Source organism: Exiguobacterium undae DSM 14481 (assembly GCF_000620805.1).
Classification (GTDB): Bacteria; Bacillota; Bacilli; order Exiguobacteriales; family Exiguobacteriaceae; genus Exiguobacterium_A; species Exiguobacterium_A undae.
On sequence record NZ_KK211187.1, the window covers coordinates 1,587,807 to 1,641,193 of the forward strand.

Consider the following 53,387-nt stretch of genomic DNA (forward strand, 5'->3'; position numbering starts at 1 on the left):
CGGAAAAGCCGGTCGTGTTCTGTTGGAAGAACTGGCAGGACGAGGTCATGCCTTGACGGCAATCGTCCGGAATGCAGCGCGGACGAATCATGAGACGGTCCTTGAAAAAGATGCCTTTGCCTTATCAAAGGACGACTTATCGGGTTTTGATGTCGTCATTAATGCCTTTGGTGCCGCACCGGGACAAGAACAACAGCACGTCGAACTGGGACAGCATCTGATTAAACAGCTGCAAGGGACACGAACCCGTTTGCTTGTCGTCGGTGGAGCCGGCAGTCTCTATGTCGATCCGGAACAAACAATCCAACTGGCGGATACACCGGAGTTTCCCGACGCGTATCTGCCGACTGCAAAAAATCAGGCGAAGAATTTGGAAGACTTACAACAAACGACGGACCTGCACTGGACCTTTATCAGTCCGGCTGCCTTCTTTGATCCGGACGGTGAACGGACCGGTCAATACCAGCTGGCACATGATGTCTTGACGTTGAATAGTGCCGGAGAGAGTTACGTCAGTTACCGGGATTATGCGGTTGCTGTAGCGGATGAAGTCGAACACCACCGTCACGACCAACAACGCATTTCAATCGTCTCGAAATGACGCTCCCCCCACCTGCAGGAAATGGTGGGGGTTTTTGTGACTCGTAAAATCAGCGTTCAGGTGACGGAGATCGTCCCCTTTCCTTTCATCCATCTCTGATTTCCCTTATACTAGGAAGTGACCGATCGTTAAATATCGTATGAAGTTCGTTCAACGTAGCACCTATCTTCCCTAAAAAGGAACTATTTTGGCACTTTCTGTCTGAATAGTTTTTTGGTGTATTATGATTTCAGTGAGGAGAAAAACATGATTATTGGCTATATGCGACCATTTTTTGAAGATCCGGCTTGTGAGAAACAGGCGGCAATACTCGGAACGTATGAGGTCGATGACACGAGGAGAGAAGACCACAGTTCTTCCAAACGGCGTCACGTTCTCGATCAAACATTGGAGGATTTAGCGCAAGGGGATGTCCTGCTTGTCTCTCACTTGTATGTATTGGCCGATTCATCCCGGCATCTCATCGAAATTTTAGACCTTCTTGACAGCAAACAGGCGTTTTTATGGTCAATCCGGGAAAACATCGACACCCGTCAAGCCTTGCCCCATTCGTTTCGCGAAATCGTCCAGCACCTCGTCGCGCTGCAGAGTGATGTCGTCAGCATGACGACACGCGAAGGCTTATCAAAAGCAAAGGAACTCGGCAAACAGACGGGACGACCGCGTAAACCGGACGAAAACGTCAAACGGGCGATTGAGATGTATCAAAGCAAGCAATACAGTTTAGCCGATATCCGTGAAAAGACCGGTATCAGTAAAAGTACGTTGTACCGGTATTTGGAACAATGACGACGTCCCCCTTGTACTTCAGTACGAGGGGGTTTGTCCCATATGAGAGGAGCAGGAACATGCCGAAGGAGTATGAGGACTTACGAAAAACGTTACACGACCGCTTCACCCGCTATCCGGACCGCCACCCGGCGCTTACCTGGTCAACGGTTGAAGCCGAGCTGACAGACGACCGTCTTCGTGCACTCGACTGGATGGAACAGACCGGCGGCGAACCGGATGTGGTGGTCATGCCGGACGGTCAGTGGCTGTATGTCGACTGCGCGGAAGAGAGTCCAACCGGACGGCGCAGCTTATGTTACGACAACGAAGCACTGGAAAAACGGAAGAAAAATAAACCGCTCGGCAGCGCCGTGGCGACAGCAAGCGAGTATGGTGTGGTCGTCTTAACGGAAGACCACTACCGTCATTTGCAGACGGTTGGGGCGTTTGACCTGAAGACGTCGAGCTGGATCGAGACTCCGGAGTCCATCCGCATGCAAGGCGGCGCCCTCTTTTGTGACCGACGGTACGGCAACGTCTTCACTTATCACAACGGGGCGGACTCGTATTATGCGAATCGCGGTTTTCGGACGTATCTGACGTTTTAACGTTCTAAAGAGTATCGTCTACTTTTATTCTGGTAGATTATACTCTTTTGTCTGTTTATGTCTAACAACTAATTGTGATTACGGAACGATCACCAGCGATACCACTCTCTCTTGATCTTCGTTGTCTCCTGATAACTGATGGTACTTTTCCATCAGTGACCGGAGTTCGGATTGAAACTCATTAAATGATTCATCAGGTAAATTCAGTTTAACTAACGAAAACGTTGATTTGTCTTGTAATCCCTCCTTCACGCTATTGTCATGATAGTTTTTATAATTCTGTAAGATATACACAAAGTAGAAGGATATGAAATTGGCTTTTTCCGTGTACGTTGCAGAAGTCCAGTCCTCTTCTTTGATTCTGTAGCCTGTTGTATTCAAGGCATATATCTTTTCCTCTACTTTTCCAACACGTTGATTTCCAACAATTTTTAGTAAAGAATCCTCGATCATCGAGTTTACATGCCGATACAGAGTGGCTTGTGGAATTTCTTTGAGCAACTTGTGGAGTTGCATGATCGACAATCCTTCGTCACGGTCAATCAACTCCAACGCGATTTTAAATCTTACCTGGTTTTTAAATAAATCAAAATCCATCGAATTTTATCCCCTTACACATCATAGTAAACGATACTTCTTTTTTTATTGTCATTTTACGAGAAGATCCCATTCGTAAGCTCAGTTCATTCTATAGGGAATGTTTTGAATAAAATGATCCAACTTGATGCCAAAATAAGTTTCAATGTCCGATTTTAAATCGTTCTCCAATCGGAATAAAGCGACAACCAAGTCATTTAGAGGCAGCACGTTATATACATCTACCTCTCCCCAGATGGATGTGATTCTTCCTCGACTAGAAAAAGGCAACATGGACAGGATGGCTCCATCCTTATCATCATGCTCGACGGAATAGTAATGAAACTCTGGAACGTTAGTGGGTTTCACCTGTTCTTTCCAACGATACAATGCTTTGTATAACTCCAAAATCGGAACCGATATGTTTAAATAAGCGATTTGATTTATTTGAATCACAAACCATGCTTCAATCGAGAGAATCGCTGAAACATCTCTAGCCGATTGTTTCGAAAGTTCGTTGGGGCGGCTGATAAAAGTATAAGAAAATAGGATTGAATCAGGAATCACGACCATATTTCATCATCCTTCCTATCGATTTTCTGGCGTTTTTCCTTTGTCTTATAGTTCCTTATTAGTGAACATACCACATGCCCATGGATGTTCGGAATTTAATTTATCATTTTCATGAAAGGAAAAAATAGGATTGACTTATAAATTATCATTATCGATAATGATAATAGAAAGAGGTGACTATATGAATACAGATGTAACTGTTTTGTTGGAAATCGATTGGCATCAGATTTTCCCTTTAATCCTCCCAATTCTCCTGTTTAATTTTTTATTGATTGGCATTGCTCTTTTGGACTGGTTTAAACGAAAAAAACATATTGCTGCACCATACGTCTGGTTAGTTGTCATCGTATGCATGCAGACAGTTGGTCCCATCGCGTATTTGATAGTTGGAAGGAGAGTGATTCGTGATGATCATAATTGATAATCTCCATAAGACGCTGGAGAACAGAAAAATCTTAAAGGGAATCAATCTATCGATTGCAGAAAATGAATGTGTCGGTTTAATCGGTCCTAATGGCGCAGGTAAAACGACACTTATAAAATGCATGACAGGAATTTTATCATACGAAAACGGCAGTATACGAATGGATTCCCAACCTATTGAACAGCACAAAAAGGATATTGGTTATCTCTCTCAATACACGGATTTTAAAGCGTGGATGACTTGTCGTGAATCTTTACTGTTTTTCGGGCAACTGTCAGGTCTTGAAAAAAAACTAGTACAAAAAAGAATTCCTACACTTTTGGAAGAAGTCGGCCTTTTCGGTAAGGATCATTTTAAGGTCGAACAGTTATCGGGTGGAATGAAACAACGACTGGGAGTCGCTCAAGCGATTTTACACAATCCGCGTCTTCTTATTTTGGATGAACCAATGTCTTCCCTCGATCCGATTGGCAGAAATGAAATGAAAAAACTAATGGAGCGTCTCAAGTTGCATACCACCATTCTTATTTCGACGCATATTTTAGATGATACCGGCGAAATTTGTGATCGATACATCATCATGAAGAATGGACAGGTCATCGGTAATATCAACAGTCAATTGCAACATGTCGATCGGAGAAAGGTTTTATTACAGGTTAAGGATATGAAAAACATTGATCGACTTAAGATGCATTCTGACTTTGAATCTGTGCAATTCCTATCTCCGCACACCATTCTTTTATCCGGTGATAAAGAATTCGTTTTAAAGAACGTCATTAAGGCATGTACGGCTCAATCTATAGAGGTTATCACAATTGGATTTCACCAAAAGGACTTAGAACAAGTATTTATTGAGATGGTGTCAGAGATATGAATAATCTTTTTATTCTCGTGCGAGCTGAACTGGCAGAAGCATTGAAGGAATATAAATTTATTTGGTTAACCTTGTTTTTCAGCACTCTCGGTGTCACGCAACCGCTCATTAATAAGTATATGGACGTCATTCTTAATCATATTGGTGACACAGCTGGAATTGTTATTGATCCAAACAGACAAGTACCCAACGCAACAGACGTCTTTTTATCGACCATCTCCGGTCAATTCAATCAAATCGGTCTGATCATTTTAATTATCAGCTTTATGGGTCTGATTGCAACAGATCGTAACAGTGGTATGCAAGACTTTATATTGACTCGACCGGTTTCCTTGTACAGTTATCTTTATTCAAAATTAATTGGTCATTGGTTGATTAGCATGTTCTCTATTTCAGTCGGAGTACTTGTTTCTTATCTATACACCGTTTATTTGTTTGGGACGTTTTCTTTTCTGAAGCTACTCGGTTTTTTAGTATTGTACAGTCTGTGGATTCTTTACCTTATCAGTCTAGTGATTTTAATCAGCACGTTTGTTAAAAATCAAATTCTGATTGCTATCCTAACCATTACTTTTGCATTTTTTTGGATCTTCACTAAAAATTTTAGCCATGCATTATCTCAGATTGTCCCAGCAAAGATCTTGACGCTGGCCGAGCATCAGTTACTTGATCTCCATGAATTGAACTACGTAAGTGTCTTCATTTGTCTAATGTTAACGGTACTGAATATCAGTTGGGCTGGCGCAAAATTCAATAAATTTTAATCAGTTCAGGTGAAACGATCAAGTGAGTTGGCGAATTGCAATATGAAGAATACTGCTAGCCAAACGTACTCTCGACTAAAGCAGTGAGTAGAAGATATATGTAAAAACGGTACCGGAGATTCCGAGTACCGTTTTTACATATATTTTTCATCGCCCGTTAAAGTGAGTGAAATTCCATTTTATGTATATAATAGTCAGGTGGTTTGTTATAATTTATTGTGTCTCATGGATCAGCGTTCCATTTGTTGTTAGGATATAGATCTTTTAGTGAATCAAATCAATGTACATAAGGCAGGTGAGCATCTTTGTTGTGGGCAGGCATTACGATTGGAATTGGGATTACATTACTTTGTCGATGGCTCTTCAAAAAAGTTAAGCCGGTGTCACCTGTCCAATCGACTATTTCTACCTTTGGCAACCATTCCAAAGACATCATGTATATCTTCGAGGTGAAGCCCGTCTATCGGTTTCGCTACATCAGTCCTTCACTGGATGACCATATCGGTGCCGGAACGGTAAAAGCGAGTTATGCCGACCCGTCAGAGTGTTTCGACCGAATTCATCCGGAGGACGTCGAAATCCTGATGTCTAAATTATCCGGTAACTGCAATTACGAGGAACCGTTCACCCAACGTTGGCGGACAAACGACGGGACGTACACCTGGTTTGAAGAGTACACGACACCGATTTACGAACAAGGTGAACTCGTTGCCGTTCAGGGCGTCATCCGCAATATGGACGCGGCAAAAACCAAACAACGGGAACTCGAGCAACTGTACCGGCAAGATCCGTTGACGGGTCTCTTGAACCGGCATACCTTCGATGGATTACTCAAAGAAATGATGCAAGCATCCCCTGTCCGGCTCGGTGTCATCGCGCTGGATCTCAATGACCTCAAACAGATCAATGACCGATTTGGCCACGTCGCTGGAGATGCCTTGTTGCAACAGACCGCGCTTTGTCTGTCACGGTGTGCGTTTGAAGCGTACCGCCTCGGCGGCGATGAGTTTGTCATCATTTGCCGGGATCATGCGGAGCAGGATTGCCTGCTCTTGGTCGAACAGTTGCGCTCCGAATTCATCAAACACGAGTTGTCGGTCGCGATCGGATTTGCCTACAATCCGGCGACAACCGATCTCGCAGATGTCCTCCGAAAAGCGGATCAGGCGATGTACAGGGATAAACAGACGACGAAATTACTCGTTTGACTGTTGCAACACCCGGTTCAAGTGGTGGTTAAACAGATCGGGCTGATCGAGGTTCGCGGTATGGCCGGCATCTGGAATCAAATGAATCTGTGTGTTGGGATACTCGCGTTGGAAGCGAGATGCACCGGTGACCTCATGCTCTTGCACCATGCCGTTTAAAATGAAGACGGGAGCTTGCAGATGCTGTAACGATTGTTTGGTCATGGTAGGATAACGGAACGTCATCTGATGCAACACACGTTGCATCGTCTCTTGCCAACGTGTCCCGTGCAAGTCTTCGAACTGAGCGGCAATCAACGGCTCATGTTGTTTGATGTCGAGAAAGTAAGTGTATTGTTGTGCCATGACGTCCGTAAGTTCTTCCGGTACGACCGGTGTATATCCGGTCAAGATGATTCCACCAACCAACTCCGGTGCTTTCAGTGCGACTTGAATCGCGAGTGACGCCCCAAGAGACAGACCGACGAGATGACCGGGTCCGGTTTCGCGGATGCGGTTGATCAGACTGACCGTCGCCTGCTCGATGTATTCCACGGCTGCTGCATCTTCTGACGTACCATGTCCGGGTAAATCCATCACGATGATGTCATATTCTTTCTTGAAATAAGCGATTTGTTGTTCGAAATGGGTTTGTCCTGTTCCCATGAAGCCGTGTAAAAAATAGATCCGTTTCATCGTCACACATCCTTTATTTGGTGTTGGTCAAGCGTTCGAATCGCCGCGATGACGAGATCCGGCCGGTCCAAGTGAATCGCATGACCTGCTGTTGGAGCGAAGATTAATTCAGCTGTTGCTGTCAACTTGGCTTGTTGTGCAATCAATCGATGCCACGTTTCTTCTAGTCGGCGGAGTTCGTGTTCCGGTAACCCGTCTTCGATTCCGTCTGAAATGCTTTGCTCCTTGTCCCGACCGAGGACGATCAGTGGCACTTCCGGGAAATTGTCCGTCCGAATCCGTGCCGCATCCGTTTTCCAGTGCGTGACTTCTGTCGCCATCATCGTATAGAGGGCAGGATCGAGTTGGAAATCGAGCAGCGCTGACTGAACCGTTTCCGGTAAGCGTTGTTGCGCCGGCGTCAATGCCGGGTGGATCAACAGACGCAGCTGGTCGCTTGTTTGTGTTGCATAACGCCGGCATTGTTCAATCCAGGTGGCATCCGACGACAGAGTATCGAGCACGGGTGTATCGAGGTCATCAAGTTCGTGTAAATCAACTGACGTCGAATCGACCAAAAGCAACCCTTTTACCTGATCGGGATATCGGATTGCGAACTCTTGGGCAATCAATCCGCCATAGGAGTGACCGATCAAGAGAATTGGTTCGTCTACGTTGCAATGGGTCAAGAGCCTTTGCAGTTGTTGAACCGCGTGACTTGTCCGGTGAATCCCGTCACCTTCCTGCCAGGAATGCCGGTGGAAGCTGAGAATCCGGTTGGTTGGTCGCAATGTTTGAACGATCTCATACCATTCTTCATACGAACACCCCATTCCGGTCAAAATCACGATGGGTGTCCCGGTTGTGCCTGTATCCAAGTATTGTACTTGATGCAAAGAAGACACTTTTGTACGCATATCAGATCTCCTTTCGTGTCGTTGTCGATAAAACAGGCAGTCCTACTGGTGTTCTGTAAAAGTTAAGGATATCCTTTTTGTTTTCTTTAAATAATTTAGAATAATAATACGGTAATTGAAATATACATAATGAGTAGGAGTTGCGTGTCCATGACCATCTCGGCTGTTTTATTTGATCTCGATGGGACGTTACTCGATCGCACCACTTCGCTACGACGCTTTTTGGCCGTCCAACACGCCAAGCGAATTGCCCCGCGTTCGACTTGTCCGCTTGATCTGTACCAACACCTTTTTCTGGCACTGGATCAAAACGGTCACGTGTGGAAGGATATCGTCTATCAACAATTAATCGTCCACTTACACCTTGAGGGTGTCACCGTGTCCGAGTTGTTGCACGACTACGTCTCCGAGTTTGCAAAGACGAGTGTGCTGTTCCCTGAGGCACGTCACATGTTGGAGCAGCTGCGCGTGTCCTGTCGGCTCGGGCTCATCACGAACGGTCGGAGCGACGTGCAACGTGCCGTCATCAACCACCATCAATTGCAGACATTTTTTGACCCGATCTTGATTTCGGAAGAAGTGGGTCTTTCCAAACCGAACCCTGAACTGTTCTTACGTCCTTTGATCCACTGGGAGCTTGCCCCGGAAAATGTTTTGTATATCGGGGATCATCCGCTTCACGATATCCAAGGAGCAGAAGCAGTCGGGATGACGGGTATCTTAAAAACAGATCATCCGGTTGTTGCCAGTCCGTCTTCCTACACGGTGAACGACTGGTCGGAACTCGAACCCTTGCTCATCCAACTTAACTTAGAAAGAAGGTCACGCTCATGACAACCGCCTATCAGATCCGCCCGTACCAAGATCAGGACTTCCCCGCCATTCAGCGCTTAAATGCTGCGGAAGGCTGGACCCAGCTCGTCCGTCTCCATGAACGGACCCAACTCGCTTGGCAACACTCAAACGCTGCGCTTGTCGTTGAACATGCGGGGGAGGTCATCGGTTATGTCCGTGGAATGACAGACACTCAGGTCACGTTATACATCTGTGAATTACTGATTGATGCCGATTTCCGTGGCCAAGGTCTGGCTCAACAGCTGTTCGCCCGTCTTCATGACCGGTATCCGACGACCCGGATCGAAGTTCTCGCCTCAAGCAGCTCGGAAAGTTTTTACCGGGGTCAGGCATTTCGTCCGTTTTATGGTTTCCGGAAATCGTTTGAGTGATGCGGTTCGCCTAATGCATTTCCGCCCAAACGGTTTCAAATGCGGTTCCCTTCACATCAAAATAAGCATGTATCGGTTCGTAAAAAAGATAGCCCCCCTTAATTAATTGAAACTGATTCGTGACCCCGTCTGCCAGTGTCACGTCAACCATCCGCAACTCCGGATCGTTCTGAATGCTGGATGGCAGTTCGGAGTCGGCCAGTGGCGTTGCCGTACTTAGACCAGTCAACAGATTCGTCCAGGAGGCGGACGGCGCAAGCGACGCTTTCCGCTCCGAATCCCGCGTCCGTTCGGTCTGATAGCTGATGTCCGTGATCGTTTGATCGAGACGAAGGTGTCGGAAATAGTCCGGTCGAAAGGTCGTTTGATCAAGTATCCGGACGATTCGTTGCCCGTCCTCCTGACCGATTGCGAGCAGTCGGATGGAAGGGGCATATCCTTGTAGCTCGTAAATCGTATAGTCTGTCAGGTTCGAGGCGAAGGGCTGTTTTGAAAAAATCGTTTCGTTTTCTTCAGTCAACGTGTTTTCGGACGTCCCTAACTTCCGACCGCGCAGTTGAGACACTGCCTGTCCGCTGATTGTCGTGTCCGCCTGGATATACATCTGCTCCTGATAGACGAGTCCGGGCAGCATCGAGGCGGTCGATTGGTCGATCGGCGGCTGGATCCAGGAGTCGATCCGGTCATATTGCAACAGACCGATCAGCAGGCTAGCTGCCAAAATCAGTTGCGGTAAACGATGCCTCCGTTTTTTCCGGCGGAGCCCCTGCTCCATCCGGGCGTGAACGGTATCCGGTACGGGAATGTCTTTGAACACGGTCTCAAGTTGCTGTTTCATCCGGATTCTCCTCCTTTCATTTGGTGCCGTTGCAGTTTTTGAATTGTCCGGTATAACGTACTTTTCACCGTACTGATCGGAATATCGAGCAAGTCAGCGATTTCCTGAAAGGAATAATCGGCTTGGTATCGCAAGAGCAGTAACGACCGTTCATTGACCTCAAGTCGTTCGAGCAAGTCCGCCAGATAAAGTTGATCGACGACCAGATTCTCAAAGGAGGAACTTTCGATATCGTCGACAGCCCCTGTGTCCTCATATGTCAACGTCAGTTGTTGATGTTTTTTTAACAGGCGCAAGGCCGAGTTGATTGTGATCCGGGTCAGCCAGGTCTTGAAATACGAGACCTCTTTTAAAGACGTTCGGTATTTCCAGGCGCGGAAAGCGACTTCCTGAACGTTTTCGAGTGCTTCTTGCTCCTGTTTCAAGTACACATAAGATATCCGATAGATGTATTGTTCTTCTGCATACAAAGCAGTCAAGAACATTTCATCCGTCCAAGTGCCTGCTATTTTTTTACGCAACACCCTTCCTCCCTCCTTTCCCTTCTAACCGTTAGACTCTGGATTGTTCCATTTGGTTTCAAAAAAATCAAAATTATGTAAATTTTCTTTTCTTGTCATGAAAAGTTCGTTACGCTGATAGGACATACGATACGTAAAATGAAAGGATGATTCATATGCCGACATGGCAACAAAATATCACAGCACTCATGCGCCAGCATGAGATTTCCGGAACGGTACGCGTAACACAATCGGAACAACCGTTACTGGCAACGGCACATGGTTACGCCAACCGGACATACAACATTCCGAATCAACATTCGACCCGGTTCGGGATCGCTTCAGGATGCAAGCTGTTCACAGCTGTCGCGATTCTTCGGTTGGTCGAAAACAATCAACTGGCGTTAGAAGACGAAGTGTCGAGCTTTCTTGTGTTGGACGGCATCGATTTGCAGGGCGTGACGATTCATCACTTGTTGACACATACGTCCGGAATCGTCGACTATTTTGACGAAGAGACGATGGATGACTTCGAAGAGCTGTTTACGACATTTCCAATGTACCGATTGCGCACACCACGTGATTTTCTGCAATTGGTCGGCAACCGTCCCCGTGTCAACGAGGCAGGTGTCCGTTTTCAATACAACAACTTCGGTTATGTCTTGTTAGGCATCTTGATTGAAACCATCAGTGGTCAATCCTTCCCCGAGTTCATCCAACACCATATCTTTGACCGGGCGCAGATGAAGCGATCGGGTTATTTTTCCTTTGACGCCTTGCCTGAGGATACGGCAATCGGATACATCGATCAGACCGCTGGATCGTGGCGGACGAATCAATACGCGTTGCCGGTCATCGGTGGACCTGATGGTGGAGCGTTTGTGACAGTGGATGACTTAGAACGCTTTTGGCAGGCCTTGATGAGCCACACTCTCCTGTCCCAATCCTTCACTGAACTGCTCTTCCAACCACATGTGACGGAACGGGAAACGTCGGGGTATGGATACGGTGTCTGGCTCGAGCTGACCAGTGCCGGAGACGTCTGGAAATACCACATCATGGGTTATGATCCGGGCGTCAGCTGCCACTCCGCCTACTATCCGCATGATGCTACGATTGTTTCTGTCTTATGCAATCAGTCAAAAGGTGCCTACACGATCAGCAAGGCTGTCGAAGAAACGTTGTTCAAGTGTGCAAAGGAGGAGCGTTCATGAATTTTTACACGGCAAGCAGCTTCCGCAACATCGAAGACGTCCAATTCATAAACGACCGACTGATCAAGCAAGGTCATCACCTGACGTACGACTGGACACAATCGGAACGGGTCGATATGCCGGCTGCCCTGCAACGGATCGGACAGCTGGAACTCGATGCCGTCCAGGCGAGCGATTGCTTGATTTTAGTACTCCCTGCCGGAAAAGGCAGCCACGTCGAGCTCGGGATTGCCCTTGCCAACCGGATTCCGGTTTTCCTTTGTATGCTCGATTCGACGAGTTGGACCGGTTCGGAAGCGAGCACGTTTTATCATATCGGTGATGTCAGACCGTGCTTCGGTCAAACTGAGGACTGGGTCCGGACCATCCTCGACGCGATGGCTGAGCGGACAGTCCGATGAGGCGGATCGTTCTTCTGACCGTCGGCAAGACACATGCCGGAAAATCAACGTTTGCCGACCGCTTGTCCCGGTTGTACCCATCGTTTCTTGTTATCGATCAAGACGTGCATGCCCGTTTCCTGAACACCCATTATCAAAAATTGTTACCGCTCGACGGTCCAAACCACTTAAAACATCAACTGACGGACACGATTGTCGAACATGCCCGTCGTCAGTCTGACCTGCATCTGATTGTCTGCAATGCCAATCTGTCAAAAAAACAGCGCATCCGCTTTTTACAACAGTTTCCAAAGGATCAGTACCGAACGATTCTCGTTCACTTTGACCTTGCCGAAGAAGTTCTGTTGGCGCGGGTTGACGCTTCCATAAAGGATCGTGCGGAAATCCGCGGTGCAGAAGATTACCGGCAGATCTTGTCCCGTCAACGATTGGAACGTCCTGAACCGGATGAGGCGGATCAGGTGATCCGGATCCGCACGCAAACCGACATCGAGTCTTTTCTGCAGGACACTGCCTGGTTCATAAATGAGAAAGCGTCGAAAGGACCTGTTTGAGCAAACGGCTCAAGCAGGTCCTTTTTGTGGTATTTGAATCCGGGCAGACGTTTCTTGACCGGGTGTGCTGTCAAGAGTCACCGCACCGCCGTGTAATTCGACGATTCGTTTGACAATCGACAAGCCAAGTCCGTGACCATCCGTTGTCCGTGAGGTTTCGCCCTGATAAAAACGGTCAAACACGAATGGGAGCTCCGCCGCCGAAATGCCTTTTCCTTGATCGGTGATGGTCAACGTCACATCCGTTGCTTGTGTCAGCCGAATCGACAGGACGCCGTTTACCGGTGAGAAATAAACCGCATTTTGCAGAAGATTGAGTAAAACCTGTTGCATCAGTTCCTCTTCCCAGACGACCGTCACTTCCGCCAACTCGAGATCGAGGATCAGATGTTTGTCTGTCCACTGGGATTCCAGTAACAGCAAAGCATGACGGACCTGTTCATCAAAACGATAGGCTTTCCGCTGGATGATTGACTGATGATCGAGCCGCGATAACCGGACAAGATTCGAGGTCAGGCGGGACAGACGGTCACTTTCCTGTCCGATGATCCGGATGTAATGCTGTTGCTTGTCTTCCGGAAGACCGGGCTGTGCCAGTAACCGGCTGAACCCATGGATCGAGGCGATCGGTGTCTTCAGTTCATGGGAAATCGCCGCCGCCAAATCTTTTGCCAAATATTCGTTTCGTTGCAAGGCGACGGTCATCTGGTTAAAGTTCTGAATCAAGTTCGCGACTTCATCACTCCCCTGATCCGGAATCTGAATGTCGTAGTTGCCTTGCGTCACTTCAACAGCGGCTTCACTGATCCGTTTGATCCGTCGGGTCACGAGCCGGACGGCAAACCAGGTCAGGAAAAAGGCGACGGCAATCGTCAGACCGATTCCAAACAAGGACGAGTTGCGAATACTTGAGACAAGGTCCTGGTCCGGGTTCGGTGTCGCCATCAAGTAACGTTCGCCGACCTGCCGAATATGAAGCGGACGCTCCGAAAAGGTTCCGGCGACAGCCACTTCTCCGTTCCGGCGAAGCGTCTCTGTTTCAGTTTCAGACAGTGAAACCATGGTTTGTAAACGATCGGCCGAGACTTCCGTCGTCTCAATCACCGATTGTTCGACGTAGCGGCTGGCTGAAGCGAAGGACAGTTCTTGTTCGACCATCAACCGTTCGACGGTACCCGTCCGTTCCGCCAGTTGTTGTGCGACACCTTGGCGGACCGAATCGAATTGAAAAAAAAACGTTGCCCCAAGCGGAATCAATAACGGCAACAGCAGCAAGCCAAACAAGATGAGGAAAAACCGACCGGAGATTGACTGGAAAAACGGCTTCATAACACGACCCCTTTGTAGCCGAGTCCCCAGACCGTCTCGATTGTAAAGACTTCATACTGATTAAATTTATCCCGTAACCGTTTGACATGGACATCAACTGTCCGGCTGTCACTTTCAACATCATATCCCCAAATCTCATCCATTAACTGTTGGCGTGTGAAAATCTGTTTCGGTTGGGACAACAGACGATAGAGCAATTGAAATTCCTTTTGCGGTAACGTCAGTTCGCCGTCCGGTGTGACGACGGTCGCATCCCGCATCCGTAACGTCAACGTCTTCACGACAAGTTCCTGCGTCGCGACGATTTTGGATCGCCGAAGCAAAGCATGAATCCGTAACAGCCATTCATCAAGATCAACCGGCTTGACCAGATAATCATCGACGCCGGTCACGAATCCCGCTTCCTTATCAGCAAACGTATCAAGGACCGTCAGCATCAAAATTGGCAGATCATACCCGGCTTGCCGCAACGCATGGACGAGTTCGATGCCTGAGACTTGCGGCATCATGACGTCCGTGACAAGCAGATCGATGTGTTGTTCGTCAAAGCAGGCAAGCGCTTGTGCTCCGTCTGCGGCTTCGATCGTCCGGAATCCTGCCGTACGTAAAGTCTCTCCTAACAGGTACCGGACATGTGGATCATCTTCTGCAATCAGGATGGTAACCATCCCACACCTCCTTTACGCATTGCGCAGGGCTTCAATCGGATGGAGCAACGACGCTTTTCGAGCGGGCGCATATCCGAAGACGACCCCGACGAGCATTGAGAAACCGGCTGCAAGGAGCAACGTCCCGACGGAAATCGTAAACGTCGTCCCGATCAACAGACTGACGAGATATGCCAGACCGACCCCGACGATGATGCCGATCCCACCACCCATCAAGGATAATAAGATCGACTCGAGTAAAAATTGGAGCCGAATCGCCCGTGGGCGTGCGCCGAGTGCTTTGCGCAGACCGATTTCCGTCGTCCGCTCCGTGACCGAGACGAGCATCATATTCATGATTCCGATGCCGCCGACAATCAAGGAGATCGAGGCAATCCCGGTTAACAGCAACGACAACATCGTATTGATTTGATCAATTGAATCGAGGGCTTCATCAAGACTGACGATCGTATAGCGGTCTTCCTGTTCATTATAGAATTGATACATTTTCGCGGACAGATCCCGTTTGACGGTCGCGACGTCGGCCGACTCCTCTTTGAAGACATCGACTTGTTGCACCGTGTCGATGTCAAGCGTCCGCAGTGCCGTCGTATACGGAATCACGATTTCCTCCGAGTCGGTATCACTCACGCCGATGACCTGATACGTCAAACCGTTCAGGAACAGCGACTGTCCGACCGGTTCCTGTCCCGGAAAAAGTGTCCGGGCAACGGAGGGACTGATGACGGCGACGACGGTTTCCTGCTCGACATCACTGATTTTGATTTCCCGTCCCTGTGTGACATCGGCCGATTCCTGGTAGTAGATGTGATTGCGGCCGCTGATCGTCACGTCATCGAGTCGGGCGTCTGCCGACCGCACCGATAATTGAGTCGTCAACGTCGGGGCAATACCGCGTGTCCCGTCGACTTGATTTAACTCTTCCAGTTGCCCTTGGGATAATCCTGCTTTTAACGGAGACGTCGTCGTTTGAATCGTCAATTTGTTTGCCCCAAACGTCGAGACTTCGGCATTGATCGAGGCAGTCGCCCCGTTAACGATTGAAATCAGAGCGATGATGGAAGCAACACCGATGATGACCCCGAGTGTCGTCAGAAAGGACCGCATTTTATGATGGACGATATTCGTCCAGGCCATCCGAAAGGTTTCGCGTATCATGGATGACTCGCCTCCTGTACCTGTCCGTCTTCAATCCGGACGATTCGTTTCGCCTGTTTCGCAATCGTAATGTCGTGGGTGATCATGACGATCGTCTTCCCTTCGTCCGCCAACTCGTGAAACAAGCCCATGATTTGCTGGCCGGTCTTTTGGTCGAGTGCCCCGGTCGGTTCATCCGCCAGCAGCAGCGTCGGTTTCGTGACGAGTGCCCGGGCAATCGCGACCCGTTGCTGTTGCCCGCCGGACAACTGATGCGGATAGACACTCCCCTTTTCCCCGAGTCCGACCCGGGTCAGCAAATCGACCGCCCGCCGGCGTCGTTCTTTTGGCGAGACGCCCGCATAAATCAGCGGCAACTCGATGTTCTGCAGGACCGTCAATCGCGGTAACAGTTGGAACTGTTGAAAGATGAAGCCGACTTCCTGATTCCGGATCCGGGCAAGTTCATCTTCAGACAGTTGGCTGACATCCTGGTGTTGCAGGTGATAGTTGCCGCTCGACGGGATGTCGAGACAGCCGATGATGTTCATCAAGGTCGACTTACCGGATCCCGACGGACCGAGGATCGTCACGTATTCCCCGGCCTCGATCGATAAATCGACATCTTTCAAAACCGTTTGCCGGTTTTCGCCTGCCCCGTAAGCTTTCGTAATCTGTGTTAACTCGACGACGGCCATTACGATGCACCTCCCGGAGGAGTCGGTAACAGACCCGAACTGCCTTGTTCGGTCGGCAACACGACATAGTCATCAACGGACAGACCTTGTTTGATTTCAATGTCTTGCCCGTCCGTCACTCCGGTCGTGATGAACCGGCGGACAACTTCGCCTTCTTCTTCGACGTAGACGTACGGACGGTCATTTTCCGTATACTCGACGACATCGAGTGACAAGACGGGCGCCTCCTTGACCAATTGTTTGTTGATGCGGGCCTCGACGGTCATGCCGACACGCAGTTGGTCCGGCTCATCGATCGTGACGTCCGCCGTGAAGTAAGACAGTCCATTCTCCGTGACCGCTTCTTTACCAACCGATTCCACCGTACCGTCCACCGTTTCGTCCAAGCCGTTTACACGCAACTCAACCGACTGATCTTGTTTGAGGCGATGGATATCCTGTTCATCGACCTTCAGTTGAACGGTCAAATCACTATAGTCCGTGATGACGGCGAGTGACGTGTTGGGTCCGTAGATGGCATTTGGTTCGACATCAAGCTTGGCGATTTCACCCGTGATCGGGGCTTGATACGTTTTGCCACTCATGCTTGAAAACAGAGTGTCCCCCGCCTTGACTTGTTGTCCGACTTTAACCTCGACCGCCTTGACTTCGACCAGCTCATTACTGACGACCGTACTGCGCTTGTCGGCCATGACTTGTCCCGTGAAATGATAATACGTCTGTAACGTTTTTTGTTTGACTTGCTCCCGTTTTAATCCATCCGCTGACGATTGTTGCCCCATCGCTGCGACACCGGCTGTCCCGATCAGCAGGATGACTAGCAATCCGATCCACCATTTTCGTTTTTTTGTCTGCTTCATCTGTTTGTTCCTCCCTTGTCTTGAATACTCATACTGTAGAAGGAAGTTATGAACCAATTATGAATTCCGGTCGCGTTTCATCAAGAAAATCTTTTTTTCTTCAATAGACAAAATTTTCAAATAATATTACACTTATTTTACCTTAATTTGTAAAAGGAGTGGTTTGATGGATATCTTTGTTAAAGACGTTTCGCATACCTTCAGCCAGGCGGGATTACAGAGTGAAATCTTAAAAGCGTTGACCTGTCAGTTTTCCGCGAATGACATCACCGCCCTTGTCGGTCCGTCCGGATCAGGGAAATCGACGTTTTTAAGTCTGATCGGCTCGCTCGACCGGCCGACATCGGGGCAAATCGACTATGACGGACAGGACATCACGAAGTGGAAGAACCGGCAATTGTCGAAGTTCCGGGCGCAGGAAATTGGCTTTGTCTTCCAACAGTTTCACCTGTTGCCCGCTTTGACGGTCAAAGAAAATCTGCTCGTTCCCTTACTGAAACAAAAAACCGACTTCAACAAAGAAGACCGGATTGCGGAAATCTTGGAAAAAGTCGGACTCACCGCGAAACAGGATGCCTTGCCGGCGCAATTGTCCGGCGGGCAACAGCAACGGGTCGCGATCGCTCGAGCCCTGATCAATCGGCCGCGCTGGATTCTCGCCGACGAACCGACCGGTAATCTCGACTCGATCAACGGGGAGATGATCTTTCAACTGTTGCTCGATCTCCATCAAGAAGAACAATGCGGCATCCTGTTTGTCACGCACGATTTGGCACTCGCGGAGCGGGCGGATCGGATTGTGTTCATGCAGGATGGGCAGATTGTCGAAGATCTGCGGAAGCAGACCGTTCGGAGTGTGTAAAAACGATTCATGAAGGCGAGGTGGAATTCATCAAAACGTTCCGGTCCAAACTCATTATATGCATGATTGGTTCATCCGCCGTCTTTTTTCTGCTGTTGTTTACGACACAATCGGTCTATCAATCCTTTCGGCAAGCAGACTTTTCTGAACAGGAAACGACGGTGAAACGGGGATGTGGAAAAGATTCGTTGTCAAATCGGATTTTTTCAAAATATAACTGTTCCGAAGGGATCATCCGAGAAGATTCCGAGAGTGAAATTCTTGGGGGTGCGACCGGGAAAACGGAAAAGATCGAAGGTCCTTCACGCGGAAAAGTAAAAACGGCTGAATCGGCCTCTTTCTTCGAAACAACCAAGGAAGCCGCCCGTTCCAAGTCGTCCGATTGGTTATGGGCAGGTCTGTTGCTTGCCGGGTTCTTCATGTTCTTCATCTCTCATCATTTCAATCAGCGACGGCTCCGGAATCGCCCAATCAGCGAAACTTCCGTAATCCATAACCGGACCGCCTTACCACGACCCTTCTCGATTCATCCGACGAGCACATCCAAGATGCCCGTTCCACCGCAGGAATCTGTCCGACTGCTCTTGTTTGACTTCAATCAGCAATTATCAAAACCATTGCAACGCCGACGGCACGAGTCGCTGACAGAGTGGACGCAGCGCATTGAGTTGTCGACGTCACTTGCGCCCTACCTGATTACCCGCTATGCAATAGAGACAGATGTTGATCCAAACGAACTTCGTCACTTCAAACAGGATTTAACAACGTATTTACGCCATCAGTCTTCCCATCACTGAATAAAGGAGAATCCTTATGCTACGTTTCGTTTTGAATCACTGGCGCCGACAACGGTTTAAGTTCATTCTGACGCTTGTCGGTGCGCTCATCATCAGTGCCGGACTCAGTCTGATGTTCAACTTGACCGACTCCAGTCAAGGCACGGTCGAACAGACATTACAAAAGAAATGGTCGTCCGCCTACGATATCGTCGTTCGGCCGAAAGGCAGTCAAATGTCGACTGAATCAAGTGACCTGCTGGAACCCAACTATTTAAACGGTATCAACGGCGGGATTTCTTTGGAGCAATATGAAACCATCAAACAGATGAAAGAAGTTGATATTGCAGCACCGATTGCTGTCATGGGCTATGCCAACACGTTTGTCATGTTCAAGAAAGCCATGACGTTTCCGAAGGAACCCGGTATTTACCGCTATAAGAGAACAACATACACCGAGACTGGCCTTGGCAAAGAACAGCAATTCGAAGAGCAGATCCATATTGCTCAAGGAACAAAGATCCAATTACCAGAAAAAGTCCCCTTCTCAACCTCGCCGGTGGACAGCTTTCGGGATGTTTCTGCCGGTAACCCGGTTCTGATTGTCGCTGTCGATCCGAAAGAGGAAGCCCGACTAGTCGGACTCGATCAAAGCGTCAGTTCTAAAAATAATTCCCGGTATTTTTCACAGTTGGATCAACATGAGTCACCTCGAGGGGCTGACGACAATATTATTCCGGTTCTTGTCAATCCGCATTCCTTTAATAAAGGGACATATGAATTTACGATTGAAAAGCTGGATGCCCCGTATAAAACTGAGCAGGATCAGCAAAAGCTGGTTCAAGAACTGGTCAAAAAACAGCCGGACGGTGACCGTGTAAATTCTATCCTTCAAACGTATCCGGCCAAATTGACGCAACGCCTTGAGATGCCGTCTTCTAAAGTCGAAGAAACCTATCTCAAAACATTGTCGGAAGGGACAAACCTCCAGACGTTTGTTGCAGAAGATGCTCCAGGTGCCCAGTTGCTGTATAAATCAGGTCCGCTTCAGTTCAATGAAACCAAAAGTCCATATCCGACGCGCTGGAAGAATGCTTTTGAAGTCAGCACCTCTGCGATTCATTTAAAGAACTGGTACTTTTCGGAGTCGACGCATCCTTCAAAAGGATATCGGTCACTTGTCTCGACCGGAAAAAAGGTTAAAAATCCGAGCGAGATGGAAATTCCGTTTAAGTATCCTTACCTCACCTTTAAAGTCGTCGGTCTCTATGATCCGAACAAAATTAAAGTCTCAAAAGATCCGCTCAATGAACTGCCGATGGAAACCTATCGACCGTCATCCGCTGATCTCGTCCTCGATGCGAAAGGCAATCCGGTCAATCCGGCAAAGTCAATCGACACGTCTGGTAATCCGGTTGGTTTATTGACGAACTCGCCGAACATCCTGACGACGTTAGACAGTGCCTTTGCCGTCAACGGAAAACAGGCCATCTCGTCGATTCGTCTCAAAATCAATGGCGCAACGACCGTCAGTGAGGAGTCGGAACAGCTCCTGCAAAACGTTAAGACACAAATCGAACAGGAAACCGGACTGCTGGCAACGATTACAAAGGGGTCGTCGCCGCAACCGGTCGTGACAAAGGTCGTCGATGACGGCAAGACACTCGGTTGGATCGAACAGCCGTGGGTTCATATCGGTGCCGCGATGACAATCTTCCGCGAAACGAGTGTCGGCTTCTCCGGTGTCATCTTCGCGATGCTTGCCGTTGCCATCGTTTATGTCCTTGCGACAAGTTACGTCTCGATGCTCGCCCGGCGGAAGGAATTTGCCGTCTTGCTCGCACTCGGCTGGCGGACAAAAGACTTGTACCGGATTGTCTTAATTGAAGCCGCGCTCCTTGCTGGATTTGTCTCGGTCATTGCGTTACTCGTCGAAAGCATCTTCTCGTATGTCCGAAACGAAACGATGAACGGGTGGAGCTTACTCTGGATTACCCTGTTCAGTCTCGTGATTTACTTTGCCGGTGCCGCCTGGTCTGCCTTTACGATCCGGAAAATTTCGCCGTACGAAGCCATCAAGACGGGTGAATATGCATCATCGTCTCACGTCAAACTCGGTCTCCGTTCGACCTGGACACTGGCGCTAAAAGAAATCTTTGGCAAGTGGAAGCGGAATGCGCTGTCGATTTTATCGATTGCTTTACCAACGGCTCTGTTGACATTCTTCCTGTTCGTGACGTTCCACCTGCAAGGCGTCCTGTATACGTCATGGCTCGGTCAGTTCGTCGCCTTACAGGTCGGTCCGATGCATTACGTGACGATGGGTGTAGCAATTACGATTGCCATCCTGACGACCGGCGAAATCATGTGGCAAAACGTCACCGACCGGCGGGCGTCGCTCGCGATCTTAAAAGCCGTTGGCTGGACAAACCGTTCCGTCCGTCAATTGATTGTGTTAGAAGGGATGCTGATCGGATTCGTCGCCGGAATCGTCGGACTGAGTATCTCTTACATCACAATTTATGTGTTGTATGATCTCGTTCCGTGGGATGAGCCGCTGTTGATCGCTGTCTCCCTGCTTCTGCCGGTGCTATTCGGAACAATCGCTTCGCTCCTGCCGGCGCAAATCGCAGCACGCGTCAATCCCTATCAGGAATTAAAAGATGCAGGATAATCAGAATCAGTAGACAACCTGAAGACCGGCTCTCGCCATACGAGGTCCGGTCTTCAGGTCGTTCTGGTCGTGTGGTTCGTCAGGCGCGTCGCCCCTTGATGGATGAGCCAGGCAACAACCAAGATGAACGGGAAAAATTGTAACGGAAATAAAAACAGCAGCAAAGTTGCGGTGACAAACGGCTGTTTGAGGATGACCGTACAACTGGCAGCGACACTGACTGCAATCAGCAAACCCGGTGTATACGGAAAGACGGACGCTAAGGCAAACGCCATCGCTGTACTCGAGAAGACCGCCGGAAAGATTTTTCCGCCCCGCCATCCGAACGAAAAACAGACATGGGTCAAAAAGGCTTTCCCGACGGCGATGCTGATTAAGAAGAAGACCGATTGATCGAAGGCAATCCGCGAGAACTCAAGAATTTTTTGTTCACCGGAAAATAAGAAATAAGACGACATGCTGCCGAACAGACCTAAGATTGCACCGGCGGCCAAAGCCAAACCCAGCGGATGCGGATAGTTTCGCGCCACACTGTCCGTCCAGCGGCCAAATAACAAAAACAAGTATCCGAATCCCGTCCCGATCATGACTGCCGGAAGCAGGAAGTACATCACCTCCACCGTCCAGTTCACGTTCGGTGTACTGATGGAAAATAAGATTTCGTGCGGGAACAGTCGATTCAGTGTCGTAAAGGCGAAAATCCCGCAGGCTGTCGTCAGTGCATACAACAAGACTTTGATGGATGTACGCTTGAAGTTGGTCCGGTTCACCCCGTCTTCGAGTGCTTCACTGACGCCAATCAACGGCGCGTAAAAAATCGTCGATAACATCGCTCCGATCCCAAGATCAAGCAACTCTTTTTTCTTCTGCAGGGTCCAGGTCATCCGGTCACCGGCCCACGTCATCAATCCGCCGAGAATGCTGATCAATGCTGCTTCCGGACCGAGACTTGCTCCGAACGTCAAAACCAGCAAGGCAGCCACGGTATTTTTGACGACTGCGCCTTCATACGCGACCCGGCCTGTCGTCTTGAATTCCTCAAGCGTCTGATGCATCGTCCGGGGATAGTCGCCGATGTACGTTTGGAACAGACCAATCAACAGTCCGCCGAACAGACAAATCCAAAACGGATAAAACGGCGTGTCCAGCTGTTCCGGAATTGTCGTCCACGTTACATGAATCAGCAGATTCGACAATGCCAGAAACAGCGACGCAAGTGCCCCGACAATCAGCCCGAGCAGACAACTGTAGAAGACGAATACCAGATTAAAGTTCATCTGCTTCACTCCTTATTCGCAAATACTGCCCGTCACTTCCCGTCTGGTTTGTTTTTGTTTAAATGGAATTCTTTTAACGCCCGGTTAAAATTCACGATCAGAGCACTGATGACACCGATCCCAAGCAAGACATACCCCATCGTAAAGATCTTGCCGATCGGCGTGACCGGATGAATATCACCATATCCGACTGTGGTCAGCGTCATGACGGAAAAGTACAGCGCGTCGAGATAACTCAGCTGTTCAACGCTGTGATAAAAAAACATCCCAACCGCCAGCAAAAAGGCGACGGAGAACATGACGGCCTTTTGTTCATCTTGACGAAACAGGATTTTCAGGACGTAATACATATTGCGTAGCAGAATGAAAAAGGCAATCATCGCATCCTTCCTCTCCTCACAAGCAGACTTGACACGTGACGACTTTCGTTCCTTTACCTTATCTATTGAATTACCCGAAAAAAGGGAGAACGATTCTTAAATCGTCTCCCTTTACATCCATCCTCTTGTTCGGTTTCCAATCTGTTTGTCCACTCCCTTATTTTGGACGATAGAATAAGGTAATATGAAGGTTCCTGCAAAACATTCATCTACCTTAGAGGAGGTCAGAAACATGCGTATTCAAATCATCGGCGGTTCCGGTACCGGGAAAAGCACGCTCGGCAAGTGGATCGGGCAACAAGAAAGTATCCTCTGGATCGACAGCGATCATTATTTGTGGAAAGACCACACATTTACCGAAAAACGATCGGTCGCGGAACGGTATGCCTTATATACACCGGATATTGAAAACCATCGACAGTATGTCGTCTCCGGTTCCGTCTTTTCGTGGAATCCGACCGGCTTCCACAACCGGGAGTTGCTTGTCTTTTTACGCTTGGATGAAACGACACGGATGAACCGTTTAATCCAGCGGGAACAAGAACGGTATCCTGATTTCACGGGATCGAATGAATTTCTCGATTGGTGCGGGACTTACTTGACGGCGACGGATCCGGCGATGATTGGGACGCTAGCCGAGCACCGTCTGCAAATGGAACGTTCCGCTTCACCCGTCATTGAAATCGATGCAGCGTTGCCGACGGACGAGATCTACAGACAAATCAGACACGCCTATCAGCAACTGCAAACCGCACTGTGAATTTTCGTATACTTACCGAAACCAACTAGCTCCCTCCCGTGTCAGAAAATCGAGTTCCCGTTCGTAATGCGTGACATGTCCCTCTTCAATCATCCGCTGAAAGGCTTCTTCGCCTTCCGTTGCTTTCCGCTGAATCGTCGCAATCAGTGCCTGGATACGGAGCAACACCGTTTCGTACAAGGCGGCTTTTATGTCTGGTTTTCCGTAAGCCGTCAAAAACAATTCGATTCGCCGCCGGATGCGTTCCTGATCTGTGATTCGATCATAGAGCACAGGCTCCCCTGTTTCCGTCATTTGATGGCGGCTTAACGGAACAAACGTATACATCGTATACGCGATATCCCAAATCCGTGGTCCCGGGGCGGCGACATCAAAATCGATGATGCCGATCGGCCGTTCATTTTGAAAAATGACGTTATAAACGGCAAAATCATTATGGCAAATCAGTTCAAGTGGCTCGGGTGTTCCGTCGAGCGGTGGCCAACCAGGTGAAATTGGAAAATCCGTGACGGCTTCGTGATAAGCACGCAATAAGCGTGCCGTTTCTTCCAAAACGATATCCGAGCGCATGTATGGCTCGAGCGGATAATTCCCGGCCTCGCCTTTAATGTACGAGACGATTTCCCGACTTTGTGCGTCAATCCCTAAAAACCGTGGACTTCCTGAAAACCCTTTTTTCTCAAGATGGTGTAACAACCGATGAATCCGTTCACTGTCTGGTTTTTGTTCGCGTCTGACTGTATCCCCAATCCGTGAGACGTCGGAGACATTCCCGCCCGTCAATTGTTCTTCCTGCTCAGGTTGCGTCATGTGGTATCCTCCCCTTTCCGTTGACTCAGTGCCGCGACGAGAATCGACGCTCCGACTAAACTGATGACAAGATCGCTTCCTTTGACCAACGCGAAGTCAAAATGCCACAACGTGTCAACCCCGTTCGTGATCACCATCCCGATGACATACAGCGTGATACTGAGCGGAATCATTCGTTTAATGAACCGCGGGACACGAATCCAGATTCGTAACAAGCGTTCACCTGTTTTACTCATCATTTCATCCCCTTACAACCTAAAATTCCCCTGTTCTTGACTAGCTTATCATGTCTGGGTCGATCACTCAAAGTGTTCGCCGGCCTTGACAACTGGTAGACTAAAGGATAGAAAAGTCAGGAAATGGAGTCGATATTTATGAAAGCCATGACCATCACACAATACGGTCACGTCCCGCTTGAACTTACAGAACAGCCCCGTCCGCAGGTCAATCCCTACGATGTGCTCATCGAAATTCATGCCGCAAGCATCAATCCGGTTGATTTTAAGATTCGTGACGGGAACGTCAAACTGTTGATTCCTTATCAGTTCCCGTTGATTCTCGGCAATGATTTTTCCGGTATCGTGACGGAAATCGGTTCTGCCGTCACGAAGTTTCAGATCGGGGATGCCGTTTACGGTCGTGCCGAGAAGAACCGGATCGGCACGTTTGCTGAATACATCGCAATCGATGAACAGATGCTTGCTTTGAAACCAGCCACACTTTCGTTTGAGGAAGCGGCTTCGATTCCGCTGGTCGGCTTGACGTCCTATCAGGCGTTACATGACATTTTGCAGCTGACACCCGGACAAAAAGTTTTGATTCACGCCGGTGCCGGAGGCGTCGGAACGTTTGCGATTCAACTGGCGAAAGCGATGGGACTATATGTCGCAACGACGGCAAGCCCCGCCGGACATGAGCTTGTCCAGTCACTTGGGGCCGATAAAATCATTAATTACCGGACCGAAGCCTTCGAGGACCTGTTGCACGATTATGACGGCGTCTACGATACGATTGGCGGCGAGACGCTCCGACGGTCGTTTAAGGTTGTCCGTCCGGGTGGACACATCGTCTCGGTTTCCGGACTGCCGAACGGCCGGTTCGGTAAGTCCTACCGGTCCGGTTTTCTCAAGACGTCATTATTTAGACTGTTGACGCTCCGCGAGACACTTCTTGAACGAAAACATGATGTCACCTATACGTTTTTGTTCATGCGACCAAGTGGTCAACAACTCGAACACATCACGGAATGGATCGAGAGTGGACAAATCAAACCGATCATCGACCGGGTGTATCCGTTTGAAGACGCCCAAGCGGCGCTCGAGTATTCAGAGTCCGGTCGGGCCAAAGGCAAGGTCATTTTAAAAATCAAGTAAGAGACTAAAAACGGTCCAGCAATCACCCGACGATGGGGTGTTTGCCAGACCGCTTTTTATTGATAGCTTATTTAAATTTATTCATCGACTTAAACAATAAATGATATAATATGTTAAAAATAGGATAATTAATTCTAGAGATGGGAAGGAAGAAATCAATGGACATACGTACCGGCACCCCGTACAAGTATTATTTTTGGAAACGGTTTTTCCTGCTGTTCATTCCGCTGTTTTTGATTGGGATTCTACCTGAGCCGTTCATCACAGAAAATCCATTCAACAGTCTTGAAGATTACGGCGAATTCGCCTTCGTCTTTTTGTTGTATCTGATTGTGATGTCCGGAATTTCCGCTTTTTTGGTCTCGATGCGTTGGAGACGAAAACAAAACTGTCGATGATGACCACTTTGTCTAAAAGGAGACACAGATCATGCACTGGAAAACAGCTCTTACGGCAGCTTTAATGGTGTCGCTTATCGTCACTGCAGGATGTACCGATTCTGATTCAACCAAGCAACCGTCGAAAATCAAGGCAGATCCGCAGGTGGCTGAGCCGACGCCAAATCTTGAACCGGTCAGTGCCCCTTTGTCCGACTATGGAAAATATGTGCCGCTGAAGAAAAAGACAGACCAGATTTCGCTCGGAACACATCAGACCTACAATCTGTCGTCGTTTTTTACCGATCAAAACGTCCGGATTGCTCCGGACTATCTGTATCAGCAATCGATCTACTATACGCACGTTAAACAAACGAGTGATACAACCATTAACAGTTACATTTACCGCTACAGCCAAGGGTCGAACGATAACCAAGTGCTGCATACAGTCAACCGGACGATCGGTATGATGACCGGAGTGTCGCATTACCTGTTTTGGGTCGAATACAATCAAGCTAAGTCCGGACAAAAATGGGCGATTCGCTTGCTGGACTTGAAGACGGGAAAAATCAATACACTTGATCAAGGCATCAGCCGTTATGACACGGCGATTCCTTATCTGGATGCGTCCTCAAAACGGGTATCCTGGATGACGTATGAAGCGACACCGACCCGAACAAAAACCATCCTCAAGTCGTTTGATGTCGCGGAAGACGCCATCATCATCCATCAGCAATATATGTTAAAAGAAGGCGAAAAACGGACTGGACAGTACCCATTTGACTTCCGCCGGAGCGATGCCGGGCTGATTTTGCATACAAGTACGTTTAAGAACGGTCATAAAACGCCGACGCTCGAGACGTTTGACGGTGCATTCAGCCGACGAATGAACGGACTGATTGATTTTGAACACAATAAAAAGTATGTTGCAATCGGCGAAGAAGGCTCCGCTCTCTTGATGCCTAAGAAAGGACAACAACCGGGGTACCAGTTCAAACCGTCGGACAACCGGTTGACGGTTGATGCATTCCGCTTTTTATCGGCTGACCGCGTCATTTTCCGGGAGAGTATGACGCGACTCTGGTACGCCGATCTTGCGCGCGGCACCGTTGCTCCCTTGACGGAAATGGCCGATACGACGTCCAAACCGATTTATGTCAACGGAAAGCTGGCATACGGCGTATCGGACGACGAACAGATTGAATTCCATGTCATCGATTTAAAAAAATGATTGGTGAAGACCGTTCCTTTCGTGCGAAAAGGACGGTCTTTGTTTTGTCCGGAGGGGTCCATTTCGAGCGTTCGGTATGCTACACTTTTGGTAATAATTAGTCTTGAGGAGGAAATACGATGACGAAACATCGGTTGTACACGACAGCGTTTTCGAGTGTCTATCCGCTTTACGTAACAAAAGCGGAACGCAAGGGTCGGACGAAACAGGAAGTCGATACGATCATTTGCTGGCTGACCGGTTACTCCGAGCAACAACTCGCAACGCTGGCAACAGATCAGACAACATTCGAAGCCTTTTTTGCGGAGGCGCCGGACATGCAGGAACGGCGATTGTTAATCAAAGGTGTCGTCTGCGGCGTCCGGGTCGAAAATGTCGAAGATCCGTTGATGCGGGAAATCCGCTATCTCGATAAGTTGATTGATGAACTGGCAAAAGGAAAAGCGTTCGAAAAAATCTTACGGTAAGAATCGAAGGAGGAAAACATCGTATGCTGACTACCATTGCGTCACTCTTCGCTCTCGTCACGATGTTAATGAGCGGTGTTTACGGTTATGTCTATTTTCAAAAAAAACAAGAAGGCATCCCGCTTTCTCCCCGCACGAAAGCGGTCTTTACCTCGTTGATCATCATCTTCGGTACGGCGTCACTTCTGATCACTCAGTACTAAAAAAAACCGGACACCTCAGGCAGGTGTCCGGTTCTTCTGTCTGCTCTCGTTAAAAGCGCTCATCCAACCAAACGAAGATGTCCGCTATCATCTGATCCGACACGGTATGGTTGATGAAGGGATATTTGAAAAACGTCAAATCGTTGTTCGTTCCAACAGACTGCTGGACATAGTGTTCTTGCGTTTCAATCGGAATGACTGCATCGCGTTGTCCATGTACGAATAACGTTGGTGTAGACTGTTTTTGCAGGACAGGATCATACGCCTGCAAGCGTCGTTCTTCTTCCGCCGTTAAATCGTCTCTTTTGTCACGGCTTCGGAAAAGCTGTTCCGAAAAGAGGAAGGAGCCGGACCCGTTGATGTTAACCACCCCTGCGCTACCGTTGTGTTTAGCAGCAGCTCCGCTTGCGATGAATCCTCCCATCGAGACACCAAGCCAAATGATGTCCTCTCTTGGAACGTTCAGCTGCTGAATGAGTGTGCTCGATTCCTCGATGCTTTGAAACACGACTTCCCAAAAGTGATGTTCGACGACGCCCGGGTTAAAATACGTTGCTAACGCATCACGGCTGTCATGCAGGTGGAGTTCCGGTACAATGACGGTAAATCCTTTATCAGCAAGCATACCGGCAAATTCCTCGTATTTGGTAACACTTGATCCCCAGCCATGATATAAACAAATCGTTTTACGGTATTTTTGATGTTTGGCTGGATATGTCCGGATCGACAGAACGGAATCATTTAATGTGCGCATCTGTATGTCTCCTTTTCGATTTAGATGTAAATCGATTACAACTATGTAAGTTGCATGAATTATCCATTTTTTGTTATGTTTGTGAACGAGAGGAGGAGAAACATACACTTACTCTGGTTCAATCTGATCATGTTTTGCTTTTACTTCCCCAGCCTGATTCTGCACGAATACGGGCATGCGATCGTCGGCCGCCTGATTGGTCTGAGGCTAAAATCAGTTTCGATCGGGAAAGGCGAACCCTTCTTACGCATCGGTCATTTTTCCGTCGCCCGAAAGCAATTTTGGGAGGGATTCTACCAATCTCACCCGTCAGAGATTCCGCGCCGTCGCGGACAACGAGCAGCGATGTTACTCGGTGGAGTTGGTGCCAACTTTATCGGTGGTGTATTCGTCTTTATTCTAAGTCAGCTCTTTCCAAGCCCAATTATGCATCTGTTGGCTCTGCCCTTCATTCAGATGTCAGTCATTTTCGTCCTGTTAAATCTGATTCCGATCCGCTTGACAAGTGGTGTTTCAAGCGACGGACTGCAGTTGAAGCAACTGTTTTTCAACAAAAATCAACGAATATCCTGACAGGAGTTGAGTTCATGTTAAAACCATTGCTGTTCGCAAGTAGTCTACTGCTCGTCGGATGTACTTCCGAGCAACCGAAAACCGTTCCGTGGGGTGAAAATACACCGGCTCAAATCGAGCGGCTGAAAGCCAATGGCATCGAGTTTACAGTCAAGGGCGACCAATTACTGATCCCGCAAGATCAGGTCGATCAAGCGACAAAGTGTTGTACTTGATGAAAAGATATAGCGGCCACTCCTAGACAAATCAGGAACCAGCCGCTATTTTGTATTGATTTAAGAATCGGACTGATCCAGTTCTTTTTGTGTCCGGCGTAATGAGATTTTTGTGAAGACCCATTCGTACAGTTGCAAGAATGCGATTACGACAACGAATGTCGCCAGTACTTTCAACCAGTCATTTAAAGTGTCCGGCATCCCGCGCAGGAAAAGCATGACGATTGCAAAAAAGAGACCGCCGGTAAGGTGTGTCCAAAAATGTTGTTTCATTTTCTTCTTGAAACTGCGTTCGTCATCGACTTCCGTATCATAAACCCCTTCTAGTGCCATTTTCGCTAACGCATATAAGACATATACGATGACATAGACAAGACTGGCTCCCCAATGTGAAGCCGGACGGTCCAAAATGAATCCCCGGACAATCAGGTCAAGCATCGCCAGGACGACGATAAACAGTCCGGCCTGATGAAACGCCCGCAACTCCCTCATCTGTGTCCGTTCATCCGCTACAGTTTCAATCCCTAACCATTGTTTTAACTTATTCATCGGCTTCCTCCCAAAATAGCGTATTTAAATCAGTGTGCAACGCATAGGCAATCTCAAGACACAGCTTCAGGCTCGGATTAAATTTACGCGCTTCAATCAGGGCAATAGTTTGACGTGTCACCTTCACACGATCGGCCAATTGTTGTTGCGTCCATCCTTGTTCCATTCGTTTTGATTTCATCGGACTCATGCTTGGACTCATGTTACTCACCTACTTCAAAGATTTTCCTTTTTCAGTATGTCATATATAGTTAACATATGCAATGTATAAATGACATTCTTCTGATCATAAACTGATTCTATGATTTACTTTTTAATAAAATTCATACAATCCATTATCGAAATAGCGGAATGTTTCTTCTGAGATTGGTGGAAATCCATATCCGGAATAGAACGCATCAAGCATCTGGATATCCTTTCGAAAAGATCGTGTCGCCAAGGCTTCATCGTAGCGGGGATCGCCGACCGTCATTCCGGCTACATCGATAAATGCAACGATTGCGTTGTCTCGGACCAACAGATTGTCCGTCGTACAATCTCCGTGTATTCACGTCTCCGGAACAGGTTCCGGCTGCTTGGTGGATAACGCGTTAAGTAACTCGCTTGAACCACTTGTCCATCCCTGTTTAATATAGTGATCGGCTTGAAGCAGCTGTTTATTCAGCCAGTCTTTTGAAGAATGGGTGGAGCTAGTCTCCCTCGTATGAAGCTGTCGGAGGAACCGTCCAAATGCACGAATCAGCTCAAGACGCTGCAGTTCGGAAGCATTCGCCAGTGCCGTTGTCAACGTCTCACCTGCTATGTAGGACATCAGTAAATAAGCCTGTTGCTCGTCTTCCATATAATCAATATAAGTCGGGATATTGATATGTTGTGACTTGAACGTCTGCATCACTGTCGCTTCCTGCGCCAACCACTCGCGGTATCGGGGTAAGCTTGCCTGTTTGAGGATATAGGTCCCGTTTAACGTTTTTACGTAGTAGACGACGGCTGTTCCCCCCCTGCGCGGCAACGGGATGGATCGAATGGATCAAACCGACTTGTTGTTCAATTCGTTGTTTAATAGAAACGTTCATATCAAAATCCCATCTCCGACCGTAAACGCCTTAAACGCGACGGGTGACGACAACCGGATCCAGGTCGACGGTTTTCCGTACTTCATCGAAGCATCGATAAACGTTTCCAGTGTCTTGACGGACGGCGTATACAATTTGACCATGAAGTTAAACGTTCCGGCGAGCCGGTGGCACTCGACGACATCCGGATGGTCTTTGCAAAACGCGATAAACGCGTCGCATCGCGTATCTTCGAACATCAAAATCGCCATGATGGTTTTTTCAAGCGCAACAGGATTGATGACGGCACGGTATCCTTCGATGACACCACGGTCCTCGAGTTTCTTGACGCGTTCGTTGACGGCAGGCGTCGAAAGACCCACCGTTTTACCGAGTTCCGTCCATGACATCCGCCCGTCTGCCTGCAACGCCCGGATAATTTCGTGATCAATTTCGTCCATTTCCCTAACCTCCTAATATTATGAAGACATATCTTAAAATTACCATTCATTTTCAGGTGAAGCTACTGAAAAACAAACAAAACCAGCTGTCCGGTCCCGTTTTTCTTTCGTACAATGAAGACAGATCAAACGAGACGTGAGGTGAACGACATGCAGGCAACAAATTGCACCCGCTGTGCGGAGACATTTGAAGATGGTCAGGAAACGTACCACTGTTCGCACAACTGTACCTTTTGCAAAGAGTGTACCGAGACGATGAATTCGATTTGTCAAAATTGCGGAGAAACATTAGTCCGGGTAGAACAGTAATACATACAGCAAGGGAGCGGATCATTGGAATCCGCTCCCTCCTTTCGTTATTCACGTGTCGACACCTTGCGTTCGGCCAACCGGTCCTTCGCCTGTTCCTGATGTTTCTGAATCGTACTTTCTCCGACCGCTTTTGCCAGTCCCCGCGTCGGCAGATTGACATACATCGTCTCGTAATTGCTGATTTCAAACGTCTCATGGAAAATCCCGACGGCATGACTTGCCCGGGCCGACTGATTAAACTGTTTCCACGCTGTCAGGTGACGGTTGCCGTGCGAATAGGCAATCAGAGCGTCGGAGGAACGCCAATACTGAATCAACGTGACTGACCGCCAACCGACGAGCATCTCATGCGACAACAAACCGACCTGCTGTTCATAACATTCCTTGATCATCGGTGTCATCGCCTGAACGGCCGGTAACCATTTCTGGACCGCTCGCAGACGGTTAATCCGTAACCCGATGATAAATACGACGACGTCTTCATTCGGTGTCGCGATCACGCGTTTCATCGTCTTTTCCTCCTTCAAGTGTCTGAATCGACGCAGCACACCATTCGAGCAAGGCTTGTGTCTTCCGTTTACCGTAATCGAGCGTCAACAGCCAATACATTGCTTCGTTTGTTTCAGGAGAGGCACGAATCGTTTGTTCAATCATGTGGTACGTCTCCAACCGTTCCCGGAGCAGAGCGGCATGCTGGTCAATTTTTTGAATCGTCGTTTCTTTTGACTCATGACGGGCAAAATAAAGCTTCAGCAACAGTTCATTCCGCTGAACCGGCAGTTCGGTCGTCGGCTCCTCGACCCAGCGCCTGAGGGCGGCCTCTCCGTCCGGCGTCAAAATGAATGTCTTCCGGTCGTCCCCTTCACTCGTCTCTTCAATTAGTCCCTCTTGCGCCAACGTCTTCAACATCGGATAGACCTGTCCGAAGCTGATCTTCCAAAAGTGATTGAGACTTGTATCAATCGTATGCTTCATTTCGTAGCCTGACGTACAACCGCTCGCAAGCAGCCCTAAAATCGCATACCGGGTCATGTTTTCTTTTGGCATCGGTTTCTCCTATATCTTTTAGATAGTATCTTTTAGATATATATTCCCGGTCTTTCAGTTACTAAACGAATATTCAGAATTTTTAACAGTTGATTTCATTTCTTTCACCAAGTATGTTACCCTATTTACAATTATTAACAAAGGAGGTTCATGATGCACGCGATTCAAAGTTACTTCATCCTGTATTTAAAAATCATGGTGACGGACAAAATCCCTTTTTTGTGGACGATCGGACTGCCGCTTGTGCTCGCACTGGCGTATGGCACCCAAAATGACTTTACATATGCCGACTTCCTGTCCTTCATCCCGCTGTTCTGGGGCTATATCATCTTATCGACGTACTTGAACGGAATCGGACTCCAACTGGCCCGGATGCGGGAACGAGGGTTGATGAAAACCTATATCATGATTTCCGGAGATAAGCTGAGCTGTATTCTTGCGATGATTCTTGTCCAAGTCGTGTTCGCCGCGGTCAGTCTCGTCTTCTTTACGGTGACGGTGTCGCTCGTGACAGGCTTCTTTTCGTTTCAACTGATCGGTCTTTCCCTGCTCGTCCTGCTCGGCAGCCTGCCGCTCGCTTTTGCGAGTACATTGCTGACACTTGTGCCGTTTAAGATCTCCAGCATGGCGACACTTGCCAATATCGTCATGTATCCGTTGTTTTTAGTGTCGACCCGCCAGAGCGAGCAGTGGTTCAGTTACTTAAATCCGTTTTATACGATCCGTCAGTTGTCGTTTGAGATCCTTCACTTTTTCAAAGACCTCGATGTGTCAGTCGACGGACTGACTTTGCTGTTGGCGCTGATTCTTTATCTGCTGAGCGGTCTTTTCGCCATCAAACGTTTTAACTTATTGTCCATCTTGACCCGTTAAGGAGGAAACCCATGTTTGTTCAACACCTGCAATTTGCTTATCCAAAGTCCCGTGCGTTATTACATGACGTGACGTTTACGCTACAACCAAACAAGCTCAATGTGTTGATTGGCATGAACGGCTCCGGGAAAACCACTTTATTTGACTGTATGACGGGTGCCTTGCGTCCGCAGGCAGGTGACATTGCCCTGCCGGACCAATCCGATATCCTCTATCTGACGCAATCCATCTATTATTCCGATGAATTAAAGGGAAAGGACGTCGCCTATTTCATCGGTCGGCTCGCCCAACTCACTGATTTTAAAAAACAAACGACCTACAGTGCTTCTTTACAGAGCCGACGCGAAATCGATTTATTCCATCATCTGTGGCAAATGAAGGTCGGGAAGATGTCGGCTGGCGAAAAGAAATGGTTGTTCGTCACGTTGTTGACGACGATCCCCCGCGCATTGTACATGTTTGATGAACCGACGAGCGGTGTGGATCCCGCCACCCGCCTGCACATCATGCGCCGATTCGAAAAGTTGATTGCCGACGGTCGGACCTGTTTGTTTTCGACTCATCAGCTGCATGACTTATTGCACACGGATGCGCATGTCATTTTCTTGCATGACGGGTCGATTGTCTATGAAGGAGATTTTCAGGACTGGTTACAGACGTTTCAAACGAGCGATCCGGACGTCGCGTTCACAAAAATGCTTGACCTCGCAACTGAACCGGAACGTGCCAACACGATGCCTTAAGGGAATCGTGTTTTTCTTACATTCTTGTAAGCTCCTCTTCTTTTTTAGGGCAATGGATTCGTTTCCCTATACACTAATAGAGTTTTCATTTTCCTAAAACAGAACGGGAGTTTTTTGCTATGCCTTATTTTTTAAAACTCAGCTTATTTAGTTTTGTCCTGCTGCTTGCCGGATGCAGTCAACCGGAATCGGAACCAACGCTTCCGGTTCCAGCACCAAAAGAATTGATCCGAAGTGAGACGTTTTCGCCGCTCGGACAAAGCAACAGTTACGATTTAACGGCTTTCTATCAGCGGTATCCTTACCTGTCCGGTCCGAGCTACATCGATGAAACCGCCTTGTATTTTTACGCCTCAAACGAGAAAAACAACTTCATTTTCCGTTATTCCTTAACGGATCAAAAGCTGCAACAATTGTATACGACGAAGCAATCCATTTACAAACTGGTTGGTGTCGGACGGCAGTTATTCTGGATCCGTTATCAAGATCATGCGAATGACAGCACATGGACACTCGAGACCATGGATTTAGCCACCGGTTCCATCCAACAACTGGATCAAGGAACCGAGCCGTTGCATTTTTACCCCGATTTGCAGACGGCAGCGACGCATGTCTCCTGGATCAAGCATCTGAAAAAGAACCGTCAGACACAGTCGCTCGTCCAAAAATATGATGCAGCGACCGGGTACGTCACGACACAAAAAACACTGACGTTGAAGGAAACAGCAACCCGGACTGGAGCATATGCGCAACATCTCAGGGACGGAGACGGCGGAATTCTTCTAGATCAAACCACGTACAAAGCGGATGAGAAAACGACCGCCTACACGACACTTTCTGGAAAAACGATCAAAAAAGCCACGATGCCGCTTGATTTTGCTTATGGACGGCACTATCTCGCAACGGGTGCGGAAGGAAACGCTCTGTTCCAATCGCATGGATCGAACCGGACATCGTATTACTATACGACGCCAGAACCGTATGATCTGGTTGATGCCTTTTGTTTCCTGTCATCCGATCATGTCGTCTTCCGGGAAGAACAGCATCAACTTCTTTATGCGGACCTGATAAACGGGACGGTTGTCCCACTGACGGACAAGGAAGGCGAGTATTCGAAACCGGTTTTCACGAACGGTCGACTCGGTTACAGTATGCTTCGGGATGACGGAACATTACATTTCCACCTCATACAACTCAAAAAATAAGGAAAAACACAAAAACCCGTCCTGTCATGGAACGGGTTTTGTCGCCTTCTTTCCATTCACTGTTGCTCCGCGTACGCTTTAAAACGGTCAAGAATCGCCTGCCAGCCCGCTTGTTGCATTTCGGGCGGATTCGTCGACTCCGCTTCAAATGTTTCGACAACTTCCGTTTCATCACCATTTGCCGTAAACAGAATCGTCACGTGGCGTCCGTCGTCAATCGTGTACGCTAATTTTTCATAAAGAATCACCTCTAGGTAGACACCGGAAAAATCAAAGCCGACACTTCCATCCTTTGCCGCCATGTGACTGGAAAAACGACCACCTGCCTGAACATCATTCGTCGCTTCTGTCGTATGCCAATCGTCCGAGGCGGCATTCCAGGCTTTGATGTGTTCCGGTTCCGTCCAATACGTCCAGACTTCGGCGACAGGACGTTGGATTACGGTCTGGATTTGAATTTCTTGAGCATGGTTCATGTGAATCACTCCTCTGTAAGTTCAGAATCTGTTCCTTGTTTAACGTTCTGCTTTAACTGAGCAAATCCTTCTTTTAAGAAAAATGGTTTATTTTGTCAATCATTCAGGTATACTAACTTTACAGTTAATAAAAGTTAACCAGTTAATAAAAAGGAGTGTTAATAATGGAACAGCAGGCGATTTTGATTCTCGAACAGTACGACCAACTCAAAGTCATCAGTGATCCGATGCGGACAAAAATGCTGATGCATCTGATTGAACAGCCACATACCGGTCAGCAATTGGCCCAAAAACTTGACGTCTCCCGGGCAAAGATTTTGTATCATCTGCGGGAACTCGAAAAGTATCAGTTGATTCAACTTGTCGAGGAAGAAGTCCGAGGCGGAAATGTATTGAAGTTTTATCAGGCCGTCGCCCGCGGATTCATTCCGGCTGATCATCTCCTGAACCTTGTTGAGACGAAACAAGCGACACGCCAGTCTTATGTCGAGGTGCTTGACCGGGCGAAAACACGTGTCTTGACGGCGCCTGACCGCTCGTTTGCACCGCGTTCCTCTGACGTAGAGGACTGGGAAAGCTTGTCGTTCCAACAAGAACTTCGACTTTCACCTCAGCAATTCTTGACGTTTACGAAACGGTACCGGGAACTGTTGCAGGACATCGAACAGGATCTTTCATCCGAAGCGGACAAAAAATTATATTACGTGATGGCGACGGCGTTTGAGATTGATGCACCGTTAGTTCAAGCGGACGAGGAGGGAAGACATGCAGGCGACTGAGCAAAAAACGCATCACCCGCTCTTGCGGAACCGTTCGTTTCGAGCGCTTTGGCTCGCCAGCACCTGTTCCTTCCTCGCCTTATCGACCTACTTATTTGCCGAGCAATGGTATATCCTCCGCGTCTTGAAACTTGATGCTTATTTAGGTCTCGTCTTGATGCTGACATTGTTGCCGCGGATATTCTTGATGGTAATCGGCGGCGTGATTGCCGATCGATTCAAGAAATCAATCATTTTACGCTATTCCAGTCTGCTGCGATTCACCTTTGTTCTGCTGTTGCTGTCCGTCTATCACCTCGAGCTGTTGACGATCGTTCCACTCGCTGTATTTGCTTTTACATTCGGTTGTATCGATGCGTTCTTCTCCCCTGCCAGTGCGTCCCTGTTGCCCCTTCTCGTTTCGAAAGAAGATCTGACACGGGCCAATTCAATTCTTCAAACCTCCAATCAGATGGCGTTGTTCTCCGGTCCGTTGCTCGGCGGCGTACTGCTGACCTTCTCATCGTTCCGTTTCATATTTTTGACGATTGCACTGTTTCTTTTGCTCGCTTCGATCTCTACCTTTTTCATTCGCGAACATCCCGTCGCCAATCCGACTCGGACCTCCGCTTGGCTTGAGCTCGTGCAAGGATTTCATTATGTGTTTGCCGACCCATACTTAAAACGGATTCTCTTCCTGCTGATTATCATCAACTTCTTCTTTTTTGGTCCTTTGCTGATGGGGATTCCCCTGTTGGTCGACCGGGTTTTATTGGGTGAAGCTCTTGATCTAAGTTATCTCCAAGGTGCGTATCAGCTCGGCATGCTGCTTGGGGCTGCCTGGATCGGCTTCAATCACTCGATCAACCAGTCGTTTCGCCTGTTGCTGTCGTTGATTGGTCTGCTTGGAGTCGGTCTTGGGTTACTCGGACAAATCGGACACGTCTGGCAAGGCGTTCTGCTGCTGCTGACAATGGGAGGCATCTCCTCCATCATCAATGTTCTGATTTTGACGACGATTCAAACGACGACACGGCCACAGATGATGGGACGGGTCATGAGCCTTGTCAACGCCTCGTCAAACGGCTTGGTTCCATTGTCTTATGCGGCCTTGTCTCTTTCGCTGTCATTTGATGTCCGTCTCGAACAGATTCTGTTTTTGTGTAGTTGCGGTATCCTGATTGTAGTGTGTGTTGCCTTCGTTCGGATTCGGTGAACGCGTCAAAAAAAGTCATGTCCCGCCCGTTTCGGGGGTATATGACTTTAACTTGTCGAAATGAATAAACAGGAACGAAGAATCATGAGCCATTGAAACAAAACTAATCCGTGAGGAGGATGCCTGTATGAATATAAACATCCGTCAACTGTCAGCTCATGAGAATTCTCCGATGGAGCTTTTGCTATTAGCGGACCCGTCTCAGAAACTAATCGAAGAATATTTGAAAAGAGGTCGTTGTTTCGTAGCTGAAACAAGGAATCAACTGATTGGGGTACATGTGCTTCTACCCACGAGACCGCAAACGATCGAAATCGTAAATATTGCAGTAGACGAGAAGTATCAAGGCAACGGCGTCGGAAAATATCTCTTAAAACATGCAATCCAAACCGCGCAAGCGATGGGCTACACAACCATCGAAATCGGGACAGGAAATTCAAGCATTGGCCAGTTGGCACTTTATCAAAAATGTGGATTTCGGATTGTTGGAGTTGATCTAAATTTCTTCTTGCGGCATTACGAAAAAGACATTATGGAAAACGGTATCCGGTGCACAGATATGATTCGGTTATCTCAAGACGTATAAGAGTCTCTCCATACTCCCCTAGAACAACTCGTCGTCTATCATGAATGGAAACACAGAAGGAGTAATTCGTGCAATGAAGTTTGTCCCAGAAAAACGATTCGAAGCGACAAAAAGTGGTCCTTCTTGATAAAGAGAAGAACCACCACTTTGTCTTCAGTCATGTCCGAACTTAGGGCATGACTTTTGCGTTTATATGACTGTCGTGAATTTTTTTGCCGTTTCATTCAGTTCATGCGCTGATTCGCTGACGGTCTCAAACCGTTGCAACGTCTCTTCCATGACGGAGACACTGGACGAGGCATCGGCATTTGCCCGCGTGATGCCCTGTTGAATCCGCTCCAGTTCCTTGTTCATCTGTTCCGTCGTGTCGCGGACGTTAATGACGGCGAGCTCAACGAGTTTTGAGAGATTACGGACTTCCGTCGCGACAACATTAAAGCCGCTTCCGTGCTCACCGGCGCGTGCTGCTTCGATCGAGGCGTTCAGCGACAATAAGTTGGTCTGGGCGGCAATCTCTTTGATCGTCCCGGTGATTTTTGTGATTTCGGAAGACTGTTCCTGCAGATTCGTTAAGGTCCGTAAATTTTCCTTGGCATCATCCGCCATCTTCTCGATCGTTTGTTTGAGTTGCCGGCTTTCCTGTTTGCCTTGCACGGAACGGGCATCCAGATCCGTTGCGATGTCGGCAAAAGACGTCGCATACTCCTGGATGGTTTCTTGCCGGTCCGTGATATCAGAAGCGATCTTGACGACGCCGACGACTTTGTTTGCTTCATAAATCGGCATATAGGTCGCTTCCAGCCAAATCGAGTCGCCACGGGCGTCAATCCGTTCGATTTTATCAGCCGAGCTGAAACCGGCCAGTAGTTTGCTCCATAATTTCTGATACGCCTCACTGTTTGCAAAATCCGCTCGGCAAAACAGGTGGTGGTGCATGCCAATCATCTCATCGCGTTTGTACTTCATCGTCTTCGCGAACAAGTCGTTGACATCAACGACCCGGCGTTGCGTATCAAAACGAATCATTGCGACATTGTGGGTCAGGGCTTCCAGAATATCAGCAGAAGCAAGGGTTGGGTTTGTTAGTTGAGGTGTCGTCACGTGGTTAATCTCCTTCAGGTCATCATTTCAAATTTCATCCATTTAGTTACGAAACTATTTTATAGAAAAACGTTTTTGTTTGCCATTTATCATAACAAGTCCCATTTCCCCTTCAAATCAATCTGCTCAATTTAATAAAAACATTGACCCCTTTCTCAAAAGAGGTCTTTTTTAGGAATATCTACTCCTTTCTTTGCAACTTATTACCAATCACGAACTGCTTTCGTCAGGAAGTGGTTCTTGAAGCTCCGATGCATAAAAAAAGCCCTCTCCGATTCACGAAGAATCGAGGAGGACTTACTATTTCAGGGTAAAACCACGTTCATTTAAAAGAGTCTCCCATTCACTTAAGTACATATAATCCTTCGCACCGAGCGGATTATCGAGCTTCGTGATGAACTCGAGACTGTTTCCGTCCGGATCATTAAAATGAATTTTCGCATGAGCATGCTGGGCAATCGGCATGACGAACGGTTCCGTCCCTTCAAAACCGAATGCCTTACGTGGCGTATAACCACGCTCCGTCAGCCAACGAACCGAATCTCGCAAGCCGTCGAGCGAGACTTGAAAGGCGATATGCCGGATCGACGGATGATACGGCAACCCGACTTGGTCCGCTTGCCAGAGACCAAGCCAGCTTTGCTCTTCAACAATCCAAAGAAAGGCGATTTTTTCATCCACGATGTGATCAAGCTTCAATCCGAGTCCCCTATAAAACGCGATGGACCGCTGTAAGTCGCTGACGGGCAGATGTGCTTCATATAGGCCAAGAATCATCGCCGTTCACGTTCCTTCACGTGTCCGTTCAACGCCGCAATATAGCGGCTTGCCGAACGGGCGACGGCTGCATTCGCATCCGTAACAACGATTTTATGGAACGCGTCGTAAATCTGGTTAAAGCGGACGTCTTTTAAGGCGGACGCCATTTCAGCGACGGTCGTTGCCGGTAACGGAATCAGGTTCGGATAACTGTACATGAAGCTGACCCACGCCCGGTCGGCGACGACACGGACGATATCTCCCGTCAGTAAAATCCCGCGACCATCGTTGCCGGTCGTCCATTCGAGAACGGTCGCCCCGTCAAAATGACCGCCGATCCGGTGTAAGATGACATCCTCACTTAACGCAAGTTGGTCACCGGACCAGAAAACAATCTGTTTACTCGGTCGCGTCACCCACTCTTGATCCGCTTCGTGGATATACAGCGGGATACCAAATGTTTCCGCCCATTCGACCTGAGTCGCATAATAATGCGGATGCGATAACGCCATCGCATCGAGTTGACCTACTGCATCGATGACGGTCTGATCGAGATAGGTTACACAATCCCAAAGAACCCGTTTCGTTCCCGTGACAAGATAAGCCGTCTGTCCGATTCCGAACTTCGGCGTCGTGACCAGACTTTGAAGTCCCGGTTGTTCTTCTGTCACCGTCGTCTGATACGTCCCGGACGAAATCATGTCCGAAAGCGTCGTCCACGACTGACCGTTCGGATTGACGTATTGCCGCTCATCCGTACAAATCGGACAGATGTCGTCCCGCGTCATGTTTTCATCCATCTGTACTCCGCACGTCGTACAAATCAAATACTGCATCGAATTTCCCCCCTGTGTTTACTGTTTTCTGAGACGCATCACTGTATAATAAATCAGTGCGAAAATGACCGCTCCAATCACAAATCCGAGTAAGACACTGCCGTCAAACGTTCCTTTCACAGCGTACACAATGCTTAAGCCGATTAAGGCGCCGCATACAATCATCAAGATGCGGATCATCAGATTCGAGGTTGCCATGTTCATCCCCCCTTTCGAATAGGTGCTACAATGTTCTTGGCGCATCCGCCATCGCATTTGCGAGAATCATGTAAATGATTAAATTGATCGGAAGCGGAATGACAATGAAAATCAGGCGGACGGCCAATGACGAGATACCGAAGTGTTCCGCGAGTCCGCCGCACACCCCTTGAATCGATCGGTCCGTCGCTGATCTGCGTAATGATTGTGCCAATCGTCTCTCCTTCTTTCTCTAATCGTATGTTGGGTTAATCATCCATATGTTACAATAATTAGTATAACGCAACAGCGACTTGTTTGCAGGGGGCAACCTCGTCGAACCAGCATTCGCTAGAAAGGAACGATGAGATGGATATCTGGTATTTACTCCAAGAGCGAGCCGTTCCGGTCACGATTCTCGCATTACTGATGATGGGAAGTGCGGTCGTCGTCTTTACGGTATGGAAAAGACGTCTTGCCTTGTCGATGCCGCTGCGTCTGTTTACGACCATCGTTTGTTTAGTCTGCATTGTCGTTTCAGCCGGCTTGTTACTCTTTACGCTATTCCTTGGGTATAACTCTTGAGAAGATGCACCCTATACGATTAAAAAGACGTTACTTCCCCGTTCGGAAAGTAACGTCTTTTTTTATTCCCTTTCATCAAATGTCAGATTGACCGGTGTACGCGGTAACGACGTTTGACCCAGTTGGTTCGTTGTTGGAATACTACGCTCAACTTCATGAAAAGAAAATGAGTCCGCCCAAACTGTTCCTGCTTCCTCGAGTAAAAAACCGAAGTGAAGCGACAAGGCTTCTTCTGGAACATCCAGCACAATGGCGCAATATGTCCAGTCGGTTGAATCATGCAATGAACGGCCGGACATATTATCAAACTGTAGCGGATCACCGCTGATATCATCGACCCGAAACCATGCACCCGCCCGTCCTGCCTTCTCCGTCTTTAGAAAACCGGCGAACATCATCCGTTTCCCGCGGTAATCGACCGCCTGAATGCTTTGCATCATTGTCGCGAATTTACCTTTCGCCTTCTTTTTGGACATGTGGCTTAATTTTCCGGACTGAACTCCTTGATGTACGATATCCGAGTCCATTTCAAACTGATATTCTTCAGTGTCGGTCCCGCTCAAGAACCATCCTGTTGGTTGATTGGTTTGCATATGCCGTCTCTCCTTATCGGTTAATGTACTCATGATTTGGCGATAGCGCCGTGGCGGTAATCCGTATTGTCCTTTAAAGGCACGGGTAAAGGCTTCTTGCGACTGATAGCCACAATGAAGCGCAAGATCTAAAATCTCGTTGTCTGTCGTCCGCAAGATTCGTGCGCTGTCCGTCACACGTCTGATCCGAATGTACTCCCCTATCGTCTGTCCAATCCGTTTTTTAAACAGTCTTCCAAAATGAAAAGAAGAATACTGCACAGAAGCGGGCAACCGCTCCATTAAATCTTGTTTGTATAGATGTGCCTCGATGTAACGCATGGTTTCCCGCCAATCCTGTTCCTTCATGAGAACTCCCCCCCCATTTCTTGTTTCTGTATTCATTGTAATCGTGTATGCGTAATTTATTTTGATATTTTTTGCGGTCTTTTCGCAAAAAAGCCGACAATCCGTCGACTTTTTCCGTTTATTTTTGGACTGCCCGCTCAAAAGCAGACTGAGTACGGTATTCTTGATCCTGCCAAATCCAGCGTTTCGCTGTTCCATTAGCCAATCGATAGGTGTTCTGTTCGAATTGATTGCCGGAACTCGTTTTGAAAAAATGGGCGACAAACAGATTATCTTGCCCAGTCGTAAACGTATTGCGGTCAATCCGGTTATCGCGGACATCATGCTGAACCAGCAGTTGTCCCCCTTCCAGCCCTTTCGTATCATTGCCGGTGACTTGATTGGCCGTAATCCGGACCTGTTTCGTTCCACCCCGCTTCTTGTCGTATCCGCCGATTGAAATGCCGGTAAAGCGGTTTTGTTTGACCAGATTGCCGCGGACCGTGACTTGTTCTGCGTATTTCCCCGCATGTTCACTCGTTACTTCGATGCCGATATCATTCCGCTCGACGGTATTGTTTTCGATTGTCAGCTGTTTCCCGCCGTCGACATAAATACCGGCTGCATTGTACTCCTTGCCGTAAAAAGGATTGCCATAGCTTGAGCTGTCGGAGACAACATTCCCGGCAATCGTCCCGTTCCGTGCATAATCTTCTGCCGGATTCGTTGCGACCCCTTCATATCCGATTAAGTCGATCCCGATGTTATCGTTGCGCCGAACGATATTGTTCGTGACGGAAAATCCGTCGATGTTGCCGTTCAGCACCAAGGCTTCGCTTGCGCCCAGCCGGTTGTCTTCGACCCGATTTCCCCGGACGGTGATCTGCTTCAAGCGACCGGTCCCATAAATCGCAATCCCGTGGGCGTTGCCGTCTTTGGCGTTCGTCTTGATCCGACGGACCTGATTGTCGATCAATTGAATGTTTCGCCCTGTGCCGGTGACAAACATTCCGATCGGCGTCTCATTAGTTCGTGTTGTTTCGATGTCTGCGACAACCAGTCCTTGAATCGTCACGTACTGTCGATTTTCGATCCGGACGAGTGCCGTGTCCCCGTCTTTTTGCTTCAGCGTCTTCCCACTTAACACCACTTTCTCCTTTTGATAATTCTTGAAGACGACCGGTGCTTGTTTCGTCCCGCTGTACTTGACCGTCAACGCTTCCGTGTACGTTCCTTTGCGGAGGTACACCGTCGTTCCAGCTTTCGCGAGCTGACTGGCTCGTTTCAGCGTTTTCAGCGGTTGTTTAATTGAACCGGCATTCGTATCCTTACCGGTCGGGGCGACATACAGAACTTTTTTGGCAGCTGTCGACTCCGCCGGTTCTTGTTGCCACGTCGCCGAACAGCCAAATAGTCCGAGCGACAGCAAAAGAATAAATCGTTTTTTCACGTAAATCTTCCTTTCCTTGAACACTTTTCTGATTGTAAATAACATCCAATCCTTTACACTTATCTTATTTACATACAAAGGACGTAAAGTGGATGTTGAAACAAATGCTCGTCTGTTCACTATCGGCGCTTTTACTCGCCGGTTGCAGTTCGGAAGAAGCTGTGCCGAAAAAAGTCGTCCAATCGACGGAACTGCCGTTGACGCTCGAACAATCCAGTATCCGTTCCACGATGTTAGGAAATGAGATGAATGACATTCAGACTCCTCAAAGCGTGAAGCTTAAAAAAGAGGAAAGTATTTTTACGATTTCTTTGTCGACAACTCCTGTCGGCGGTTCAAGTGACGATACACTATAAAAACAGACCTGTCTCTTCGTAAAAAGAGGCAGGTCTGTTTCGTTCAGTGCCGCTGATGCGGCAAGGGAATCGTTAACGGTTTGAAGTCCGGTCCGAGCAGGACTTTTATCAAAAAAATCAGCTGTCCGGTGTGATAGGCATAATGCGCGAGTTGCCGTTCAATCGCGTCAACGACAAGATGCGGTTCACCGCGGATCAAAACGGTCCGCTCCAAATCGTCCGCTGTCAGGGAAGCAAGCGTTGATTCAACAAGTCGCCAGCCGTCGTTCCATAGTTTTAGCAAGATTTCTTTATCGTGTCCCTGATCGACGAACTCGGCGTCCCGGTTGCGGTCCGGCTTTTCTCCGTCTGTCGTCAGAAAGTCGGTCCAACGAGAGGTCATATTGTTCGTCATATGCTGGATCAACAACGCGACGCTGTTCGTATCCGGTGCCAGTATCTGATGGAACTGTTCCTCGTTCAGCCAATCGAGTGCCTGCTCCGCCGGTTCCCGGACGGCCCGGAACCTCGCTTGAATTGCTTTCAAATACACCTCTTCAAAAGCCATTTCATTCCCTCCCTTTACTTACTGTTAATCCATCACGAAGTCCACGCCATTTGCTCCGATGACCGGTATCGTCCGTAACGTTTTTAAGTTGTCATCCGTGACGATCAATCGGCCTTTTCCGGAAAGTGACGTTTTACTTTCAGTGAAATACGACGTCTTCTTATATGGATTCCGGTACAAGTAACGGTAATAGTTACCTTGCTTCCAAAAATCCGGTCGGACCGTTTCAACTCGGAACGCTTGTCCGAACGTCCACTGGACGAGCCGTTGATCGGTATCATTTTCACCGGTGCCGATGATTTGATAACCCGTCTGGTTGTTGATCATCCGCATCGGTTCCGTCGCCCAGTAGTTGACATCATCCAATACTGAAAATGACTTTTGCTGCATCGTTCCGTCCGTCTTCAGCTTGATCATCACGCCGTCGGTCGTCGCAAAATACGCGGTATCTTTCACGCCGTATAACGCCGTATAGGCATACGGTTCGTCCGCTTTTCGAATGACGCGTGATTTTCCGGTCGTCTGGTCGAGCAGGACCATTCCGGCCGCTTCTTCTTTATCATTCTCAGATCCGTTGTTGGCATAAGCAATCGTCTGATCCAGTTCAAGGATCGGTGAATCAAAGACCGGCATCAGCCGGTCTTCAATCGGATACCGTTTGTCTGTCCGAACGTTGATTAACTGAATTTTTTCCTTCGGCTTCGAGGCATTCGATTCCAGCCAGACATCTTTCCCGTAATGGGCAACGGATGTGATCGCTGTATTCGGGACCTGATGTTTTGTAAACGTGCCCCGTTTTAAATCGTACGTAAAAAAGTGATCGGCTTCGATGCCTTGCGGGTGATGCGCATAGATGTGCCGCGGGTCGGTTCTTTTTTGTGACAGCCTCATCCAATAGAAATCCGGGTCAGCAATCGCTTCCGTCTTTAATTCTTTACCCGTTTTTGACAGTGTCGTCATCAATCCCGGTTCCTGCGGATCATCCTGCGTTTCTTTAAAACGGTTAATATCGCTTCCATACAGCAGGATGACCTGACCGTCTTTTGGTGTAAACGTCATCGTCGTGAGATCCTTCGAAATGACCGGATAGGAAACTGCTTTTGGTTCCTCCGGACGCAATCCAAGATATAAAGCACCTGCACTGATTAAAACGGTCAGGCCCGCCGATCCGTAAAGCATTCGTTTTTTCCATGATTGAAGCACTGTTATCATCCTCTTCTCTGTCATTCTCTTTTTAATTATACGCATTTACTGGAAAATTGACCCTGATTAAAACGGAGAATGTCCAAAGATTTACGGAAGGATTACCCAATAAAATTTTTATAAGGGTTCGATTCATTTTTATGAATTTAAACCGATAAGTTACATAAGATACACGTAAACTATCATCAGGAGGCTTATATGGACACGACACGGACTCATTCCATCAGAACACGTCTACTTCTCATCATCAGCTTGATCCTCATTCTTTTCTTTGTTTTCAGCAGTCTTTCCCTTTATCTCACGACCAAACAAACCGCTCTGTCGACGCTCAAAAAAACGGCGGAACAGGATGCTTTACGAATCGCCAGAAACGTCGATTCCGAAGCCTATCAGAAATTTTTAACGAATCCAACCAACGATGCGACGTACGACCAATTACGCGAATCATTGGATCAACTGCGACAGCAAAACGGTCTCTTGTACGCGTACACCGCGACGATCGACGACAATCAAGTCAAATTGTTGATTGACGGGCTTCCGGTTGCTGACGCCGCTAAGATCAATGATCCGGCAACAGGGGCTGTCGCGGCCGATATGAAAGAGGTTTTACAAGGGAAAACGCACTCGACCGATGTCATCGACGATCCGAAGTTCGGTCAGTACATCAGTGTCTATGTCCCGTTAAAAAGTACGACGGGTGATATCATCGGGATTTTAGGGGTCGACATTGCGGCAAAAGACGTCGAGACCTTGACGACGACGCTGTTAAAACAGACGTTGCCGCTGTTTCTCGGTTTACTCGTCTTACTCTTACTGTTGACGCTCGGGTCACTGTATTACATACTCGGTCGAAAACTGAAACCGCTCGAAACGCTTCAATCCGTCGCGCGAATGATTGCCGACGGAAAACTTTCGCAAGCCGATCAGACGATGCAACAACTAAAGATTCCGGCAAAAGATGAAATCTACACGCTCGCCCGTTCGATTCAGCAGATGAACGAAACACTCCGCCTGATGATCGTCGACATCAAACGGACGACGGCTCTCGTCACGGACACGAGTCAGGCGATAGATGCCGGGACGACGGAAGTCCTCGACGGTTCAACGCAGATTGCCGAGACGATGTCGGAAATCGCGACCGGTACGGAAAGTCAGACGCACACGACACTCGCCTTGACCGATGAGATGACCGGCTTCTCTTCGCTCGTTCAAAAGACGACCGATGACAGTCAGCAAATCGAGCAGACGGTTGAGACGATGCGTGTGGCGACGCGCGACGGACAAACGCAGATGAAACAATCCGTTTCCCGAATGAATACGATTCATACGCACGTCGTCGAAGCGACGGAGCAGGTCCGCCAACTGAAACAACAGTCCACCGACATCCAAGCGCTCGTCACGATCATCCGCGACATCGCGGCACAAACGAACTTACTCGCACTCAATGCGGCCATCGAAGCGGCACGTGCCGGCGAACAAGGCAAAGGATTTGCTGTCGTCGCAACCGAGGTCAAACAGTTATCGACCCATGTCGCGAGCAGTGTCGATCAGATTGCTGCAATCGTCCAGAATATCACCGGGAATTCAACGCAAATGGAAGTCCGGTTCGCCGAGACCTTACAGGAGACGGTCTCCGGTCAACAGGAGATTCAAGCGACGGACGGCTCGTTCACTCAAATCGCGGAACAAGTCGGAACAGTCGCGGCGTCCGCTGCCGGAATGCGTCAACAAATGCTTGACGTCGCCAGAACCGAAGCCCGGATCCGCAATGCCCTGACGGAAATTGCCGCTGTCGCCGAAGAACACACGGCCGGCAATGAAGAAGTGGCGGCGGCGTCCGAGCAGATGATTGCGACAATCACCGGACTGCATGTCCTCGTCGAAACGTTAAATGAAACATCGACCTACTTAACGAATCAGACGGAGAAATTCGATCTGACGTAATCAACAAGCGTCCGTTTCCTCGACAGGAGACGGACGCTTGTTTACACTAAAAATTGATTTGATATTGCTAGCGGCTACATACGAACCGCCCCACCTGAAAGGATGATTGACGATGAAACAAATCCATCACCTCTGTATCCAGACGACCGACTACACCGCGTCAAAAACGTTTTATGAGCAACTGGGATTCGAACTGGTCCAGGAATCCCCAGATTTCCACACCCGTGCTTTTAACAGTTGGCTGAAGCTCGGTGACTTCTACATCGAACTTCAGACGAACAAAGTCGACGAGACCTTGACGCCTTATACGAAACATACGGCAGGTCCCGTCCATTTCGCTCTATACGTCGACGATCTGCAGACAGAAGTCGCCCGGCTCGAACAACTCGGGATGCCGTTTTTACCGAAGCACGGCGGCAACATCTACTTCGTCGTCGACGGTCACCTCAGTAAGTTAAAAGCGCCGGAAGGAACGATCATCGAGTTGCGGGATACATGGACGATCAACGGCTGAAGTATTTTCCCTGTTACTTCCGGTTAATCGATTCATTTAATTTGATGCGATATTGATCATTCCAAGAGGGCTCATCCTTGATGAGATCGTCACAGAACGCCGCGACATCCGGTCCCGTGATGTCTGTGACGGTTTTCCCTTCTGCTGCCCCCATCTCAAACAAATCGAGTAATCCCTCGAAAATCCGACGGGTCGACGGCCAATCCACCGGTCCTCCGGCGATTGCCAAATATTTTTGAATCGCACGATAGGCATGGAAATAGTCAGCAGGTAAACGTTTCGCGCGACGCTCCATCTCTCGGTAGTGCCGTTTATCTTCTAAGTTACCCATGATTTTTTCAACGATACTCATACAGGCTCTCCTTTCGGTTGACTCATTTTCAGTTCTGTCAGCTTGCTGGAAACGAAGCTCCAACGCTCCCAAAATGAAGCAAGCCGCGCTTGACCGGCAGCATTCAAAGTATAAAACTTCCGTGGTGGTCCTTGTGTCGATGGTTTTTTTACGGTATCGACGAGTTGATTTTTTTCAAGCCGCATCGTGATCGTGTAGACCGTCCCTTCCACCACATCCGTAAAGCCCAACTCACGTAACTGCCTTGTGATTTCATACCCGTACGTCTCTTCCCGGCTGATGATTTCGAGCACACATCCTTCGAGCACACCTTTTAACATTTCTGTGATGTCTTCCACGGCATTCCCTCCACTCAAGTACTCTGTATTACTATCTACAAGTATATAGTATAACTAACTAGTGACCATGTCAATGAGGGGTTGAATGTTTTGACTGCAAACGATCATGGTGATGGATGTATTCGCAAGTAGTTAATAACAAGAAAAAAACAACGCATGCTCGTAGTCGACATGCGTTGTTTTATGTATAACCATCGAAGGTTTTTGTAAGATTCAAGGTTTTGTGCGGGAAATGTTCGAACCCAGTTATTGCATTTTTCCCAGGCTTATTCATGTAAAGTCATCTTAAATACTGTTAACCTAAGACCAATAGGGAAAATATGGTTCGTTTGATTTTCAAAATTAACAATAGGGAACATTTATTACGTCCATTCTCTATTTCTGATATAGATGGTCTCTCATTTTTAAACACTTTAAAATACAACAACATTATTGAAAGGAGGAGTGGTTTTGAAGAAGTTACTCTTGTTCGTTTTACTCTTCACGGGAACAATCGTTTTAAACGGGTGCACGACCATGACTTCAACCAAAATAAGTGACGATAGATCAGTGATTCATTTTGATGCAACTTCAATCCTTTCGCTTGGCCGTGCTCATCAAATAAAGATGCTTATGCTGTCTAGTGTCCCTACAGATTCAATCGCTGTGTCAGATGCGAATGAAGAGTTACGCGTGATGAAAGCAGATAATACCAAGCACTTAGAAGAGATGACCATTCTACAGCACGATGAACCCGCTGCGGAAGAATTTAAAACCCTTGTCATCGACTATCTTGAAGTAGAAAACGCATATATAGACAAAAAGATTGAGAGCCTTTATTCAGACAACGTGCGTCACCCGAGTCGATTTTCGATGGAGACACTGTATTCAAGAGTCGATGCTGAACTCCCTAACTTCCGATATGAGCCGAATTAACAATCAAAACTCTTTCTGAGCGAACAGTTGAATTCCATCAATTTGCAAGATCTCAATAGTATAAAAAGATTCGAATTGATACGATGAAGGGATTTTCCAATCAAAAAAAGTAATTTATTCTGAAAAGAGGAATCAGGCAATGAATTTAAACTATCAAATGACTTTTGAAGACTTTATGGCACTACAAAAGGATGCTTTAAACAGGACACGCCATCATCAAGCAAGATCTAATGTTGCTTTCATAGCGTTGGCTCTGATGGTGTTGCTACTCAGCCTTATCATTTTCACTATTCTCGAACCACTTTTTCTTGGGTTTTTTTCGGAAAATGTACGCCAACTCATCATCATCTGCTTGTCTTTTGTTCCAGTTCTCTTATTGAAATCGACTTTAGTAAAGTATTATGAATTCGTTACACTCCGGCAAGTGAGATCTTCACTTAAAAACGATAAGCGATGGCCGCGAAATGTAACGTTACACCTTCATGAAACGGGCATTCAATCAAATTCCACGTATAACGGTATCGTTAAAAACACGGACATCGCATGGGAAGAGTTTAAAGCGGTCAGTGAAGATGATGACCGCCTCTTCCTATACTTTGAAAATAACGAAGCACTTATTTTACCGAAAACTTACTCTTCATGGACTGAAACAGAACACATGCTGCTTCGTGATTTGATAAAACAACACTTGAACCATGACTTTGGACAAGAAAAAAAATAACCGTCTGTTTCTAGTTCAATTCTTAATCTAAACGACCCCTACCTTTGCCGTACTTAAAGGTGGGGGTCGTTTACATTCATGAGGTTTGATCACTTTTTCCCGCTGTCTCAAACGTATACCTGTTAAAGAATGGCGCCTCTATGCCTCTTGTGGAGGTGAGATGCTACATTGGTACCGAACGGTTAATAGACGTTTTTTTCACTTGATTCCTAAATTCTCGAGATAGGTCGTTTTTGTCTTGTCGAGTTTCCGGTACACGGTCTTCGGGTTTTCAATCCGGACGTACTGGTCCCCCTGCTGTTGATATATACTATGCTGCGGCGGTTTCTGGTCCATCGCTTTGCCCGGCACATCATAATATAATTCAATCCAGTCCCCATCGTCACTCACCTCGATACCGGTCTCTTTCCGCTCGATGGGTGCCTCGTTCTGACGAATAAGTTCTTCGTTCTCAAGTTTCAGCACGGTCTCGATCGATTCGTTGAATTTCTTTTGGTAGTCTGGCGGTGGATCAGGTTCTCTGAATATGTAAAATACGATCAGCGCGCCCAGACTGACAAGCAGCATCTTTCGAAAATTCATCTTCCCCCTCCTGTTCGATAGGTCTCAGCTGTTCGTTTCAAACTGACAGGCAATCCGTAAATCAGACCGTTTGTCCCAGCCTTTATCGGTCACCCGTTGTTGAAAGATGGCGTGGCGCGGTAATCCTTTTGAAAACAACGGGGTTGGACGAATCGTCCGGGTATATAAATCTGATGCGCCGTATGCCAGGTACAACTGAAATTGTCCGTCTGTTAACTTCGCCGCAATCGCCGTCACCGTCTCCGGAAAATGCGCGATTGCGTCACAGGTCGACTGATACGGCGGCAACTCGTTTTTCAGATGCATCCGGGCCTGATTTTTGACCGACCATGGCAACGGCTTCCACGACTTCAATTGTTCTTCATACTGTTTTTCCGTTTCTTCCGATCTATCTGCCGTGTCGTAATATACGACATCGATGTCCTGTTCCTCCGTCAAAGTCAGTCCCCAGATCAATGACCGGATATAGCCGGCGCAAATCCAGGCGTCCGGCAGTCCGAGCCGGTCGACGAGAACTAACTGTTCACGTAGTGTTTCATTTTCGGATAATGAATTGTAAATTTCGTTTGTTCCTTGCATTGATATGCCCCCATTTAGGTCTTCAGCTTTTTCCACGTCTTCGGATAGGTCCGCAACTCTTTTTTCGTCGGATGCTCGGGGTCCAGTTTCTTTCCGCGAC

General features: G+C 48.0%; 72 protein-coding genes and 1 pseudogene (2 of these 73 cut by a window edge). 36 read left to right on the forward strand and 37 right to left on the reverse strand.

All coding sequences use genetic code 11. From position 1 onward, the window contains the following. The 3 genes from P397_RS0108725 to P397_RS0108735 form a co-directional block, all read left to right on the forward strand. A protein-coding gene (locus P397_RS0108725) for an NAD(P)-dependent oxidoreductase (protein WP_028106217.1) crosses the window boundary here: on the forward strand, positions 1-601 show its 3' portion. Its footprint begins 26 nt before the window's first position; 601 of the gene's 627 nt are visible here — the last part of the coding sequence; its start codon lies off the left edge, out of view; it ends in the stop codon at positions 599-601. 246 nt (positions 602-847) lie between these two features. Next, positions 848-1,390, forward strand: coding sequence for a recombinase family protein (locus P397_RS0108730; RefSeq protein ID WP_028106218.1), 543 nt, complete (start codon positions 848-850; stop codon positions 1,388-1,390). 59 nt (positions 1,391-1,449) lie between these two features. After that, on the forward strand, positions 1,450-1,980 hold the full coding sequence (locus P397_RS0108735) for a DUF4256 domain-containing protein (protein WP_028106219.1): 531 nt from the start codon (positions 1,450-1,452) through the stop codon (positions 1,978-1,980). 78 nt (positions 1,981-2,058) lie between these two features. Here P397_RS0108735 and P397_RS0108740 read toward each other — a convergent pair whose 3' ends face one another. Beyond that, positions 2,059-2,577, reverse strand: coding sequence for a helix-turn-helix domain-containing protein (locus P397_RS0108740; protein ID WP_026832921.1), 519 nt, complete (start codon positions 2,575-2,577; stop codon positions 2,059-2,061). An 81-nt stretch (positions 2,578-2,658) separates the two neighbouring features. Then, positions 2,659-3,129: a DUF7878 domain-containing protein gene (locus P397_RS0108745; RefSeq protein ID WP_026832922.1), complete on the reverse strand. Its 471-nt coding sequence runs from the start codon at positions 3,127-3,129 to the stop codon at positions 2,659-2,661. Between the two features lie 181 nt (positions 3,130-3,310). On the opposite strand from P397_RS0108745, the gene P397_RS0108750 reads away from it, so the two are divergent. From P397_RS0108750 to P397_RS0108765, 4 genes are all read left to right on the forward strand, one after another. Beyond that, a complete protein-coding gene (locus tag P397_RS0108750; RefSeq protein WP_026832923.1) occupies positions 3,311-3,550 on the forward strand; it encodes a PLD nuclease N-terminal domain-containing protein in 240 nt (79 codons plus the stop codon). Beyond that, entirely contained in the window at positions 3,537-4,427 is an 891-nt protein-coding gene (locus P397_RS0108755) for an ABC transporter ATP-binding protein (protein ID WP_028106220.1), read from the forward strand. The genes P397_RS0108750 and P397_RS0108755 overlap by 14 nt, the downstream gene beginning before the upstream one ends. Beyond that, positions 4,424-5,191 carry an ABC transporter permease gene (locus P397_RS0108760; protein ID WP_028106221.1) on the forward strand — a complete coding sequence of 256 codons (768 nt, stop codon included), beginning with the start codon at positions 4,424-4,426 and terminating at the stop codon, positions 5,189-5,191. The genes P397_RS0108755 and P397_RS0108760 overlap by 4 nt, the downstream gene beginning before the upstream one ends. Before the next feature lie 308 nt (positions 5,192-5,499). Continuing rightward, positions 5,500-6,399: a sensor domain-containing diguanylate cyclase gene (locus tag P397_RS0108765; RefSeq protein ID WP_028106222.1), complete on the forward strand. Its 900-nt coding sequence runs from the start codon at positions 5,500-5,502 to the stop codon at positions 6,397-6,399. On the opposite strand, the gene P397_RS17215 is transcribed toward P397_RS0108765, so the two are convergent. Both P397_RS17215 and P397_RS0108775 read right to left on the reverse strand, forming a co-directional pair. Continuing rightward, positions 6,388-7,074 carry an alpha/beta fold hydrolase gene (locus tag P397_RS17215; protein ID WP_051523933.1) on the reverse strand — a complete coding sequence of 229 codons (687 nt, stop codon included), beginning with the start codon at positions 7,072-7,074 and terminating at the stop codon, positions 6,388-6,390. The genes P397_RS0108765 and P397_RS17215 overlap by 12 nt on opposite strands. Positions 7,075-7,076: 2 nt before the next feature. Next, on the reverse strand, positions 7,077-7,970 hold the full coding sequence (locus P397_RS0108775; protein ID WP_051523935.1) for an alpha/beta fold hydrolase: 894 nt from the start codon (positions 7,968-7,970) through the stop codon (positions 7,077-7,079). Between the two features lie 150 nt (positions 7,971-8,120). Between P397_RS0108775 and P397_RS0108780 the strand changes: the two genes are divergently transcribed. After that, the gene (locus P397_RS0108780; RefSeq protein WP_028106224.1) at positions 8,121-8,804 is read left to right on the forward strand and encodes an HAD family hydrolase; all 684 of its coding nucleotides are present in this window, start codon (positions 8,121-8,123) and stop codon (positions 8,802-8,804) included. Next, positions 8,801-9,196 (forward strand): GNAT family N-acetyltransferase, encoded by a 396-nt coding sequence (locus tag P397_RS0108785; RefSeq protein WP_026832928.1) that lies wholly within the window; start codon positions 8,801-8,803, stop codon positions 9,194-9,196. Before P397_RS0108780 ends, P397_RS0108785 begins: the two co-directional genes overlap by 4 nt. A gap of 10 nt (positions 9,197-9,206) precedes the next feature. Here the strand turns inward: P397_RS0108785 and P397_RS0108790 are convergent, their stop codons facing one another. Then, a complete protein-coding gene (locus P397_RS0108790) occupies positions 9,207-10,034 on the reverse strand; it encodes a hypothetical protein (RefSeq protein ID WP_028106225.1) in 828 nt (275 codons plus the stop codon). Continuing rightward, the gene (locus P397_RS0108795) at positions 10,031-10,555 is read right to left on the reverse strand and encodes an RNA polymerase sigma factor (protein WP_235183964.1); all 525 of its coding nucleotides are present in this window, start codon (positions 10,553-10,555) and stop codon (positions 10,031-10,033) included. The genes P397_RS0108790 and P397_RS0108795 overlap by 4 nt, the downstream gene beginning before the upstream one ends. Before the next feature lie 155 nt (positions 10,556-10,710). Between P397_RS0108795 and P397_RS0108800 the strand changes: the two genes are divergently transcribed. The 3 genes from P397_RS0108800 to P397_RS17220 are packed head-to-tail and all read left to right on the forward strand — an operon-like array spanning position 10,711 to position 12,703. Beyond that, a complete protein-coding gene (locus P397_RS0108800; protein WP_028106227.1) occupies positions 10,711-11,748 on the forward strand; it encodes a serine hydrolase domain-containing protein in 1,038 nt (345 codons plus the stop codon). Further along, entirely contained in the window at positions 11,745-12,149 is a 405-nt protein-coding gene (locus P397_RS0108805; RefSeq protein ID WP_028106228.1) for a hypothetical protein, read from the forward strand. Before P397_RS0108800 ends, P397_RS0108805 begins: the two co-directional genes overlap by 4 nt. After that, a complete protein-coding gene (locus P397_RS17220) occupies positions 12,146-12,703 on the forward strand; it encodes an AAA family ATPase (RefSeq protein WP_051523937.1) in 558 nt (185 codons plus the stop codon). The genes P397_RS0108805 and P397_RS17220 overlap by 4 nt, the downstream gene beginning before the upstream one ends. A 9-nt stretch (positions 12,704-12,712) precedes the next feature. Here the strand turns inward: P397_RS17220 and P397_RS17585 are convergent, their stop codons facing one another. The 5 genes from P397_RS17585 to P397_RS0108835 are packed head-to-tail and all read right to left on the reverse strand — an operon-like array spanning position 12,713 to position 17,395. Next, complete coding sequence (locus tag P397_RS17585) at positions 12,713-14,032, reverse strand: HAMP domain-containing sensor histidine kinase (protein WP_051523939.1); 1,320 nt, start codon at positions 14,030-14,032, stop codon at positions 12,713-12,715. Next, on the reverse strand, positions 14,029-14,700 hold the full coding sequence (locus tag P397_RS0108820) for a response regulator transcription factor (RefSeq protein WP_028106229.1): 672 nt from the start codon (positions 14,698-14,700) through the stop codon (positions 14,029-14,031). Before P397_RS0108820 ends, P397_RS17585 begins: the two co-directional genes overlap by 4 nt. Positions 14,701-14,712: 12 nt before the next feature. Beyond that, complete coding sequence (locus tag P397_RS0108825; protein ID WP_028106230.1) at positions 14,713-15,858, reverse strand: ABC transporter permease; 1,146 nt, start codon at positions 15,856-15,858, stop codon at positions 14,713-14,715. Then, positions 15,855-16,535: an ABC transporter ATP-binding protein gene (locus tag P397_RS0108830; protein ID WP_035414125.1), complete on the reverse strand. Its 681-nt coding sequence runs from the start codon at positions 16,533-16,535 to the stop codon at positions 15,855-15,857. The genes P397_RS0108825 and P397_RS0108830 overlap by 4 nt, the downstream gene beginning before the upstream one ends. Then, entirely contained in the window at positions 16,535-17,395 is an 861-nt protein-coding gene (locus P397_RS0108835) for an efflux RND transporter periplasmic adaptor subunit (RefSeq protein ID WP_028106232.1), read from the reverse strand. The genes P397_RS0108830 and P397_RS0108835 overlap by 1 nt, the downstream gene beginning before the upstream one ends. Before the next feature lie 166 nt (positions 17,396-17,561). Here P397_RS0108835 and P397_RS0108840 point away from each other — a divergent pair, with 166 nt between their 5' ends. From P397_RS0108840 to P397_RS0108850, 3 genes are read left to right on the forward strand one after another with little or no spacing between them, the layout of a single operon-like run. After that, positions 17,562-18,257: an ABC transporter ATP-binding protein gene (locus tag P397_RS0108840; protein ID WP_035414127.1), complete on the forward strand. Its 696-nt coding sequence runs from the start codon at positions 17,562-17,564 to the stop codon at positions 18,255-18,257. Positions 18,258-18,277: 20 nt separating this feature from the next. Further along, positions 18,278-19,054: a hypothetical protein gene (locus P397_RS0108845; protein WP_028106234.1), complete on the forward strand. Its 777-nt coding sequence runs from the start codon at positions 18,278-18,280 to the stop codon at positions 19,052-19,054. A 16-nt stretch (positions 19,055-19,070) separates the two neighbouring features. Continuing rightward, positions 19,071-21,707: an ABC transporter permease gene (locus P397_RS0108850; protein WP_028106235.1), complete on the forward strand. Its 2,637-nt coding sequence runs from the start codon at positions 19,071-19,073 to the stop codon at positions 21,705-21,707. A gap of 53 nt (positions 21,708-21,760) precedes the next feature. On the opposite strand, the gene P397_RS17230 is transcribed toward P397_RS0108850, so the two are convergent. Then, positions 21,761-22,984, reverse strand: a complete 1,224-nt coding sequence (locus tag P397_RS17230; protein ID WP_035414129.1) for a chloride channel protein — start codon at positions 22,982-22,984, stop codon at positions 21,761-21,763. 32 nt (positions 22,985-23,016) lie between these two features. Beyond that, a complete protein-coding gene (locus P397_RS0108860; protein WP_026832939.1) occupies positions 23,017-23,364 on the reverse strand; it encodes a potassium channel family protein in 348 nt (115 codons plus the stop codon). 232 nt (positions 23,365-23,596) lie between these two features. On the opposite strand from P397_RS0108860, the gene P397_RS0108865 reads away from it, so the two are divergent. Next, positions 23,597-24,124 (forward strand): P-loop NTPase family protein, encoded by a 528-nt coding sequence (locus tag P397_RS0108865; RefSeq protein ID WP_028106236.1) that lies wholly within the window; start codon positions 23,597-23,599, stop codon positions 24,122-24,124. 12 nt (positions 24,125-24,136) lie between these two features. Here P397_RS0108865 and P397_RS0108870 read toward each other — a convergent pair whose 3' ends face one another. Together P397_RS0108870 and P397_RS0108875 are read right to left on the reverse strand one after the other, a co-directional pair. After that, positions 24,137-24,934, reverse strand: coding sequence for a phosphotransferase (locus P397_RS0108870; protein ID WP_028106237.1), 798 nt, complete (start codon positions 24,932-24,934; stop codon positions 24,137-24,139). Then, positions 24,931-25,170, reverse strand: a complete 240-nt coding sequence (locus P397_RS0108875; RefSeq protein ID WP_235183966.1) for a hypothetical protein — start codon at positions 25,168-25,170, stop codon at positions 24,931-24,933. The genes P397_RS0108870 and P397_RS0108875 overlap by 4 nt, the downstream gene beginning before the upstream one ends. 138 nt (positions 25,171-25,308) lie before the next feature. Here P397_RS0108875 and P397_RS0108880 point away from each other — a divergent pair, with 138 nt between their 5' ends. The 5 genes from P397_RS0108880 to P397_RS0108900 all read left to right on the forward strand — a co-directional run bounded on the left by P397_RS0108880 (position 25,309) and on the right by P397_RS0108900 (position 28,585). After that, a complete protein-coding gene (locus tag P397_RS0108880) occupies positions 25,309-26,307 on the forward strand; it encodes an NADP-dependent oxidoreductase (protein ID WP_028106239.1) in 999 nt (332 codons plus the stop codon). 158 nt (positions 26,308-26,465) lie between these two features. Continuing rightward, on the forward strand, positions 26,466-26,705 hold the full coding sequence (locus P397_RS0108885) for a hypothetical protein (RefSeq protein WP_028106240.1): 240 nt from the start codon (positions 26,466-26,468) through the stop codon (positions 26,703-26,705). A 31-nt stretch (positions 26,706-26,736) separates the two neighbouring features. Next, on the forward strand, positions 26,737-27,915 hold the full coding sequence (locus tag P397_RS0108890) for a hypothetical protein (protein WP_028106241.1): 1,179 nt from the start codon (positions 26,737-26,739) through the stop codon (positions 27,913-27,915). 119 nt (positions 27,916-28,034) lie between these two features. After that, the gene (locus P397_RS0108895; protein WP_028106242.1) at positions 28,035-28,382 is read left to right on the forward strand and encodes a DUF2200 domain-containing protein; all 348 of its coding nucleotides are present in this window, start codon (positions 28,035-28,037) and stop codon (positions 28,380-28,382) included. A 23-nt stretch (positions 28,383-28,405) separates the two neighbouring features. After that, entirely contained in the window at positions 28,406-28,585 is a 180-nt protein-coding gene (locus tag P397_RS0108900) for a hypothetical protein (RefSeq protein ID WP_028106243.1), read from the forward strand. A 49-nt stretch (positions 28,586-28,634) separates the two neighbouring features. On the opposite strand, the gene P397_RS17235 is transcribed toward P397_RS0108900, so the two are convergent. Beyond that, the gene (locus P397_RS17235; RefSeq protein WP_051523944.1) at positions 28,635-29,339 is read right to left on the reverse strand and encodes an alpha/beta hydrolase; all 705 of its coding nucleotides are present in this window, start codon (positions 29,337-29,339) and stop codon (positions 28,635-28,637) included. A gap of 129 nt (positions 29,340-29,468) precedes the next feature. Between P397_RS17235 and P397_RS0108910 the strand changes: the two genes are divergently transcribed. Both P397_RS0108910 and P397_RS0108915 read left to right on the forward strand, forming a co-directional pair. After that, the gene (locus P397_RS0108910) at positions 29,469-29,912 is read left to right on the forward strand and encodes a M50 family metallopeptidase (protein WP_028106244.1); all 444 of its coding nucleotides are present in this window, start codon (positions 29,469-29,471) and stop codon (positions 29,910-29,912) included. A gap of 14 nt (positions 29,913-29,926) precedes the next feature. After that, positions 29,927-30,127 carry a putative periplasmic lipoprotein gene (locus tag P397_RS0108915; protein ID WP_028106245.1) on the forward strand — a complete coding sequence of 67 codons (201 nt, stop codon included), beginning with the start codon at positions 29,927-29,929 and terminating at the stop codon, positions 30,125-30,127. A 60-nt stretch (positions 30,128-30,187) separates the two neighbouring features. Here P397_RS0108915 and P397_RS0108920 read toward each other — a convergent pair whose 3' ends face one another. From P397_RS0108920 to P397_RS0108935, 4 genes and pseudogenes are all read right to left on the reverse strand, one after another. Next, entirely contained in the window at positions 30,188-30,676 is a 489-nt protein-coding gene (locus P397_RS0108920; protein WP_028106246.1) for a DUF6773 family protein, read from the reverse strand. Next, positions 30,669-30,878 (reverse strand): helix-turn-helix transcriptional regulator, encoded by a 210-nt coding sequence (locus tag P397_RS0108925; protein WP_407636691.1) that lies wholly within the window; start codon positions 30,876-30,878, stop codon positions 30,669-30,671. The genes P397_RS0108920 and P397_RS0108925 overlap by 8 nt, the downstream gene beginning before the upstream one ends. A gap of 111 nt (positions 30,879-30,989) precedes the next feature. Next, positions 30,990-31,688, reverse strand: a pseudogene (locus P397_RS17595) (phosphotransferase). A 60-nt stretch (positions 31,689-31,748) separates the two neighbouring features. Continuing rightward, a complete protein-coding gene (locus P397_RS0108935) occupies positions 31,749-32,192 on the reverse strand; it encodes an Lrp/AsnC family transcriptional regulator (RefSeq protein WP_028106248.1) in 444 nt (147 codons plus the stop codon). Between the two features lie 150 nt (positions 32,193-32,342). Here P397_RS0108935 and P397_RS17775 point away from each other — a divergent pair, with 150 nt between their 5' ends. Then, complete coding sequence (locus tag P397_RS17775) at positions 32,343-32,501, forward strand: DUF1272 domain-containing protein (RefSeq protein ID WP_081578956.1); 159 nt, start codon at positions 32,343-32,345, stop codon at positions 32,499-32,501. Positions 32,502-32,548: 47 nt separating this feature from the next. On the opposite strand, the gene P397_RS0108940 is transcribed toward P397_RS17775, so the two are convergent. Further along, positions 32,549-33,013 (reverse strand): DUF4188 domain-containing protein, encoded by a 465-nt coding sequence (locus tag P397_RS0108940; RefSeq protein WP_028106249.1) that lies wholly within the window; start codon positions 33,011-33,013, stop codon positions 32,549-32,551. Then, entirely contained in the window at positions 32,985-33,551 is a 567-nt protein-coding gene (locus tag P397_RS0108945) for a PadR family transcriptional regulator (protein ID WP_028106250.1), read from the reverse strand. The genes P397_RS0108940 and P397_RS0108945 overlap by 29 nt, the downstream gene beginning before the upstream one ends. Before the next feature lie 153 nt (positions 33,552-33,704). Between P397_RS0108945 and P397_RS0108950 the strand changes: the two genes are divergently transcribed. The 3 genes from P397_RS0108950 to P397_RS0108960 all read left to right on the forward strand — a co-directional run bounded on the left by P397_RS0108950 (position 33,705) and on the right by P397_RS0108960 (position 36,372). Next, complete coding sequence (locus P397_RS0108950) at positions 33,705-34,424, forward strand: hypothetical protein (protein ID WP_028106251.1); 720 nt, start codon at positions 33,705-33,707, stop codon at positions 34,422-34,424. A gap of 11 nt (positions 34,425-34,435) precedes the next feature. Then, positions 34,436-35,167, forward strand: a complete 732-nt coding sequence (locus P397_RS0108955; RefSeq protein ID WP_028106252.1) for an ATP-binding cassette domain-containing protein — start codon at positions 34,436-34,438, stop codon at positions 35,165-35,167. 119 nt (positions 35,168-35,286) lie between these two features. Continuing rightward, positions 35,287-36,372, forward strand: a complete 1,086-nt coding sequence (locus tag P397_RS0108960; RefSeq protein WP_028106253.1) for a TolB-like translocation protein — start codon at positions 35,287-35,289, stop codon at positions 36,370-36,372. A 56-nt stretch (positions 36,373-36,428) separates the two neighbouring features. On the opposite strand, the gene P397_RS0108965 is transcribed toward P397_RS0108960, so the two are convergent. Further along, a complete protein-coding gene (locus P397_RS0108965; RefSeq protein ID WP_028106254.1) occupies positions 36,429-36,848 on the reverse strand; it encodes an SRPBCC domain-containing protein in 420 nt (139 codons plus the stop codon). Positions 36,849-37,012: 164 nt separating this feature from the next. Between P397_RS0108965 and P397_RS0108970 the strand changes: the two genes are divergently transcribed. From P397_RS0108970 to P397_RS0108980, 3 genes are all read left to right on the forward strand, one after another. Further along, positions 37,013-37,627, forward strand: a complete 615-nt coding sequence (locus tag P397_RS0108970; RefSeq protein ID WP_028106255.1) for an ArsR/SmtB family transcription factor — start codon at positions 37,013-37,015, stop codon at positions 37,625-37,627. Beyond that, entirely contained in the window at positions 37,614-38,822 is a 1,209-nt protein-coding gene (locus tag P397_RS0108975; protein WP_028106256.1) for an MFS transporter, read from the forward strand. The genes P397_RS0108970 and P397_RS0108975 overlap by 14 nt, the downstream gene beginning before the upstream one ends. A gap of 133 nt (positions 38,823-38,955) precedes the next feature. Continuing rightward, positions 38,956-39,408 (forward strand): GNAT family N-acetyltransferase, encoded by a 453-nt coding sequence (locus tag P397_RS0108980; protein WP_028106257.1) that lies wholly within the window; start codon positions 38,956-38,958, stop codon positions 39,406-39,408. 189 nt (positions 39,409-39,597) lie between these two features. Here the strand turns inward: P397_RS0108980 and P397_RS18130 are convergent, their stop codons facing one another. From P397_RS18130 to P397_RS0109005, 5 genes are all read right to left on the reverse strand, one after another. Further along, on the reverse strand, positions 39,598-40,509 hold the full coding sequence (locus P397_RS18130; RefSeq protein ID WP_028106258.1) for a methyl-accepting chemotaxis protein: 912 nt from the start codon (positions 40,507-40,509) through the stop codon (positions 39,598-39,600). Between the two features lie 300 nt (positions 40,510-40,809). After that, positions 40,810-41,286, reverse strand: coding sequence for a VOC family protein (locus tag P397_RS0108990; protein WP_028106259.1), 477 nt, complete (start codon positions 41,284-41,286; stop codon positions 40,810-40,812). Then, positions 41,283-42,104, reverse strand: coding sequence for a hypothetical protein (locus tag P397_RS0108995; RefSeq protein ID WP_028106260.1), 822 nt, complete (start codon positions 42,102-42,104; stop codon positions 41,283-41,285). Before P397_RS0108995 ends, P397_RS0108990 begins: the two co-directional genes overlap by 4 nt. Positions 42,105-42,122: 18 nt before the next feature. Further along, complete coding sequence (locus tag P397_RS0109000) at positions 42,123-42,302, reverse strand: hypothetical protein (RefSeq protein ID WP_028106261.1); 180 nt, start codon at positions 42,300-42,302, stop codon at positions 42,123-42,125. Positions 42,303-42,327: 25 nt separating this feature from the next. Next, positions 42,328-42,516 carry a PspC domain-containing protein gene (locus P397_RS0109005; protein WP_012370394.1) on the reverse strand — a complete coding sequence of 63 codons (189 nt, stop codon included), beginning with the start codon at positions 42,514-42,516 and terminating at the stop codon, positions 42,328-42,330. Positions 42,517-42,650: 134 nt separating this feature from the next. On the opposite strand from P397_RS0109005, the gene P397_RS0109010 reads away from it, so the two are divergent. After that, positions 42,651-42,866 carry a hypothetical protein gene (locus P397_RS0109010; RefSeq protein WP_035414132.1) on the forward strand — a complete coding sequence of 72 codons (216 nt, stop codon included), beginning with the start codon at positions 42,651-42,653 and terminating at the stop codon, positions 42,864-42,866. Positions 42,867-42,928: 62 nt separating this feature from the next. Here the strand turns inward: P397_RS0109010 and P397_RS0109015 are convergent, their stop codons facing one another. Together P397_RS0109015 and P397_RS0109020 are read right to left on the reverse strand one after the other, a co-directional pair. After that, positions 42,929-43,807, reverse strand: a complete 879-nt coding sequence (locus P397_RS0109015; RefSeq protein WP_028106263.1) for a helix-turn-helix domain-containing protein — start codon at positions 43,805-43,807, stop codon at positions 42,929-42,931. 118 nt (positions 43,808-43,925) lie between these two features. Next, a complete protein-coding gene (locus tag P397_RS0109020; protein ID WP_028106264.1) occupies positions 43,926-45,236 on the reverse strand; it encodes a right-handed parallel beta-helix repeat-containing protein in 1,311 nt (436 codons plus the stop codon). A 92-nt stretch (positions 45,237-45,328) separates the two neighbouring features. On the opposite strand from P397_RS0109020, the gene P397_RS0109025 reads away from it, so the two are divergent. Next, the gene (locus tag P397_RS0109025) at positions 45,329-45,592 is read left to right on the forward strand and encodes a hypothetical protein (RefSeq protein ID WP_028106265.1); all 264 of its coding nucleotides are present in this window, start codon (positions 45,329-45,331) and stop codon (positions 45,590-45,592) included. A 43-nt stretch (positions 45,593-45,635) separates the two neighbouring features. Here the strand turns inward: P397_RS0109025 and P397_RS0109030 are convergent, their stop codons facing one another. Both P397_RS0109030 and P397_RS0109035 read right to left on the reverse strand, forming a co-directional pair. Then, positions 45,636-46,139, reverse strand: coding sequence for a DUF1572 family protein (locus P397_RS0109030; protein WP_028106266.1), 504 nt, complete (start codon positions 46,137-46,139; stop codon positions 45,636-45,638). 24 nt (positions 46,140-46,163) lie between these two features. Further along, complete coding sequence (locus P397_RS0109035) at positions 46,164-47,342, reverse strand: hypothetical protein (RefSeq protein WP_028106267.1); 1,179 nt, start codon at positions 47,340-47,342, stop codon at positions 46,164-46,166. A 198-nt stretch (positions 47,343-47,540) separates the two neighbouring features. On the opposite strand from P397_RS0109035, the gene P397_RS0109040 reads away from it, so the two are divergent. Continuing rightward, entirely contained in the window at positions 47,541-49,286 is a 1,746-nt protein-coding gene (locus tag P397_RS0109040; RefSeq protein ID WP_028106268.1) for a methyl-accepting chemotaxis protein, read from the forward strand. A 112-nt stretch (positions 49,287-49,398) separates the two neighbouring features. Continuing rightward, positions 49,399-49,800 (forward strand): VOC family protein, encoded by a 402-nt coding sequence (locus tag P397_RS0109045; protein WP_028106269.1) that lies wholly within the window; start codon positions 49,399-49,401, stop codon positions 49,798-49,800. Between the two features lie 13 nt (positions 49,801-49,813). Here the strand turns inward: P397_RS0109045 and P397_RS0109050 are convergent, their stop codons facing one another. Next, positions 49,814-50,152 (reverse strand): DUF1048 domain-containing protein, encoded by a 339-nt coding sequence (locus P397_RS0109050; protein ID WP_028106270.1) that lies wholly within the window; start codon positions 50,150-50,152, stop codon positions 49,814-49,816. Further along, positions 50,149-50,490: a PadR family transcriptional regulator gene (locus tag P397_RS0109055; RefSeq protein ID WP_026832972.1), complete on the reverse strand. Its 342-nt coding sequence runs from the start codon at positions 50,488-50,490 to the stop codon at positions 50,149-50,151. The genes P397_RS0109050 and P397_RS0109055 overlap by 4 nt, the downstream gene beginning before the upstream one ends. Positions 50,491-50,940: 450 nt before the next feature. Here P397_RS0109055 and P397_RS0109060 point away from each other — a divergent pair, with 450 nt between their 5' ends. Continuing rightward, positions 50,941-51,405 carry a hypothetical protein gene (locus P397_RS0109060; protein WP_028106271.1) on the forward strand — a complete coding sequence of 155 codons (465 nt, stop codon included), beginning with the start codon at positions 50,941-50,943 and terminating at the stop codon, positions 51,403-51,405. Positions 51,406-51,544: 139 nt separating this feature from the next. Beyond that, the gene (locus P397_RS0109065) at positions 51,545-52,126 is read left to right on the forward strand and encodes a YcxB family protein (protein WP_028106272.1); all 582 of its coding nucleotides are present in this window, start codon (positions 51,545-51,547) and stop codon (positions 52,124-52,126) included. Between the two features lie 198 nt (positions 52,127-52,324). On the opposite strand, the gene P397_RS0109070 is transcribed toward P397_RS0109065, so the two are convergent. The 3 genes in view from P397_RS0109070 to P397_RS0109080 are tightly spaced (at most 24 nt apart) and all read right to left on the reverse strand, a layout consistent with a single transcriptional unit that may run on beyond the window. Continuing rightward, entirely contained in the window at positions 52,325-52,708 is a 384-nt protein-coding gene (locus P397_RS0109070) for a hypothetical protein (protein WP_028106273.1), read from the reverse strand. 24 nt (positions 52,709-52,732) lie between these two features. Continuing rightward, positions 52,733-53,287, reverse strand: a complete 555-nt coding sequence (locus P397_RS0109075; RefSeq protein ID WP_028106274.1) for a nucleotidyltransferase family protein — start codon at positions 53,285-53,287, stop codon at positions 52,733-52,735. Positions 53,288-53,301: 14 nt separating this feature from the next. Beyond that, positions 53,302-53,387, reverse strand: the end of a protein-coding gene (locus P397_RS0109080; RefSeq protein WP_028106275.1) for a hypothetical protein. It continues 391 nt past the right edge of the window; only the last 86 of its 477 coding nucleotides appear in the window; its start codon lies beyond the right edge, outside the window — the gene reads right to left on this strand; its stop codon occupies positions 53,302-53,304.

Bases quoted from the DNA above. Each gene is read 5' to 3' on its own strand.
- P397_RS0108730 (WP_028106218.1), top strand. From the start codon at position 848: ATGATTATTGGCTATATGCGACCATTTTTTGAAGATCCGGCTTGTGAG.
- P397_RS0108735 (WP_028106219.1), top strand. From the start codon at position 1,450: ATGCCGAAGGAGTATGAGGACTTACGAAAAACGTTACACGACCGCTTC.
- P397_RS0108740 (WP_026832921.1), bottom strand. From the start codon at position 2,577: ATGGATTTTGATTTATTTAAAAACCAGGTAAGATTTAAAATCGCGTTG.
- P397_RS0108745 (WP_026832922.1), bottom strand. From the start codon at position 3,129: ATGGTCGTGATTCCTGATTCAATCCTATTTTCTTATACTTTTATCAGC.
- P397_RS0108750 (WP_026832923.1), top strand. From the start codon at position 3,311: ATGAATACAGATGTAACTGTTTTGTTGGAAATCGATTGGCATCAGATT.
- P397_RS0108755 (WP_028106220.1), top strand. From the start codon at position 3,537: ATGATCATAATTGATAATCTCCATAAGACGCTGGAGAACAGAAAAATC.
- P397_RS0108760 (WP_028106221.1), top strand. From the start codon at position 4,424: ATGAATAATCTTTTTATTCTCGTGCGAGCTGAACTGGCAGAAGCATTG.
- P397_RS17215 (WP_051523933.1), bottom strand. From the start codon at position 7,074: ATGAAACGGATCTATTTTTTACACGGCTTCATGGGAACAGGACAAACC.
- P397_RS0108775 (WP_051523935.1), bottom strand. From the start codon at position 7,970: ATGCGTACAAAAGTGTCTTCTTTGCATCAAGTACAATACTTGGATACA.
- P397_RS0108780 (WP_028106224.1), top strand. From the start codon at position 8,121: ATGACCATCTCGGCTGTTTTATTTGATCTCGATGGGACGTTACTCGAT.
- P397_RS0108785 (WP_026832928.1), top strand. From the start codon at position 8,801: ATGACAACCGCCTATCAGATCCGCCCGTACCAAGATCAGGACTTCCCC.
- P397_RS0108790 (WP_028106225.1), bottom strand. From the start codon at position 10,034: ATGAAACAGCAACTTGAGACCGTGTTCAAAGACATTCCCGTACCGGAT.
- P397_RS0108800 (WP_028106227.1), top strand. From the start codon at position 10,711: ATGCCGACATGGCAACAAAATATCACAGCACTCATGCGCCAGCATGAG.
- P397_RS0108805 (WP_028106228.1), top strand. From the start codon at position 11,745: ATGAATTTTTACACGGCAAGCAGCTTCCGCAACATCGAAGACGTCCAA.
- P397_RS17220 (WP_051523937.1), top strand. From the start codon at position 12,146: ATGAGGCGGATCGTTCTTCTGACCGTCGGCAAGACACATGCCGGAAAA.
- P397_RS17585 (WP_051523939.1), bottom strand. From the start codon at position 14,032: ATGAAGCCGTTTTTCCAGTCAATCTCCGGTCGGTTTTTCCTCATCTTG.
- P397_RS0108820 (WP_028106229.1), bottom strand. From the start codon at position 14,700: ATGGTTACCATCCTGATTGCAGAAGATGATCCACATGTCCGGTACCTG.
- P397_RS0108825 (WP_028106230.1), bottom strand. From the start codon at position 15,858: ATGATACGCGAAACCTTTCGGATGGCCTGGACGAATATCGTCCATCAT.
- P397_RS0108830 (WP_035414125.1), bottom strand. From the start codon at position 16,535: ATGGCCGTCGTCGAGTTAACACAGATTACGAAAGCTTACGGGGCAGGC.
- P397_RS0108835 (WP_028106232.1), bottom strand. From the start codon at position 17,395: ATGAAGCAGACAAAAAAACGAAAATGGTGGATCGGATTGCTAGTCATC.
- P397_RS0108840 (WP_035414127.1), top strand. From the start codon at position 17,562: ATGGATATCTTTGTTAAAGACGTTTCGCATACCTTCAGCCAGGCGGGA.
- P397_RS0108850 (WP_028106235.1), top strand. From the start codon at position 19,071: ATGCTACGTTTCGTTTTGAATCACTGGCGCCGACAACGGTTTAAGTTC.
- P397_RS17230 (WP_035414129.1), bottom strand. From the start codon at position 22,984: ATGAACTTTAATCTGGTATTCGTCTTCTACAGTTGTCTGCTCGGGCTG.
- P397_RS0108860 (WP_026832939.1), bottom strand. From the start codon at position 23,364: ATGATTGCCTTTTTCATTCTGCTACGCAATATGTATTACGTCCTGAAA.
- P397_RS0108865 (WP_028106236.1), top strand. From the start codon at position 23,597: ATGCGTATTCAAATCATCGGCGGTTCCGGTACCGGGAAAAGCACGCTC.
- P397_RS0108870 (WP_028106237.1), bottom strand. From the start codon at position 24,934: ATGACGCAACCTGAGCAGGAAGAACAATTGACGGGCGGGAATGTCTCC.
- P397_RS0108875 (WP_235183966.1), bottom strand. From the start codon at position 25,170: ATGAGTAAAACAGGTGAACGCTTGTTACGAATCTGGATTCGTGTCCCG.
- P397_RS0108880 (WP_028106239.1), top strand. From the start codon at position 25,309: ATGAAAGCCATGACCATCACACAATACGGTCACGTCCCGCTTGAACTT.
- P397_RS0108885 (WP_028106240.1), top strand. From the start codon at position 26,466: ATGGACATACGTACCGGCACCCCGTACAAGTATTATTTTTGGAAACGG.
- P397_RS0108890 (WP_028106241.1), top strand. From the start codon at position 26,737: ATGCACTGGAAAACAGCTCTTACGGCAGCTTTAATGGTGTCGCTTATC.
- P397_RS0108895 (WP_028106242.1), top strand. From the start codon at position 28,035: ATGACGAAACATCGGTTGTACACGACAGCGTTTTCGAGTGTCTATCCG.
- P397_RS0108900 (WP_028106243.1), top strand. From the start codon at position 28,406: ATGCTGACTACCATTGCGTCACTCTTCGCTCTCGTCACGATGTTAATG.
- P397_RS17235 (WP_051523944.1), bottom strand. From the start codon at position 29,339: ATGCGCACATTAAATGATTCCGTTCTGTCGATCCGGACATATCCAGCC.
- P397_RS0108910 (WP_028106244.1), top strand. From the start codon at position 29,469: ATGTTTTGCTTTTACTTCCCCAGCCTGATTCTGCACGAATACGGGCAT.
- P397_RS0108915 (WP_028106245.1), top strand. From the start codon at position 29,927: ATGTTAAAACCATTGCTGTTCGCAAGTAGTCTACTGCTCGTCGGATGT.
- P397_RS0108920 (WP_028106246.1), bottom strand. From the start codon at position 30,676: ATGAATAAGTTAAAACAATGGTTAGGGATTGAAACTGTAGCGGATGAA.
- P397_RS0108925 (WP_407636691.1), bottom strand. From the start codon at position 30,878: ATGAGTCCAAGCATGAGTCCGATGAAATCAAAACGAATGGAACAAGGA.
- P397_RS0108935 (WP_028106248.1), bottom strand. From the start codon at position 32,192: ATGGACGAAATTGATCACGAAATTATCCGGGCGTTGCAGGCAGACGGG.
- P397_RS17775 (WP_081578956.1), top strand. From the start codon at position 32,343: ATGCAGGCAACAAATTGCACCCGCTGTGCGGAGACATTTGAAGATGGT.
- P397_RS0108940 (WP_028106249.1), bottom strand. From the start codon at position 33,013: ATGAAACGCGTGATCGCGACACCGAATGAAGACGTCGTCGTATTTATC.
- P397_RS0108945 (WP_028106250.1), bottom strand. From the start codon at position 33,551: ATGCCAAAAGAAAACATGACCCGGTATGCGATTTTAGGGCTGCTTGCG.
- P397_RS0108950 (WP_028106251.1), top strand. From the start codon at position 33,705: ATGCACGCGATTCAAAGTTACTTCATCCTGTATTTAAAAATCATGGTG.
- P397_RS0108955 (WP_028106252.1), top strand. From the start codon at position 34,436: ATGTTTGTTCAACACCTGCAATTTGCTTATCCAAAGTCCCGTGCGTTA.
- P397_RS0108960 (WP_028106253.1), top strand. From the start codon at position 35,287: ATGCCTTATTTTTTAAAACTCAGCTTATTTAGTTTTGTCCTGCTGCTT.
- P397_RS0108965 (WP_028106254.1), bottom strand. From the start codon at position 36,848: ATGAACCATGCTCAAGAAATTCAAATCCAGACCGTAATCCAACGTCCT.
- P397_RS0108970 (WP_028106255.1), top strand. From the start codon at position 37,013: ATGGAACAGCAGGCGATTTTGATTCTCGAACAGTACGACCAACTCAAA.
- P397_RS0108975 (WP_028106256.1), top strand. From the start codon at position 37,614: ATGCAGGCGACTGAGCAAAAAACGCATCACCCGCTCTTGCGGAACCGT.
- P397_RS0108990 (WP_028106259.1), bottom strand. From the start codon at position 41,286: ATGATTCTTGGCCTATATGAAGCACATCTGCCCGTCAGCGACTTACAG.
- P397_RS0108995 (WP_028106260.1), bottom strand. From the start codon at position 42,104: ATGCAGTATTTGATTTGTACGACGTGCGGAGTACAGATGGATGAAAAC.
- P397_RS0109000 (WP_028106261.1), bottom strand. From the start codon at position 42,302: ATGGCAACCTCGAATCTGATGATCCGCATCTTGATGATTGTATGCGGC.
- P397_RS0109010 (WP_035414132.1), top strand. From the start codon at position 42,651: ATGGATATCTGGTATTTACTCCAAGAGCGAGCCGTTCCGGTCACGATT.
- P397_RS0109015 (WP_028106263.1), bottom strand. From the start codon at position 43,807: ATGAAGGAACAGGATTGGCGGGAAACCATGCGTTACATCGAGGCACAT.
- P397_RS0109025 (WP_028106265.1), top strand. From the start codon at position 45,329: ATGTTGAAACAAATGCTCGTCTGTTCACTATCGGCGCTTTTACTCGCC.
- P397_RS0109030 (WP_028106266.1), bottom strand. From the start codon at position 46,139: ATGGCTTTTGAAGAGGTGTATTTGAAAGCAATTCAAGCGAGGTTCCGG.
- P397_RS0109040 (WP_028106268.1), top strand. From the start codon at position 47,541: ATGGACACGACACGGACTCATTCCATCAGAACACGTCTACTTCTCATC.
- P397_RS0109045 (WP_028106269.1), top strand. From the start codon at position 49,399: ATGAAACAAATCCATCACCTCTGTATCCAGACGACCGACTACACCGCG.
- P397_RS0109050 (WP_028106270.1), bottom strand. From the start codon at position 50,152: ATGAGTATCGTTGAAAAAATCATGGGTAACTTAGAAGATAAACGGCAC.
- P397_RS0109065 (WP_028106272.1), top strand. From the start codon at position 51,545: ATGAATTTAAACTATCAAATGACTTTTGAAGACTTTATGGCACTACAA.
- P397_RS0109070 (WP_028106273.1), bottom strand. From the start codon at position 52,708: ATGAATTTTCGAAAGATGCTGCTTGTCAGTCTGGGCGCGCTGATCGTA.
- P397_RS0109075 (WP_028106274.1), bottom strand. From the start codon at position 53,287: ATGCAAGGAACAAACGAAATTTACAATTCATTATCCGAAAATGAAACA.